General features: G+C 61.0%; 57 protein-coding genes (2 of these 57 running past the window's edge). 36 read left to right on the top strand and 21 right to left on the bottom strand.

Translation table 11 applies throughout. From position 1 onward, the window contains the following. On the bottom strand, nt 1-741 hold the 5' portion of the coding sequence (locus tag C453_RS11960; protein WP_008324786.1) for a DUF7260 family protein. 72 nt of this gene lie to the left of the window's left edge; the window shows 741 of its 813 coding nt (coding positions 1-741); the start codon lies at nt 739-741; its stop codon lies beyond the left edge, outside the window. A gap of 312 nt (nt 742-1,053) precedes the next feature. On the opposite strand from C453_RS11960, the gene C453_RS11955 reads away from it, so the two are divergent. From C453_RS11955 to aglF, 5 genes are all read left to right on the top strand, one after another. After that, nucleotides 1,054-1,380 carry a NifU family protein gene (locus C453_RS11955; protein WP_007541146.1) on the top strand — a complete coding sequence of 109 codons (327 nt, stop codon included), beginning with the start codon at nt 1,054-1,056 and terminating at the stop codon, nt 1,378-1,380. A 369-nt stretch (nt 1,381-1,749) separates the two neighbouring features. Continuing rightward, nucleotides 1,750-2,070, top strand: a complete 321-nt coding sequence (locus tag C453_RS11950; RefSeq protein ID WP_008324785.1) for a HalOD1 output domain-containing protein — start codon at nt 1,750-1,752, stop codon at nt 2,068-2,070. 131 nt (nt 2,071-2,201) lie between these two features. Beyond that, nucleotides 2,202-3,527, top strand: coding sequence for a phosphoglucosamine mutase (gene glmM, locus C453_RS11945; RefSeq protein ID WP_008324784.1), 1,326 nt, complete (start codon nt 2,202-2,204; stop codon nt 3,525-3,527). Between the two features lie 143 nt (nt 3,528-3,670). Next, nucleotides 3,671-4,279, top strand: coding sequence for a nitrous oxide reductase accessory protein NosL (locus C453_RS11940; RefSeq protein WP_008324783.1), 609 nt, complete (start codon nt 3,671-3,673; stop codon nt 4,277-4,279). A 230-nt stretch (nt 4,280-4,509) separates the two neighbouring features. Then, nucleotides 4,510-5,259: a UTP--glucose-1-phosphate uridylyltransferase AglF gene (gene aglF / locus C453_RS11935; protein ID WP_008324782.1), complete on the top strand. Its 750-nt coding sequence runs from the start codon at nt 4,510-4,512 to the stop codon at nt 5,257-5,259. A gap of 69 nt (nt 5,260-5,328) precedes the next feature. Here the strand turns inward: aglF and C453_RS11930 are convergent, their stop codons facing one another. The 4 genes from C453_RS11930 to C453_RS11915 all read right to left on the bottom strand — a co-directional run bounded on the left by C453_RS11930 (nt 5,329) and on the right by C453_RS11915 (nt 9,232). Further along, a complete protein-coding gene (locus C453_RS11930) occupies nt 5,329-5,757 on the bottom strand; it encodes a hypothetical protein (RefSeq protein WP_008324781.1) in 429 nt (142 codons plus the stop codon). A gap of 266 nt (nt 5,758-6,023) precedes the next feature. Further along, the gene (locus C453_RS11925) at nt 6,024-7,313 is read right to left on the bottom strand and encodes a nucleotide sugar dehydrogenase (RefSeq protein ID WP_008324780.1); all 1,290 of its coding nucleotides are present in this window, start codon (nt 7,311-7,313) and stop codon (nt 6,024-6,026) included. Then, entirely contained in the window at nt 7,310-8,419 is a 1,110-nt protein-coding gene (gene wecB / locus C453_RS11920) for a non-hydrolyzing UDP-N-acetylglucosamine 2-epimerase (protein WP_008324779.1), read from the bottom strand. The genes C453_RS11925 and wecB overlap by 4 nt, the downstream gene beginning before the upstream one ends. Before the next feature lie 534 nt (nt 8,420-8,953). Further along, nucleotides 8,954-9,232 (bottom strand): PadR family transcriptional regulator, encoded by a 279-nt coding sequence (locus C453_RS11915; protein WP_008324778.1) that lies wholly within the window; start codon nt 9,230-9,232, stop codon nt 8,954-8,956. Nucleotides 9,233-9,571: 339 nt separating this feature from the next. Between C453_RS11915 and C453_RS11910 the strand changes: the two genes are divergently transcribed. From C453_RS11910 to C453_RS11890, 5 genes are all read left to right on the top strand, one after another. Then, entirely contained in the window at nt 9,572-10,105 is a 534-nt protein-coding gene (locus C453_RS11910) for a DUF7344 domain-containing protein (RefSeq protein WP_008324777.1), read from the top strand. A gap of 480 nt (nt 10,106-10,585) precedes the next feature. Continuing rightward, nucleotides 10,586-11,227, top strand: coding sequence for a DUF7344 domain-containing protein (locus C453_RS11905; protein WP_008324776.1), 642 nt, complete (start codon nt 10,586-10,588; stop codon nt 11,225-11,227). 342 nt (nt 11,228-11,569) lie between these two features. Next, complete coding sequence (locus C453_RS11900; RefSeq protein ID WP_008324775.1) at nt 11,570-12,739, top strand: sugar phosphate nucleotidyltransferase; 1,170 nt, start codon at nt 11,570-11,572, stop codon at nt 12,737-12,739. Then, nucleotides 12,739-14,556, top strand: coding sequence for a glutamine--fructose-6-phosphate transaminase (isomerizing) (glmS, locus tag C453_RS11895; RefSeq protein WP_008324774.1), 1,818 nt, complete (start codon nt 12,739-12,741; stop codon nt 14,554-14,556). Before C453_RS11900 ends, glmS begins: the two co-directional genes overlap by 1 nt. 111 nt (nt 14,557-14,667) lie before the next feature. After that, the gene (locus tag C453_RS11890; RefSeq protein WP_008324773.1) at nt 14,668-15,225 is read left to right on the top strand and encodes an ArsR/SmtB family transcription factor; all 558 of its coding nucleotides are present in this window, start codon (nt 14,668-14,670) and stop codon (nt 15,223-15,225) included. A 91-nt stretch (nt 15,226-15,316) separates the two neighbouring features. Here the strand turns inward: C453_RS11890 and C453_RS11885 are convergent, their stop codons facing one another. Further along, complete coding sequence (locus C453_RS11885; RefSeq protein ID WP_008324772.1) at nt 15,317-15,541, bottom strand: hypothetical protein; 225 nt, start codon at nt 15,539-15,541, stop codon at nt 15,317-15,319. A 166-nt stretch (nt 15,542-15,707) separates the two neighbouring features. On the opposite strand from C453_RS11885, the gene C453_RS11880 reads away from it, so the two are divergent. Further along, nucleotides 15,708-16,472 (top strand): DICT sensory domain-containing protein, encoded by a 765-nt coding sequence (locus tag C453_RS11880; protein WP_008324771.1) that lies wholly within the window; start codon nt 15,708-15,710, stop codon nt 16,470-16,472. Between the two features lie 44 nt (nt 16,473-16,516). On the opposite strand, the gene C453_RS11875 is transcribed toward C453_RS11880, so the two are convergent. Further along, nucleotides 16,517-17,623, bottom strand: coding sequence for a sensor histidine kinase (locus tag C453_RS11875; protein ID WP_241430742.1), 1,107 nt, complete (start codon nt 17,621-17,623; stop codon nt 16,517-16,519). 119 nt (nt 17,624-17,742) lie between these two features. Here C453_RS11875 and C453_RS11870 point away from each other — a divergent pair, with 119 nt between their 5' ends. Continuing rightward, a complete protein-coding gene (locus tag C453_RS11870; RefSeq protein WP_008324768.1) occupies nt 17,743-18,099 on the top strand; it encodes a hypothetical protein in 357 nt (118 codons plus the stop codon). 60 nt (nt 18,100-18,159) lie between these two features. Here C453_RS11870 and C453_RS11865 read toward each other — a convergent pair whose 3' ends face one another. Beyond that, nucleotides 18,160-18,573 carry a hypothetical protein gene (locus C453_RS11865; RefSeq protein ID WP_008324767.1) on the bottom strand — a complete coding sequence of 138 codons (414 nt, stop codon included), beginning with the start codon at nt 18,571-18,573 and terminating at the stop codon, nt 18,160-18,162. Nucleotides 18,574-18,715: 142 nt separating this feature from the next. Between C453_RS11865 and C453_RS11860 the strand changes: the two genes are divergently transcribed. Beyond that, on the top strand, nt 18,716-19,087 hold the full coding sequence (locus tag C453_RS11860; protein ID WP_008324766.1) for a winged helix-turn-helix transcriptional regulator: 372 nt from the start codon (nt 18,716-18,718) through the stop codon (nt 19,085-19,087). A gap of 27 nt (nt 19,088-19,114) precedes the next feature. Here C453_RS11860 and C453_RS11855 read toward each other — a convergent pair whose 3' ends face one another. Together C453_RS11855 and C453_RS11850 are read right to left on the bottom strand one after the other, a co-directional pair. After that, the gene (locus C453_RS11855; RefSeq protein ID WP_008324765.1) at nt 19,115-19,558 is read right to left on the bottom strand and encodes an Rrf2 family transcriptional regulator; all 444 of its coding nucleotides are present in this window, start codon (nt 19,556-19,558) and stop codon (nt 19,115-19,117) included. 205 nt (nt 19,559-19,763) lie between these two features. After that, nucleotides 19,764-21,140, bottom strand: a complete 1,377-nt coding sequence (locus C453_RS11850; protein ID WP_008324764.1) for a response regulator — start codon at nt 21,138-21,140, stop codon at nt 19,764-19,766. A gap of 138 nt (nt 21,141-21,278) precedes the next feature. On the opposite strand from C453_RS11850, the gene glmM (C453_RS11845) reads away from it, so the two are divergent. Continuing rightward, nucleotides 21,279-22,586 (top strand): phosphoglucosamine mutase, encoded by a 1,308-nt coding sequence (glmM, locus tag C453_RS11845; protein ID WP_008324763.1) that lies wholly within the window; start codon nt 21,279-21,281, stop codon nt 22,584-22,586. Nucleotides 22,587-22,601: 15 nt separating this feature from the next. On the opposite strand, the gene glmU is transcribed toward glmM (C453_RS11845), so the two are convergent. Continuing rightward, nucleotides 22,602-23,828: a bifunctional sugar-1-phosphate nucleotidylyltransferase/acetyltransferase gene (glmU, locus tag C453_RS11840; RefSeq protein WP_049907663.1), complete on the bottom strand. Its 1,227-nt coding sequence runs from the start codon at nt 23,826-23,828 to the stop codon at nt 22,602-22,604. A 576-nt stretch (nt 23,829-24,404) separates the two neighbouring features. On the opposite strand from glmU, the gene C453_RS11835 reads away from it, so the two are divergent. Then, nucleotides 24,405-25,484, top strand: coding sequence for a guanosine monophosphate reductase (locus tag C453_RS11835; RefSeq protein ID WP_049907662.1), 1,080 nt, complete (start codon nt 24,405-24,407; stop codon nt 25,482-25,484). A gap of 109 nt (nt 25,485-25,593) precedes the next feature. Here the strand turns inward: C453_RS11835 and C453_RS11830 are convergent, their stop codons facing one another. After that, nucleotides 25,594-26,727, bottom strand: coding sequence for an MFS transporter (locus tag C453_RS11830; RefSeq protein WP_008324759.1), 1,134 nt, complete (start codon nt 26,725-26,727; stop codon nt 25,594-25,596). Between the two features lie 231 nt (nt 26,728-26,958). Here C453_RS11830 and hutU point away from each other — a divergent pair, with 231 nt between their 5' ends. The 6 genes from hutU to C453_RS20530 all read left to right on the top strand — a co-directional run bounded on the left by hutU (nt 26,959) and on the right by C453_RS20530 (nt 33,760). Beyond that, on the top strand, nt 26,959-28,698 hold the full coding sequence (hutU, locus tag C453_RS11825; protein ID WP_008324758.1) for a urocanate hydratase: 1,740 nt from the start codon (nt 26,959-26,961) through the stop codon (nt 28,696-28,698). Further along, nucleotides 28,695-29,624 (top strand): formimidoylglutamase, encoded by a 930-nt coding sequence (hutG, locus tag C453_RS11820; protein ID WP_008324757.1) that lies wholly within the window; start codon nt 28,695-28,697, stop codon nt 29,622-29,624. The genes hutU and hutG overlap by 4 nt, the downstream gene beginning before the upstream one ends. Continuing rightward, nucleotides 29,617-30,855: an imidazolonepropionase gene (gene hutI, locus C453_RS11815; protein WP_008324756.1), complete on the top strand. Its 1,239-nt coding sequence runs from the start codon at nt 29,617-29,619 to the stop codon at nt 30,853-30,855. The genes hutG and hutI overlap by 8 nt, the downstream gene beginning before the upstream one ends. Further along, on the top strand, nt 30,848-32,428 hold the full coding sequence (gene hutH, locus C453_RS11810; protein WP_008324755.1) for a histidine ammonia-lyase: 1,581 nt from the start codon (nt 30,848-30,850) through the stop codon (nt 32,426-32,428). Before hutI ends, hutH begins: the two co-directional genes overlap by 8 nt. A 213-nt stretch (nt 32,429-32,641) precedes the next feature. After that, nucleotides 32,642-33,094: a hypothetical protein gene (locus tag C453_RS11805; protein ID WP_008324754.1), complete on the top strand. Its 453-nt coding sequence runs from the start codon at nt 32,642-32,644 to the stop codon at nt 33,092-33,094. 231 nt (nt 33,095-33,325) lie between these two features. Beyond that, the gene (locus tag C453_RS20530; protein ID WP_241430740.1) at nt 33,326-33,760 is read left to right on the top strand and encodes a hypothetical protein; all 435 of its coding nucleotides are present in this window, start codon (nt 33,326-33,328) and stop codon (nt 33,758-33,760) included. Nucleotides 33,761-34,352: 592 nt separating this feature from the next. Here C453_RS20530 and C453_RS11795 read toward each other — a convergent pair. After that, nucleotides 34,353-34,547: a hypothetical protein gene (locus C453_RS11795; protein ID WP_008324752.1), complete on the bottom strand. Its 195-nt coding sequence runs from the start codon at nt 34,545-34,547 to the stop codon at nt 34,353-34,355. Nucleotides 34,548-34,951: 404 nt separating this feature from the next. Here C453_RS11795 and C453_RS11790 point away from each other — a divergent pair, with 404 nt between their 5' ends. Further along, a complete protein-coding gene (locus tag C453_RS11790; RefSeq protein WP_008324750.1) occupies nt 34,952-36,172 on the top strand; it encodes an ABC transporter substrate-binding protein in 1,221 nt (406 codons plus the stop codon). 29 nt (nt 36,173-36,201) lie between these two features. Here the strand turns inward: C453_RS11790 and C453_RS20445 are convergent, their stop codons facing one another. Continuing rightward, nucleotides 36,202-36,345: an HVO_A0556 family zinc finger protein gene (locus C453_RS20445; protein WP_169316549.1), complete on the bottom strand. Its 144-nt coding sequence runs from the start codon at nt 36,343-36,345 to the stop codon at nt 36,202-36,204. Nucleotides 36,346-36,408: 63 nt separating this feature from the next. Continuing rightward, nucleotides 36,409-37,908, bottom strand: coding sequence for a cobyric acid synthase (locus C453_RS11785; RefSeq protein ID WP_008324748.1), 1,500 nt, complete (start codon nt 37,906-37,908; stop codon nt 36,409-36,411). 111 nt (nt 37,909-38,019) lie between these two features. Between C453_RS11785 and C453_RS11780 the strand changes: the two genes are divergently transcribed. From C453_RS11780 to C453_RS21125, 7 genes are all read left to right on the top strand, one after another. Further along, nucleotides 38,020-38,601, top strand: a complete 582-nt coding sequence (locus C453_RS11780; protein ID WP_049907661.1) for a nitrous oxide reductase accessory protein NosL — start codon at nt 38,020-38,022, stop codon at nt 38,599-38,601. Between the two features lie 167 nt (nt 38,602-38,768). Continuing rightward, nucleotides 38,769-39,299, top strand: coding sequence for a DoxX family protein (locus tag C453_RS11775; RefSeq protein ID WP_008324746.1), 531 nt, complete (start codon nt 38,769-38,771; stop codon nt 39,297-39,299). Nucleotides 39,300-39,444: 145 nt separating this feature from the next. Further along, nucleotides 39,445-39,786, top strand: coding sequence for a thioredoxin (trxA, locus tag C453_RS11770; RefSeq protein ID WP_008324745.1), 342 nt, complete (start codon nt 39,445-39,447; stop codon nt 39,784-39,786). Between the two features lie 76 nt (nt 39,787-39,862). Next, nucleotides 39,863-41,212 carry an FAD-dependent oxidoreductase gene (locus C453_RS11765; protein ID WP_008324744.1) on the top strand — a complete coding sequence of 450 codons (1,350 nt, stop codon included), beginning with the start codon at nt 39,863-39,865 and terminating at the stop codon, nt 41,210-41,212. Between the two features lie 184 nt (nt 41,213-41,396). Then, the gene (locus C453_RS11760; RefSeq protein ID WP_008324743.1) at nt 41,397-43,871 is read left to right on the top strand and encodes a PAS domain S-box protein; all 2,475 of its coding nucleotides are present in this window, start codon (nt 41,397-41,399) and stop codon (nt 43,869-43,871) included. Nucleotides 43,872-43,954: 83 nt separating this feature from the next. Further along, the gene (locus C453_RS20190; RefSeq protein ID WP_160163398.1) at nt 43,955-44,092 is read left to right on the top strand and encodes a hypothetical protein; all 138 of its coding nucleotides are present in this window, start codon (nt 43,955-43,957) and stop codon (nt 44,090-44,092) included. A gap of 286 nt (nt 44,093-44,378) precedes the next feature. Further along, nucleotides 44,379-44,540, top strand: a complete 162-nt coding sequence (locus tag C453_RS21125; RefSeq protein ID WP_449404889.1) for a DUF7563 family protein — start codon at nt 44,379-44,381, stop codon at nt 44,538-44,540. Between the two features lie 106 nt (nt 44,541-44,646). Here C453_RS21125 and C453_RS11755 read toward each other — a convergent pair whose 3' ends face one another. Beyond that, entirely contained in the window at nt 44,647-45,570 is a 924-nt protein-coding gene (locus tag C453_RS11755) for a DUF1028 domain-containing protein (protein WP_008324741.1), read from the bottom strand. A gap of 171 nt (nt 45,571-45,741) precedes the next feature. Here C453_RS11755 and C453_RS20440 point away from each other — a divergent pair, with 171 nt between their 5' ends. The 3 genes from C453_RS20440 to trpB all read left to right on the top strand — a co-directional run bounded on the left by C453_RS20440 (nt 45,742) and on the right by trpB (nt 48,500). Further along, complete coding sequence (locus C453_RS20440) at nt 45,742-45,894, top strand: DUF7837 family putative zinc-binding protein (protein WP_008324740.1); 153 nt, start codon at nt 45,742-45,744, stop codon at nt 45,892-45,894. 154 nt (nt 45,895-46,048) lie between these two features. Further along, nucleotides 46,049-47,257 carry an MFS transporter gene (locus C453_RS11750; protein ID WP_008324739.1) on the top strand — a complete coding sequence of 403 codons (1,209 nt, stop codon included), beginning with the start codon at nt 46,049-46,051 and terminating at the stop codon, nt 47,255-47,257. Between the two features lie 91 nt (nt 47,258-47,348). Next, on the top strand, nt 47,349-48,500 hold the full coding sequence (trpB, locus tag C453_RS11745) for a tryptophan synthase subunit beta (protein WP_049907679.1): 1,152 nt from the start codon (nt 47,349-47,351) through the stop codon (nt 48,498-48,500). Between the two features lie 3 nt (nt 48,501-48,503). Here trpB and C453_RS11740 read toward each other — a convergent pair whose 3' ends face one another. After that, entirely contained in the window at nt 48,504-49,331 is an 828-nt protein-coding gene (locus tag C453_RS11740) for a carbon-nitrogen hydrolase family protein (RefSeq protein ID WP_008324737.1), read from the bottom strand. Nucleotides 49,332-49,495: 164 nt separating this feature from the next. On the opposite strand from C453_RS11740, the gene C453_RS11735 reads away from it, so the two are divergent. Next, nucleotides 49,496-51,262: an acyl-CoA dehydrogenase family protein gene (locus tag C453_RS11735; RefSeq protein ID WP_008324736.1), complete on the top strand. Its 1,767-nt coding sequence runs from the start codon at nt 49,496-49,498 to the stop codon at nt 51,260-51,262. A gap of 50 nt (nt 51,263-51,312) precedes the next feature. On the opposite strand, the gene fer is transcribed toward C453_RS11735, so the two are convergent. The 3 genes from fer to C453_RS11720 form a co-directional block, all read right to left on the bottom strand. After that, nucleotides 51,313-52,023, bottom strand: coding sequence for a ferredoxin Fer (gene fer / locus C453_RS11730; protein WP_008324735.1), 711 nt, complete (start codon nt 52,021-52,023; stop codon nt 51,313-51,315). 125 nt (nt 52,024-52,148) lie between these two features. Further along, a complete protein-coding gene (locus tag C453_RS11725) occupies nt 52,149-52,622 on the bottom strand; it encodes a type IV pilin (protein WP_008324734.1) in 474 nt (157 codons plus the stop codon). Nucleotides 52,623-52,987: 365 nt separating this feature from the next. Then, nucleotides 52,988-54,238 (bottom strand): M24 family metallopeptidase, encoded by a 1,251-nt coding sequence (locus tag C453_RS11720; RefSeq protein ID WP_008324733.1) that lies wholly within the window; start codon nt 54,236-54,238, stop codon nt 52,988-52,990. Nucleotides 54,239-54,500: 262 nt separating this feature from the next. Here C453_RS11720 and C453_RS11715 point away from each other — a divergent pair, with 262 nt between their 5' ends. The 3 genes from C453_RS11715 to C453_RS11705 all read left to right on the top strand — a co-directional run bounded on the left by C453_RS11715 (nt 54,501) and on the right by C453_RS11705 (nt 55,759). After that, complete coding sequence (locus tag C453_RS11715) at nt 54,501-55,094, top strand: HD domain-containing protein (RefSeq protein WP_008324732.1); 594 nt, start codon at nt 54,501-54,503, stop codon at nt 55,092-55,094. A gap of 43 nt (nt 55,095-55,137) precedes the next feature. Next, complete coding sequence (locus tag C453_RS11710) at nt 55,138-55,506, top strand: cupin domain-containing protein (protein ID WP_008324730.1); 369 nt, start codon at nt 55,138-55,140, stop codon at nt 55,504-55,506. 64 nt (nt 55,507-55,570) lie between these two features. Next, nucleotides 55,571-55,759: a hypothetical protein gene (locus C453_RS11705; protein ID WP_008324729.1), complete on the top strand. Its 189-nt coding sequence runs from the start codon at nt 55,571-55,573 to the stop codon at nt 55,757-55,759. Nucleotides 55,760-55,817: 58 nt separating this feature from the next. Here the strand turns inward: C453_RS11705 and C453_RS11700 are convergent, their stop codons facing one another. Beyond that, nucleotides 55,818-56,712 carry the 3' portion of an NAD-dependent epimerase/dehydratase family protein gene (locus C453_RS11700; RefSeq protein WP_008324728.1) on the bottom strand. Its footprint extends 50 nt past the window's final position, so only the last 895 of its 945 coding nucleotides appear in the window; the start codon falls outside the window, past its right edge; its stop codon occupies nt 55,818-55,820.

The following is a 56,712-nucleotide window of genomic DNA, read 5'->3' as shown; positions in this document are numbered from 1 at the left end:
CGTCGCCAATGCGGGATGCTCGACCGCCGATTCGGCGTACAAATACTCGGTGAGTGCTCGCTGTTGGATGGCGACGCTCACGCCGCTGTTCGACGTCTCGGCGAGCGTCGACTGGCGCTCACGAGCGAGAGTGTCGCATCGAGTCCGGCGCTCGGATAACTCCGCGTGTCGCGTCTGCAACTCGTCGAATCCGAGTGTCGAAAGGGGTGTCTCGTCGACTCGGCTAAGCCAGTCGACGGCGTCTGTGACCGCGTCGTCCGTCTGTTCGAGTGAGCGCTCCTCTCGTTCGAGCGCTCGCTCCATGACGGTGAGTTCGCCACACCGCTCGGCAGTCGCCTCGAGAACTGCTCGTTTGGTCTCCGGTGTGAATCGACTTGCACTCTCCGGGGCCAGTGCAATCGCAAGGTCTTCACCCAGTTCCTCCCGAATCGTCTTCAACAGCGACTCTTGCGTCCGAACGTCGTCGAGGCTACACGGACGGACAGTCTGGGCGAATGCCTCCCGTACCCGCTGGCACTGGTCTCCTCGACTCCGGTTGGTGCTTGCCTGACTGACCGCACACCCAGCGAGGCCACTCGCACCCGTCGTCTGGGACATCGCCGCTCGTTGGTTGGGCGTGCCGGGAGAGAGGCCGCGGATGCGACGTTCGAACTCGTCGTACGCGGCTTGTTTCTCTAAGATGCGTTCTCGCTCACTGTGGACCCGGTCGAGAGCCTGTCGAGTGTGTCTCTCGACGTTCATGCCTGCGTCAGTGGTCCGTAGCTGTTTGCTACCGCTACCATGGTTTTAGGCCAACCTAAATACTCATATGGTTTTCGGATTTTAGGCGGCCCTAAATCAAATGTCCTGGTATTAGTATTCGAAATAAACCGGGTGGAATATTCTCACAATACCGGCTCTGCCGTCTACTGGTTGGTACTATAGCGGTATCCATCGGAAGCAGTAGTAAAATCATGCATTTGTAATTGTTTGGATAGCCTAAAAATCACATATTCAAATTTAGGGCGTCCAAACTCCATAGTTTTAACACAAATGCGGCGAATGGTTACCTGTATGAGCGCAGAAAGCCTCGAACGACAGACGCGAAGTTTCCTGAACGACAACGTACCGCAGATTCAAGAACACGGTGGCCACTTCGAGATCGAGGACGTCGACGACGAAACCGGTGAAGTGACGGTCGTCATCGGTGGTGCCTGCTCTGGCTGTGGCATCGCACCGATGACGATGCGAGCTATTCGCCACCGGCTCCCCGACGAAGTCGAGGACCTCTCCAAAGTGACCGTCCGTCGCGCGAACGGCCCGCGAGCGGCTGTGATGCCGAACAAGACCGACGAAATGGAAGAGATGGACGAGTACGAAGACTACAGCCCGCCGTTCTAACTACTGCGTCTTCGACGAGGCGAATCGCCGCCGACAGCTGCTGAGTACTCTCATTTACCCTTCTCGGTCGATTCGATGAGTTCGATGAACACTGAGTGACCCGTCTCGCTCACTTTCGTTCGCAGGGCGTTCGATATCTGCGCTGATTCGTTCTGTCGACCATGATTGTCTCGACACAGATATGGTTCGTTATTGACTTTCCAACTGTCACGGACTAATTTGACTCCCTCTGTGGAAGTTTCACGGGCGCTTTTGGATTCTGTGCCGGTAATGTTATCTTCACTAATTCGTGACTCTCACGATATACAACTGTTCACAAATTGCACGGTTTTAAGAACCACCACTGCACACCCATCATTGTCTCTCAGCATGATGGCACAGACGGAACAATGGATGCAATCAAAGGTAGAGTACGACCACTCGACGGGCTTTTATCGAGTGGGACGAGAACACGACGAACCGCTCAGCACGAACGTGGTTTTGAGCGTCGCGGCAATCGAGGGAGTTCGGCCAACTGAACTACCCCCACTTGCACGTACGATTGACCCAGATGCACTTGACCAGGTCTTCTGTGGAACCGACGACGCGATGCTCTCTTTTTCGTATGCTGGCTACCGAGTCGCGATTCACGCCGCAGACCGTATCGAGATTACACCTATCGACGAGACGCGGGCGCTGACTCGGAACTAACCCTCCAGCGACAGTAACTCACCGCAGTCACCCGATTACTCACTGTCTGAATCTGAGTAGGACGTCCCTGAAACCCACAGTGTGTTGGTAGGCGACATATACCAAAACACGTTTGCAGCGTCTGTCCCGGTATGTTCGGAACGAGTGGCATCCGGGGTCCGGTCGGCCGAACCGTCACTGCCGACCTCGCGCTCCGCATCGGCCGTGCGGTTGGCTGTGACTCCCGGACCGTCGTCGTCGGTCAGGACGCCCGCCTCAGTGGCGACGTCCTCACCGACGCCGTCAGTGCTGGACTCCGAGAGTCCGGTGCTGACGTCATCAGATTGGGCGTCGTCTCGACGCCGACCGTCGCACGTGCCGTCGGTTGGCTCGGTGCCGACGCTGGAATCGCAGTCACGGGCTCACACAACCCGGCGTCCGACAACGGACTGAAACTCTGGTCGTCCAGTGGCCGCGCCTTCGACCGTGCGCAGACGCGGGAAATCGTCCACCGACTCAACCGCGGTGACATCGAACGCGCCGACTGGGACGCGTTCGGCGACGAGCGACTCTACCCGGGTGTGAGTGCCCGACACGTCGACCATCTCGTCTCGGCATTCGACTCCTTCGACGACCTGACTGTCGCGTTCGACCTCGGGAACGGGACGGGCCGCGTGTCGGTCGACGCGCTCCACCAGTTGGGCGCAACGGTCAACACGCTCGATGGCCAGTACGACGGGCGATTCCCCGCCCGAAAGAGCGAACCAACCGCCGAGACGCTGTCAGCGCTCAGACAGACCGTCCCCGCGCTGGGTGCGGATATCGGTCTTGCTCACGATAGCGACGCCGACAGGCTCGTCGCAGTCGATGAGACTGGCACCTACGTCGATGGCGACTCCCTACTCGCGTTGTTTGCGCGTGACGCGGTCGAACCGGGGGACGTCGTCGCGGTCCCCGTCGACACCAGCCTGCTCGTACAGGACGTCGTCGAGAGCGCGGGCGGCTCTGTCGCGTACACACCTGTCGGAGACGTCAACGTCGCCGAGGCAGTGGCACATCCCGGATTCGTCTTCGGCGGGGAACAGTCCGGCGTCTGGATTTGGCCCGACGAGACGCTGGCGCCCGACGGCCACTACGCGGCGCTGAAACTCGCCGAACTCGTCACTCGTAACGGCCCGCTTTCGGAACAGGTCGCCTCGCTCGGCGACACTGCGTACACGACCCGCCGAACCAGCGTCGAGACCGAGAACGCGGACCACGCGATGGACCGCATCGCGAGGGACCTCTACGCCACCTACGACGACATCGACGCGACAGACGGACTCCGCGTCGACACGGACGATGGCTGGTTCCTCGTGCGCGCGAGTGGTACCGAACCGCTGATTCGTGTCACTGCCGAGGCTCGCGACCCCGACACTGCGGACAAACTCTTCGACGACGTGTGCTCGCTCGTCGAGGGTGTCCGCATCGCGGCCTGAGTTGCTGGCTGGTCGAACTCTCGCTACGTCTGTGCCCGACGATACCGTGCGAGGCGCTGCTTTTCCGGTTCGATGCTCGAATATCGATTCCATACCTCGAGTTTTAAATAGGAAGTCGACCCGACCATCGGGTAGACGAGTCGATGCCACGTGACCCAACACCGGATAGCTGGACGAACCGTGCAGTCTCTCGCCGGACAGCGACGCGAGCCATCTCACTCGGCGCTGTCACAGCTCTCGCAGGCTGTCTCGGTGGTGGCGAGTCTGAGCCGAAACCGGAGCCAATCGACCTTTCGGGCGGGAAGGAAGACGACCAAGGCGGGATGGTCATCGGCGTGCACGCGGGGCCAAACGGACAGATTTTCTACGCCGACAACACTCCCGAAGGCCACGACAACCCGGCGTGGTTCCACACCCTCAGCATGGGGTTGTTCCCCTACTACTTCGAGCACAAACGTCAGGGGTGGACGGCAACTACCATCTACGTGACCGACTACTCGACTGTCGACTACGAACTCCGAACCGAGGAGGAACGGACGTTCATCTCGACGCACACCGGAGCCGACACCTTCGGCGACGCCGAGAAAATGACGTACGTCGTCGACAGCGACGTCCACGGTGGAATGGGTCCCGACCTCATTCCGTTCTCGAACGGAGACGACGCGAGTTCGTTCGTCGAGGAACACGGCGGAACCACGGTTTCGTTCGACGACGTGACCATGGAGTGGCTCGACGGCTACCTCCAGCGGTAGTCGTTCGCCAGTTCGGTGGCGGACGTCCATCGAACTACTTCCCCAGACTGCACGCTCGTCGGGATACCATTGTGTCCCGTCGGAACATCACTGTGTCTCGTCGGAACACCACTGTGTCCTGAGTAACGACGACGTTCGAAGCCCATACCGTCTCGAATCGAGACATGTTGTTTTTCAGTATCACACTACCTATCGACTAACAATGCCAGCAGCGCCCGTCTCTTCTGCATATGCAAGCCGTCCTTCTCGCTGCGGGCAAAGGCACGCGACTTCGGCCGCTCACGGACGACCGACCGAAAGCGTTGGTCGAAGTTGACGGAGTCCCGCTCGTCGAACACTGTCTCGACCAACTTCGGGCGCTTGGGGCGACCGAGGCCACACTCGTCGTCGGCTATCTGAAAGCACAGCTTATCGAACGACTCGGCGACGAGTACCACGGCATCCCACTCACGTACACGCACCAACGCGAACAGAAGGGGCTTGCCCACGCGCTCTTGACCGCCGAACCGCACATCGACGGCGACTTCATGCTCATGTTCTGTGACAACGTCTTCAGGGCGAACCTAGCCGACGTGGTCGAAACACAGCGAGAGCAGGGAGTCGATGCGGCGCTGCTCGTCGAATCGGTCTCGTACGAGAAGGCTTCACGACACGGCGTCTGCACGACGAACGAACGCGGCGAACTCGTCGGTATCGTCGAGAAGCCGGACGACCCGCAGTCGACGTTGGTGACTACTGGCTTCTACACGTTCTCGCCTGCTATCTTTCGTGCGTGTCGTCTCGTCCAACCATCCAACAGAGGTGAGTACGAACTGCCGGACGCGATTGCACTGCTCGTCCGCGCGGGAATGCGCGTCGAAACCGTCGAATTGGAGGGCTGGCGAATCGACGTTGGGTATCCCGACGACCGCGACGAGGCTGAGCGCCGACTGCGCGCCGAAGCAGACGCGACGGACAGCGCGCTCGACCCGGATGACTGAGCGTCGCGGTCGTGACTGCGCGGTCGCTCTCGTTTTCGGGCTCGAAAAAGCCGATGTTCGGTGTCGCGCTCAGTACGCGTCGTCGGGGACTTGGACGCCGTCTACGTAGACGGAGACCGGGCCACTACTACGGATGTCGGTGATGTCGCCGGTGAAGCGGTAGCTTCGTGCGCCATCGTGGACAGCACCCTCTGCAGCGGGGCCAACTGTCCCAGTCGTACTGAGTGCCCCACTGGCTTCGAGTGGGCTGATGGTGTCGCTGACGGTGACTTCGAAGGAACTCGACGTTCCGGTGCCAGCAACGATAAGAGTGTGTTCGTCGGACGATCTGGAGGACTCTTCAGGGCGGTTCGTCGCCGCACCCAACCCGGTGAACCCGGTGAGTGCGCCGGTGGCCGCCACCGTGCCGCACAGACCGAGGTATCCACGTCGGCCGACGGACGAATCGCTCTCGTCGTCGTCGTCGCGGTCCTGGTCGTGGGCCAGTTCGCGTGCCATGGTCGGTCAATAGGCCATGAGTGCAATAAATGTTATGGTAATTACATTAGTAGGAATTTGTGAGTGTCTATCGAAGATATACATTCTCGTTTGAGTCTGCCTAAATCGTGATTTTACGGCGTTCGCAAAAGCAGCCTAAAATCGGGGTACGGCGGTATATTATTCCAAAATTAATGTCGCTCTTATGCTCGCGTTAAGTGAGTCTGAATAACATAACAGATACAATATATTAGCCGGAAAACGAAAGTAACTGAATCTGATATGTGTCAGAGCCCGAGGTAGGTGAAGCCGGCTGCGGCCCACTCACTGGGGTCGAGAACAGACTTCGAATCCACGACGACGCGGCCAGCCATCAGCGACGAGACGCTGTCTGGGTCGAGGTGGCGGTACTCGTCGTGGTCGGCTGTGACGACCATCGCGTCGGCGTCGCGGAGAGCGTCTTCGAGTGAGACGAGCCGTTCGTCGTCTACGTGCGGGTCCGAGAGGCGAACGTCGACGTGGAGCCCGCCATCGGTCGCAGCTTCAGCCGCAGACCCTTCTGCGAGTCGCGCGCGAGTGACGAGGCGGTCGGCGAAGTGGTAGCCGGGGCTGTGCCGCGCGTCGTCGACGTTCCCCTTGTAGGCGACGCCGAGGACCGCGATTCGAGCGTCCGTGACAGACCCGAGTTCCTCTTCCAGTCGGTCGACGAGATAGTCGGCCATCGAGTCGTTGACGCGCCGTGCGGCGAGGATGAGGTCGAGGTCGTCGGACTCGTGGCCGAGGAAGTACGGGTCGATGGGGAGGCAGTGTCCACCGACGCCCGGTCCCGGTTGGAGGACGTTCACCCGTGGATGGCTGTTCGCTAACTCGACCGTCGACCGGGCGCTGATGTCGTAGTCGTGTGCGAGTCTGGCGACTTCGTTCGCGAACGCGACGTTCACGTCGCGGTAAGCGTTTTGCGCGAGTTTGGCGAACTCTGCAGTTGTCGCGTCCGGCGCGCGGTGAATCGTTCCCTCGACCAGTGGTTCGTAGAGCGCGATTGCGGCATCGGTCGAGGCATCGTCGATACCGCCGACGATGCGGTCGTTGTGGACGAGTTCGTGGACGATGTTCCCCGGGAGGACTGTCTCGGGACAGTGCGCGAGGTGGAAGTCCGCGCCAGCGACGAGGCCGGACGATTCGAGAATCGGAGCGAGGAACGTCTCGGTGGTTCCCGGTGGAACCGTCGATTCCAGAATGACCGTGTCCCCCTCTCGGAGCAGGTTCGCCACCGTCCGGCCGGACGACTCGACGTAATCGAGATTTGCACGCTTCGTTTCGTCGTCCAGTGGCGTGGGCACACAGACGATGTGGATGTCTGCCTGCACAGGTTCCGTCTTCGGTTCGAACCCCGCGTCGAGCGCGTCACAGACGAACTCTCGGAGGTCCGCTTCGGTCGTCCGTGGATTCCCGTCGCGGGTGCGCTCGACGAGCTTTTCGTCGGGGTCGTAGCCGACCACGTCGTAGCCACCGTTGGCGAGCAGCGCAGCGGTCGCAAGCCCGATGTAGCCGATGCCGTGGACACAGACGGTCGTCATTGTGTGACCTCCGACTTCGCGTCTGGAACGGCGAGGGCGTCCATGATTCGCTCTGCAGCGTCTCCACCACCGAACGGAATCGGCCACGACCCGTCTTTGCCGAGCATGATTTCCGCGGCATCGACGATGTCCGCAGCGTCGGTTCCGGCCACGCAGTTCGCGCCGACGTGGACCGTCTCCGGTCGCTCGGTCGAGTAGCGCATCGTCACACAGGGAACACCGAGGATACACGTCTCCTCTTGAACGCCACCGGAGTCAGTAAACGCCAGGGCGGTCGTGCTTTCGAGCCGGAGGAAATCGAGGAACGGAAGCGGCTCGACGACGCGGATTCCCGCTGGAACCTCGATGTCGAACTCGACCAATCGCGCCTTCGACCGGGGATGAATCGGGTAGATTGCCTCTCGCCCAGTCGATTCAACCACGCGCGCGACGCCGTCGAGCATCGACGCGAACCGCTCGGCGTCGTCGACGTTCTCGGCGCGGTGCGCCGTCAGGAGGTAGAACTCGCCGGGTTCGAGGCCGAGGCGGTCGAGCACGTCGCTCTTTCGGGCGGCGACGTCGCGATAGCTGTGTATCGCATCGACGATGGTGTTGCCGGTCACGTGGATGCTCCCCGGAACGTGCTCGGTTTCGAGGATATCCGCAGCGTCCGGTGTCGGCGGGAAGCAGAAGTCTGCGACGTGGTCGACGACGACTCGGTTTATCTCCTCGGGCATCTCGCGGTCGTAGCTTCTGAGGCCCGCCTCGACGTGGCCGACTGGAATCCCGAGTTTCACTGCCGCGAGTGCGCCCGCGAGCGTGGAGTTCGTATCTCCCTGCACGAGGACGACGTCCGGCGCTTCGTCGAGGAAGACCGACTCGATGCTGGCCAGCATCGTCCCCGTCTGGACGCCGTGGCTTCCGGACCCGACGCCGAGGTTGTAGTCCGGTTCGGGAAGTTCGAGTTCCTCGAAGAACACGCTGTCGAGGTCCGGCGAGTAGTGCTGGCCGGTGTGAATGATGAGACAGCGTACGCCGCGGCGCTCACAGGCGTCGATTATCGGCGCGAACTTGATTATCTCTGGCCGTGTCCCGAGGACGATTGCGACCGATTGGGGAGTCGTCATCGCTGTCCTCCCCAGGGGGACGGTCTCGTCGGGGCTCGGCGGCCGCTAATTCGTTGCTTCGTCATAGGGGAAACTCACTACCAGTCATCGCGTCGGGAACGTGCTTTGTTATGGGGCGACTGTCGGAGAAAACGACTCTCTTCGCCGGTTTTCAGCGACACGAAACTGCTCGACTCAGGCTCGACTCCCCATGGTATGGTGCTCTCTGGGTTTCGGTGGTGTGGCGTCCGCTGGCTTGGATTGGTGGGTGTCTACTTGCCTGGATTGGTGGGTGTCTGCTGGCTTGGATTGGTGTGGCGTCCAACTGCCCGAAAAACAGGGATCGTGTGACGGCTCGGCCAATAGTCCAGACCCGACTCGGTTTGTGTAGTTGAGGCTGACTCAGTTTGTGTACTTGAGCCCCGGCTCAGAATCAGGACTCGGAAAGAACCGTCTTGAAAGACAGTCGAGAATGAGAAGTGGATGTTCGGCGTCCGGCACGCGCGACACAGAGATTTATCTCACTCGGTCAGAACACGGTGTGTCGATGTCTGTTCACTCGCTGACGTCGACGTGTTGGTTCTCCCAATCGCGGCGGTCGCGGATGGCTGTCTTCCCCGATTCCGATATCTCGTAGAAATTCGTTCGACGGTCGTGTTGGCCTTTGTTGACGTATCCTTGCTCGACGAGCGCGTCGAGATTCGGGTACAGTCTGCCGTGGTTGACCTCGCCGACATCCCTGCTGATGATCTCTTTGATCTCTTGGCCGGACGGTCGCTCCGTTCCGGCGATGACGTACAGGAGGTCGCGCTGAAAGCCGGTTAGTTCGAACATGAGTCTCGAACGTAGATATTGCTGCCATCGGGTATTGTTAGCCACTGCTATACTTCCAGTTTTGAGGTATTACCACTCGAACTAACGATTTGGTGGTGTATGGTTCACGTGAGCTTTCACGGGTCTCCAACTCGAATAAACCTCCTTACGATTCGGATAAAAACCAGTTCCTGACCGTCCAGCGTGTAGCGAATTTCTCGTGAATATGAGCTTAATGCTGTGAGTTCGTCGGCGACAACTACCCGGGAAACGTGACGATAACAAAGGTGACTTGTCTCGTAGAGGTGTACAACCGGAGATTGTCCTCTCGTGCAAGCGCGGGGACGCCCGCACACCACGATGACAGAGCTATCCAAAGACGAGTTGTTTCGAATCTTGAGCAACTCGCGACGACGGCAGATAATTTACTTCCTTCATCGGGAAGGGGACGCCCTCTCTCTGAAGGAACTCGCCGCGATGGTGGCTGCACGAGAGAACGGAACTGCCGTCGAGGAGGTCACAGACGAGGAGCGCCAGCGTGTGTACATCTCGCTCTACCAGACGCACCTCCCCAAGCTCGAATCTGCGGACTTGGTGAACTACGACGACGAAGAGCGAACCGTCAGACTCGTCTCGGACGTCGCCCGGCGGGGATTCTTCTGGATGCAGTCAGAGCCGACCACTTCGTGGAGTCTCTACTACGCGGGCGTTGGTGTCCTTGGGTGGATACTTATTCTCGCCGTGTGGCTTGGACTCCCGGGATTCGTTCTCCTGCCGTGGTCGGCCATCGCGGCGTTCGTCTCGACGGCACTTCTCGTGTTGGTGGTCGCTCAATACCTCGTCGAAGAGCGGATGGATACCGCTGATGGAGCGTTTGAAACACTGGTCGAATGACGCGCTGAAAAGTGATAGCTAACTTACTAACATGGGTGTTAGGTGTTGACACATCTGTCTAACCGCCGTTCTCAGCTCGTGGTAGTCCGTATGACGTTCCTATTCGAATTTACTGATCGAAAAAATAGATAGTCTGCCTATATCGACTGTAATGAACCTGCTTAACCGATAGACAGAGTGCTAAGAGACTCATTATTTTATTCGTGTCGGATACACAGAACGTCTGTGATTATTTAGATAGTTACACGCAATCTACTTGCAGATTTTGCAATCCTAACCCCCGGACAAATCAATGTGTGAGACTGTCAGACAAGTATTTATCCGTGTTTAACCTATTGACTCGTTGACCCTCTGGTGTTAGGGGCGTGCCTGGTGGGGCCGCCCCGATGTCGCGTCACCGTGGTGGGGTCGAGATTCACTGCTCGGCTCTCACTTGGTCGCGGGTGCGACACGCTATCCGCTAGTGGGGGGAGGAAAACAATGGTTACAGATTCACTACAATCGAAAACTGGTGCCGCTGACGATGCAGGGATAGAACAATTAGGTGACGCAACTGGAGGTTCTCAGAGTATCCAGGAACAGTCCGAACCGGAACTTCTCTCGAAGGACGTCGTCTTCGAGATTCTCAAGAACCAGCGCCGACGCGATGCGCTCCGATATCTCAAGGAGAACGATGGGGAAGCGAAACTCGGCGACATGGCCGAGTTCATCGCCGCCAAAGAGAACGACATCGACATCGCCGCACTCTCGTCGAGCCAACGCAAGCGTGTGTACATCGGTCTCTACCAGTGCCATCTGCCGAAGATGGACTCGGCTGGAGTCGTCGATTTCGACAAAAACCGGGGGGACATTCGGATACTCGAAACGGCAAAGCAGCTGGACCAGTATCTGGAGGGGGACATCGTCTCCGCTCCCGACGCTGACACGGCGACGGTCGGGGGGGCGTCGGCAGCGAAGCGAAACCTCGCTATCGCTGGTGGTGTGGCTGCGACTGTCTCGGCAGGACTGCTTGGTGTGCCGGGCCTCGAACAGATCCCAGCAGCGGGCTGGGCGGTCGTCAGTACCGCGACGCTGATGGCCATCACCGCGATGGAATCGTACAAAGAATACCTCCCAGCGTAGCTCACTGGATTTCCGTTCGGTCTCCATTTTCATTGTGTATCCCTCGGCGACAGAGAGTCATCCTTGGGCTGTCCGGGCCGCACTGTGTTTGCCCGGTCGCCGGTAACACGCTGTCCGGTCGAGTACGGTGCCGATTCGACCGGTTAGGTGACTTGATACCACCGAGTAGCGTGGATTCGACTCTCTCGGGGCAACGCGGTCCTCCCGATAGGACACCTTAACCTCCCGTGGCTGGCATGTAACACAGCTTATAACAATTCCCGTCCGACGCCCCATCTTCTGTATGACATCGTCACGCACCTATCGGAGACAGCTTCGGGACAGTGGGGTCGGTTCGGGCCGATGAACGACCGAATCACCGAGGCTGTAGTTCTTGCAGCGGGTGAAGGGCGGCGACTTCGTCCGCTGACGACGTTCCAACCGAAGCCGATGCTTCCCGTGGCGAACCGCCCGGTCGTCGAATACGTCCTCGATGCACTGTTCGAATCCGGCATCGAACACGTCGTCGTCGTCGTCGGCTATCGCGCCGACCGCATCCAGACGTTCGTGACCGCCCGGTATCCCGACGCGAACGTCGAGTTCGTCCACCAAGACACGCGACTCGGAAGCGGACACGCACTCCTGCAAGCCGAGGGGAAAGTCGACGGGCCGTTCCTCGTCTGCAACGGCGACAACGTCGTCGACGCCGACATCGTCTCGTCTGTCCTCGAACGGTTTTCGATGACACGCTCGGTCGCGACGGTCGCTGTCGCCCAGTCCGAGACGCCCGAAGAGTACGGTGTCGTCGTCACGAACGACGGGCACATCTCCGACATCGACGAACACCCGGCAGAGACCGACGGCTACCTGGTGAACGCTGGTGTGTACGTCTTCGACGCAGGCGTCTTCGAGGCGCTCAGGCGCACCCCTCCCTACGAAGGCGAGACACGACTCCCGGACGTCGTCCACCAACTCGACGGCCCCGTGACGTCGGTCCTCGTCAACGGCGGTTGGCTCGACCCGTCTCACCCGTGGGGACTGCTCTCCGTGACCGAATCGTTACTCATGCGCCCGGGCTTGGCCGGTGTCGCTGACTCGGCACGGCTCCACGAGAACGCCATCGTCGAGGACCCTGTCGTCATCGGCCCGGACTGTGATGTCGGACCGGGTGCGGTCCTCCGTGCTGGAACCTGCCTGCAGAACAACGTCGTCGTGGGCGCGAACACTGTCATCGAACGCTCTCTCGTCTCGTCCGACTCTCGCGTGGGCGCTGGCGTCGTGCTCCGCGACTCGGTGGTCGGCTCAGGTGCCACTATCGGTGACGGCGTCGTCTCACCTGGCGGTCGTGGTGACGTCGTCATCGACCGTAAACTGTACACTGACAGGCGCTTGGGCAGCATCGTCGGCGACCGCGCGACCGTGGGTGCCAACTCGACGCTCTCGCCCGGAAGTCGGGTCGGCGCAGAAGCCATTGTCGGCGTCGGCACTGTCCTGCATGGAGATGTCCGCGAACGCGCGGAGGTGACGAACTGATGTGCGGAATCACCGCCTGCATCGGCACGACAGACTCTGTCGACCCGCTCATGTCCGGCCTTCGACGGCTCGAATACCGCGGCTACGACTCGGCCGGAATCGCTGTCAACGGGCCGAACGGGCTCTCGCTGACCAAGCGCGTCGGCGAAGTCTCGGAACTCGTGACTGCAGTCGAGCAAAACCCACTCGATGGAACGTTCGGCATCGGCCACACCCGCTGGGCGACCCACGGCGGGGTCACAAACGAGAACGCTCACCCCCACACCGACGAGGCTGGCCGAATCGCGGTCGTCCACAACGGTATCATCGGGAACTTCCAGTCGCTCCGAACCGAACTCGAAGCGAACGGCCACGTCTTCGCGAGCGAGACCGACACTGAGGTCGTTCCCCATCTCATCGAAGCGAGCCTTCGCGACGGTGCGACCCCGGAGGAAGCGTTCCGTGCTGCCGTGGGGAGACTCTCTGGCACGTACGCGCTCGCAGCGATTATCGGCGACGACGAAGCAATCTACGCCACGCGCTCGGGGTCTCCGTTAGTTCTCGGCGTCGGTGACGGGGAGTTCTTCCTCGCCAGCGACGTGCCGGCGTTCATTCCGTACACTGACCGCGTTGTCTACCTTCACGACGGCGACTACGTCGTCACGACTCGCGAGGGGTACACCATCACCGACGCGGCAGGTCGCCCGGTCGAGCGCTCGGTCGAGACAGTCGACTGGGACCCTGAGACGGCGACGAAGGGCGGCTACGAGCACTTCATGTACAAGGAGATTCACGAGCAACCCGGCGCGCTCCGACGGACGATTCACGGCCGGTTGAACCCACTCAACGGCGGTGTCGAACTCGAAGCGTTCCCTCCCGGAACGTTCGCCGACGTCGAGCAGATACACCTCGTCGCGATGGGGACCTCGCACCACGCGGGGATGTACGCCGCGTCACTCATGTCTGCACGGGGAATCCCGGCGTTCCCCTTCATGGCTGGCGAGTACGCCGTGACTGTCCCGCCGGTAACGCCCGGAACGCTCGTCGTCGCCGTTTCACAGTCCGGTGAGACTGCCGACACGCTCGACGCGGTCCGGCGTGCCCGTGCTGCTGGCGCGCGAACACTCGCTGTCACCAACGTCGTCGGGTCGTCGATAACCCGCGAGTGTGACGCCGAGTTGCTCATCCGTGCTGGCCCGGAAATCGGTGTCGCAGCGACCAAGACGTTCTCGTCGCAGGTGACGGCACTGACGCTCCTCACAGAGCGTCTCGTCGAGGACGTGACTGGGACGAAATCTGGTGACGCACACGACATCGTCGATGCGCTCTCGCGGCTCCCGGGAGACGTCCAAGAGGTCCTCGACACCGCTGCAGCAGCGGATATCGCGGCCGAATACCAAGACAGCGACGCGTACTTCTTCATTGGGCGTGGCATCGCCCACCCCGTCGCACTCGAAGGTGCGCTGAAGTTCAAGGAGATATCCTACGAGCACGCCGAGGGGTTCGCTGCGTCTGAGCTGAAACACGGCCCGCTTGCGCTCGTCACACCTCTGACACCCGTGTTCGCTATCTTCACCGGTGAGGAAGACGAGGCGACGCTGAGCAACGTCAAAGAGGTGCAAGCGCGCGGCGCGCCCGTCGTCGCCATCACGAGCGACACCGACGGCGAAATCTCCGAGTTCGCCGACTACGTCCTCGCGATACCCGAGACGCACCCCGACGTGGCGGGTGTTCTCGCGAACGTCCAACTGCAACTTGTCGCGTACCACGCAGCAAAGTTACTCGACCGTCCCATCGACAAACCCCGAAACCTCGCGAAGTGCGTCACAGTGGAGTGAGAACACAAAGAACGCCAATTTTCTCCGCACGCCTCACTCTGTTAGCATACCAGTTTCTATCCGAAATTCACCACCGCATTACATAACCCTCGCACACGTTACTAGCTCTCAATGACCAGGCGGGACCTCGTGGACGACGTTCTCTCGTCGTCAGACGAACTAGACGGTCCACTAACCGACGATTCGGACGCCGTGTCCGAAAAGACGGCTACGACGGTTCCACAGAACGCCGACGAAGACCTCCTCGACGCACTCGGAGATGACGTCTCGCGAGACGTCCTCAGGGCGTGCAAACGCTCGCCGATGACAGCCGAGGAACTCGCAGAGAACTGTGACGTCTCGGAGTCGACGATTTACCGTCGCCTCGAAACGCTGTCGTCGCTCGGTCTCGTCAAACGAACTCAGCGCGTCGAGTCCCCGAGCAAGACGTGCTACGAGACCGTCGTCGACGGGCTCTCGATTCACATCGGCGAATCGCTCCGAGTCGAGGCAGGAGCGAGTGACTACGTCGTCGACGCCATGCGAACCTTGCTCGCCTCGCTCGACGTGCAGCACCTCTCGTACGACCGGAGTACGAACAGCGTGGACGTTCGATTCCAACTCGCGCCGCATCTCCTCGACGCGTTGGTCGAACTCTACGTTCGCGACACGTCCTCCCGAGAGCAGTGAGGGGCGTTTCTCGGTGTGAAAAACGAGGGTGAGGGCGAGAGTGGGAACGAGAATCGGAAAAACAAGCGTCGGAACGTGACGTTCGGGAAGTTCAGTGTCGCCAGGACTCGTCGACTTCGCCGAGGACGAGTTCGACTGCTGCGACCGGTTTGCCAGCAGCGATGAGTTCCCACGCTGTCGCTGCCGTCACCGGCCCGATGGACTGTGACGCTTCGAGCCCGGCGACGATACCGGGTGCTTCGTGTGCGAACCAATCGGTGATTCCCTCGTCACCCTCGGCTACCTCCGCATTCAGCTGGGTACGCTCGGAAATCATACACAAATGTACGACTCACTGATGCATAGTTAGGAGGCCGTGTCACCGAATAACGCACTTCCTACCCGTCAATGAGTGGTTTTGTTTCGACTATCTGACTGTCATTTCGGCGTGTCTGTCCTAACACAAAGAATAAAATGCTCTGTGCGATTGCTATCTCTCATCGATGTCGCTCGGTGACCTTATCGACGGTGTCGTCGCGTCAGAGAAGACGCTGACGGTGTTTAATCCGGTTGGTGACGTCACCGACCGACTCGCCGCACACTTTTCGGACCGCAACATCTCGGTTACGTCCGCGCGCTCGCCGCACGGTCCATCGAACTATGCCGTGCTCAGTACGGGCGAGACGTTCCACACGGCGGTAGCTGTCGACGAACTCCTCGAACCATCCGAGCAGGTCGAACCGGGATTCGAGCGCCAGCAGTACGCTCCTGTGTTGGACCACCTCGACGAGACACTGTTTACCTCGTACGACCGCGACAAGATGCTCGCTGCGACGCGTGAGATAGAAGACAGAGCGTGGCGTGTCGGTGCTGGACACCTCTACAGTGGCTTCCAGACCGGTGACAACCTCCGCTCCCAGCAGACGGCGTACGAACGGCTTGGGTCCCGCGGCGACTTATCGGTTCACGCCTACGTCTATCCGTCAGAACGCGTCCCACAGGCGGACTCGTTCCAACTGCACCTCGCTCGCACCGAAGAGATTCGCAACTCCTGGTTCGTCGTCTACGACGGCAACGGCATCAACGACTACAAGTGCGCGCTCGTCGCCGAAGAACGCCCGCAAGAAGCTGGATTCACGGGATTTTGGACCTACGACCCATCGACTGTCGACTATCTCGTCACCTACCTCCAGACGACGTATGCGAGTATCGAATCCGACGGCACTGGTCGCCGGACGCCGCTCCCGTTCCCACGGTATCTGGCGTGAGTCGTCAGCATCTATCGAGAATCGTCAGCAGCTGGCGTGAGCCGTCAGTCGGCGACGTCAGGCTTCGTCGGTTCCGCCGCAGACGTGTCTCCTGTCGCTGACCGCTCAAAAGACGGGTCCGTCGCAGAGACGTTGACACCGTAGAACTCGAACCGTGCGCCGCCGGTGTCGCCCTCCGTGACCATGAGGTCCCACCCGTGGCCACCAGCAATTTCGTCGACCAGTGCTAACCCCAGTCCCGTGCCGCCAGTGGACGACTCTCCCGGCGAGAAGACGTCTGCACGCTTCGACTCGGGGATACCCGGGCCGTCGTCTTCGACGAAGAACCCCATGTCGAGTAGCCCGACCCTGATAGTCGCGTCTGCCCCCGCGTGCTCGATTGCATTGCGAAAGAGGTTCTCGAAGGCCTCTTGGAGGAATCGACTGTCGGCGACGATTGTCGACCGCGTCGCTGGTGTGTGAAGTGTGGCGTCTTTGGTTCCGACGCTCGACCAGGCTTGCGAGACCACTGCGTCGAGCGCCACTTCGGACGGCTCGATAGCGTCGGGTCCGAGACGCGCCAACGAGAGTACGTCGTCGATTATCTCGTCCATGCGGTCGAGTGCATCTGTCGCGGGTTCGAGATGTTCGACGTCGCCGGTCTCGCGGGCGAGTTCGACCCGTCCACGGGCGATAGTCATCGGGTTCCTGAGATCGTGAGAGACGACGGACGTGAACGTCTCGAGGCGCTCGTTTTGTTCGACGAGGCGCTCGCCGCGCTCTTCGTAGTGTCTCTCGCGCTGGTCACGGAACTGCGACCACTGAACGAGTCCTGCGAGCACGGTGATACCACCCATCAGCATCGGTATCTGTTTTCCGAGGAGGATGAGCTCTGGCGGGTGAGCGACGAACTGGTCGAGGACGTTCGTCACACCGTGGAGTGCGAGTAAGGTCAGTCCGATACCGAACGAGTTCTTGATTCGGTCCGGTTGCTTGACGCCGCCGAGGACGAACAGCAGTCCAAAGACGAACAGTAAAAACAGAAACTCAGTGACGGTTTGTACCGTCACATCGAGCGACGTGACTGGGAATAGAAACATCTGTCCCAGTGCGAACACCAGACAGATGAGAAGCGTCCCAGCAAGTCGCTCCCATGGACCGAATCGATGCATCTACTGGCCGTTCTGAGGTGATTCTCACTTAAAACCATACCGGCCGATTCACGGGCTGAGGGAATCAATTTCGAGAACTAGAGACGAACATATAGGAGTAAGAACACCAATCGCCGAATATGGTAGACGGAGTCCTTCTCGATTCCTCACAACTCAAAGCGAAAGTCAAGGGTAGCCGCGCGGGTGCCGAAATTGCCGGAATGAGCTACATTGGCTACGAAGTCGCCGTCACACAGAAGAGTCTCCACGTCTACGGAGACCAGTGTAACGCCGACATCAGCGAAGAAGATTTCCGGTATCTCATCATCCCGTTCGAATCCATCCGTGGCTTCGAACTGAAGGACCTCAACGACCGCGGCAGGACGCTGGAGATTCACGCGCTCGAAGACGACGTCGTCCTCTACTCAGAAGGCCAGTCACGACTCTCCGAGAACCTCAAACGCATCTTCCTTCTCATCTCGAAACTGCTCGCTTGACGGAGTATCGCTGACTCGAACGAATCCGTCGTCGTCCCGGTCTGTTGTGGTTGTATCTCGCTATTTCTTCGTCGGCCGGATGTACTCGACAGTGGCGTCGTCATCCAGCGTGACCGCCCTTCGACGTTCGATAGACTCCTTGGACCAGTAATCGACGGTTCGCTCCGTCGAAACGCCAGCGGCGTTCCACGAGTAGCGATATTCGACTTTCACGCGTGTCTTCGGTTTCGGGGCATCCGACGCTGCGGCGTTCGTCACGAGGGCGACGATTCCAGACGAGGGTGTCGTCACGAGGAGGTACTGTCCGGTTTGGACACAGCCCTCGGCGTCGCTGACGAAATGGTGGTCGTAGACCCAGAGATGAAGACGTTTGCTGCGACGAAGAAGCACCGACGTCTCGAAGTCGAACACACCTGCCCCGGTCGGTTCGCTCGAACCGACGACTGTCGTCGAAAACGTTGGTCTCTCCGCCATGCGTTGCCTACGGTCCCAAACAAGACAATAGCTTCGGCAGTCGCCGTCGAAATTGACGCGGGCCTGCAGACGTAGCAGATATCATTATGTAACCTGGTTCTTGACCGAACCACTCAAGACAGTCCGCCACCACCAACGCTGTATGGCCTCCAACGCGGAACTCAACGAAGCCGCCTGTCCGATTATCAACTCCATCCAGCAAATTGGGTCGCAGTGGCGACTCATCGTGCTCCACGACCTCCAGGAGGGGGAAAAGCGATTCAACGAACTCAAGCGCTCGACTGGAGCGAGTTCACGGACGCTCTCTCGGGTCCTCGATGACCTCCAAGAGACGGGCTTCGTGGACCGCCGACTCGAAGAAGACGCTCCCGTGGCGACCTATTACTCGCTGACGGACAAAGGACAGTCCCTCTGTCCGGTCTTCGACGAAATCGAACAGTGGGCAAGCGAATGGCTCGACGGCGACAGCGACCAACCAGCAGTGGAGGTCGAGGCGGCAGAGACGTCCGCGTAGGCAGTTCTGAGCGTAATACCCGATTTCTCAGGCTTCGAGAGAACCGTCCTCGGCGACGTCGAAAATAGTCTCGTGGACGTCGGCGATAGATACCGAGTCGAGTTCGTCTAACATCGACTGGACTGCGGGTTCGAGTAGTTCGCCGAGAACCGGCTGGATGTACTCTCCAACCGTGCACTCGTCGTTCGGTTCATTTGCGTGGAAACAGAACGGCTCTGGGTCCTCGACTGCCTCGTAGATATCCCGGAGCGTGATGTGCTCGGGGTCGCGTGCGAGTGTGAATCCGCCGGTCGGACCGCGCTTCGAATCGACGAGTTCGGCCTCTCGGAGTGAACAGAGAAGCTGTCGAATGACGACGGGATTCGTATTGACGCTCCACGCGAGACGGTCAGAGGACAGCCGTTCGTCGCGACGCACGGCGAGGTTCGTGAGCACGTGCGTCGCGACGACGAATCGGCTGCTGTTCGACATACACTACGGTTCGCTTCCCCCCCATTTTAGGTTTCACGGTGAGGCCGTCACAATTTCCGACCCCCGAAAAATAGTGCGACCGTACACTTATGAAAGTATTCGACTCGGATTATCTGTGGAATATGATTCCTCGATGAACGACCGCATAGCTCCCGTCTGAAAAGTAAAAGAGCCAGTTCGAGAGACTGTCATTGAAAATGTACTTTCACGACTCGTCTGTGAGTGGTTCGTGGTCAACTGTCGAGTTTTTGTCTCGGCGGTCGACGCCGGTCGCTTGCAGCAGTGTGATGACGACAGTGTCAGCGACCTCTGCGGCGAAGGTTATCTCGTCGGCCCGCCAGTCCCGGGGGTCGCCGACGTGTTCGTTGCAGACGACGCCGGCGATGGTCCCACCGGACCGCAGCGTCGCATCCAGCATCGAGGTCACTTCGCTCGGTGCGAGATAATCGTCGCGGAGTTCACTGGTCAGTGGGTTGGTTCGAGCGTCCACAACCCCAATCGAGCGGTTCGATTCGAGGGCTTCGAAGTACGCCGGGTAGTCCTCTGCGGAGACTTGGTCACCAGAGGTGTGTGTCTCATTTCTCCGGTCGTAGCGGTCTTCGCAGAACAGCGTCGTGCCGGACTCGTCAGCGAGCCAAATACTCGCCCTATCGATATCGAGCGTTTCAGCCACTGTCTCGGTGATGTGCTGAACCGCTTCGTCGAACGACCCCCTGAGAATCGCATCGCTGGTCGCCATCTCGATGAGCGCCTCCTGTTGGCGCTCGCGGCGCTCTCGTTCGAGTACGTCGTCCGTAACGTCTCTCAACACGGCAACCAGCCCCTCAATCGTCCCGTCCTCTGTCAGAATCGGCGACACACTCCCGTCGATGTACCGCGTTTCGCCTCCCTCGACGACGAGTTTCGTCGTATCATCGAGTTCGACCGAGGCACCGTGTTCGAGAACCTCTGTCGACGGCATGAGTCGTTCCCCGTCCTCGTCGTCGACGAGCCGGAACACATCTCGGAGCGGCCTTCCGACGGCATCGACCGCATTCCAGCCAGTCAACTCCTCGGCAGTGCGGTTCATCTTCTGAATCTCGCCGGACGCGTCGGTGGCGACGACAGCCTCCGCGATAGAATCGAGCGTAATCTCGAGATGTGCTTCTCGCTTGCGGAGTCGCTGCCGTGCCTGGCGGTGGCTCGCCAACTGTTCTATTGTCTGCAGCAACACGCTGTACTGCGTCGACGGGTCTCCTCCCTTCTGGATGTACCTGTCTGCGCCGAGGTTGAGCGCCTCGATAGCGACTTCCTCTCGACTTCGACCGGTGAAGATGATGACCGGAATCGACGACCTGCGATCTCGGCGGACCGTTTCGAGGAGTTCGAGCCCCGACAGTTCGGGCATCTGGAAGTCCGAGACGAGAACGTCGAACTCGCGGTTGTCGAGCATCTGGAGCGCCCGCTTGGGTGACTGCGTCGTCTCGATTTCGAGGCGGTCACTCTGGCTCTCGAGAAACCGCTTTGTCAACGTCAGCAACCCGTCGTCGTCGTCGACGTAGAGGACACGGATGCTCGGCGACTCTCTCGTCCCGTGTTCCATGGTCAGTGTGTCAATTCCGACCCGCAGATGATAATTGTATGGTATGGTGAGACATGGGTAATATTCTCTCGCCAGTGGGGAAGTACATCGCGCCGACTGGGTGAGAACTTACATATCAGAGATAAGTGAAGTAGTAGTATGTTCGGCACGAGCGGTATTCGAGGTGCGGTCGGTTCGACTATCACTGCGTCGCTGGCACTCGACCTCGGGCGGGCGGTCGCCTCGGAAGGGTACGAGACAGTCGTCGTCGGACGCGATTCGAGAGAGAGTGGGCGCGTCTTCGTCGATGCCCTCTCTGCTGGCGCACGCGAGTGCGGCGCTGACGTCGTCACGCTCGGCTTGGCGTCGACGCCGACCGTCGCCCGTGCAATTGAGACCTTCGACGCGGACGTGGGCGTCTCTGTCACCGCCTCTCACAACCCCGCGACTGACAATGGGTTCAAACTCTGGAACCCGTCGGGCCAAGCGTTCGTCGCGACACAGCGCGACGCAATCGAATCCCGGTTGACCGACGGCGAGTTCGACTTCGCGGACTGGGACGGCCACGGTACGGAGACGACGCGAGACGACGCAGTCACCCATCACGCTGCCGCGCTCGAATCTGCTGTCGACATCGATACCGAACTCGATGTCATCGTCGACGTGGGCAACGGAGCAGGACAGGTCACGGCAACCGCCCTCACGAACCTCGGATGCCACGTCGAGACACTCAACGCACAGCCTGACGGGAGTTTCCCGGCGCGCCCGAGTGAACCGACCGCGGAGACGTGCGCTCGCTTGACTGAGGTCGTCGCAGCGACCGACGCCGACCTCGGAATCGCCCACGACGGCGACGCCGACCGGATGATGGCCGTCTCGGAAGACGGTGAGTTCCTCTCGGGTGACGCGCTCCTCGCACTGTTCGCCCGCCACGCCATCGACAAGGACCACCAGAAGATTGCGGCCCCGCTGAACACGAGCCTCGCCGTCGACGACTACATCGACCCCGTCGGTGGCGTCATCGAACGGACCAAAGTTGGCGACGTGTACGTCGCAGAGACGCTCTCAGGCCCCGGTTTCGCCTTCGGTGGCGAACCGTCTGGCGCGTGGATTTGGCCGGACCAGACACGCTGTCCAGATGGGCCACTGGCTGCCTGTACGCTTGCGGCACTCGTCAGTGAGGCCGGTCCGCTCTCGTCGCTCCTCGCAGATTTCGAGGCGTATCCGATTCGCCGGGAGAGCATCGAGACCGACCAGAAGGAAGCGACGATGGACCGCGTCGAAGAGCGTGTGCTGGCCGAGTACGACGACGTAGAAACGATAGACGGTGTTCGTGTTGCATTCGAGGATGGGTGGTTCCTCGTCCGCGCGAGTGGCACCCAACCGCTGGTGCGGGTGACAGCAGAGGCCCGCGATGCGGACCGGGCCGACGAACTACTCGAAGCGGCTCGGTCGCTCCTCGACTAACGCCACGGTCACGGCTTACTCTGACTCAGTTTCGTCTTCCTTGCCGCCCTCGATTCTGTCGTAGAGGACGGATTCAGATGGCTTCGTCATTCCGCCGGTTGGAAGTCGAACACCAGCGTTTAGCGAGGTGTTGATTCCCGTCTTGGCCTCGTCACCGAGCACGACGCCGTACTTCCGGCGGCCGGTCGAGACGAGCTCGCCTTTCACCATCTGCCGGACGGCGTCGCCGTCGTGACGGAGGTTGGCGACTTTCGTCCCGGCACCGAAGTTCACGTCGCGGCCGAGGACGCTGTCGCCGACGTACGAGAGGTGGCCGACCGTCGCGCCCTCCATCAGCACGCTGTTTTTCACTTCGACGGCGTGGCCGACTTTCGCGCCCTCGCCGACGACAGTCGCCCCGCGGACGTACGCGTTCGGTCCGACAGTTGCCCCCTTGCGAACGAGGGCAGGGCCTTCGATAACGACGCCCGAGCGGACTGTTGCGCCTTCTTCGACGACCACGGGGCCGGTGAGTTCAGCGTCGTCGGAGACGTCGCCATCGATGCGCCCGTCGAGTTCCGAGAGCTTCCACTCGTTTGCTTCGAGGAGTTCCCACGGGCGGCCGACGTCGAGCCAGCGGTCGAAGGCGACAGTCTGTACGTCGAACTCGTCGCAGGCGCGGGCGAGGACGTCCGTCAGTTCGAGTTCGCCGCGGTCGCTCTCTTCGACGTTCAACCACTGCTGTGCCTCGGCCGGGAAGACGTACGACCCGGCGTTGATGAGGTTCGACGGCGGGTTCTCGGGCTTCTCTATGACTCCGGTGACGAACCCGTCTGTGTCGGTGTCCAAGACGCCGTAGGAACTCGGGTTGTCGACCGTATACGACCCGACTGCGGGGACGCTGTCGTACAGCGTCGAAAGCGAAGGCACGTCGTAGAGGGCGTCCCCGTTGAGGACGACGAACGGTTCGTCGTCGTCGAGAGTCGGCGCGGCAGCGCGAACTGCGTCGGCGGTTCCACGTTGTTCCTCTTGGACGGCGAACTCGACCGGGACGCCGCCCCGCTCGTCGCCGAAGAACGACCGAACGTCGTCAGCCTCGTACCCGACGACGAGTGTCAGGCTGGTCGCTCCCGCTTCGATTGCGGCGTCGACCGTGTGCGCGACGAGTGGCCTATCAGTGACTGGCAGCATCGGCTTGGGTCGCCTGTCGGTAAGCGGGTGCATTCGCGTTCCACGCCCGGCAGCGAGAATGACAGTCTGCATGTACGTTATCGAGTTACTGCGTGAAGGAAATGTCTTCCGTCAGACGGATGCCGATTGGTCACATTCACCGATAGGGCTGTTCGAGTGGCCGAGATTCGTCGTTCGCGGTGGCGGCGGTGTCGAGTGCGCTGTGGTGAGTATGATGGACCGGGTGTGACGTGTTGAGTGTGACGTGCCACGAGTCCGAAGTAGAGAGAGGAGGGCCAGGAGGGCGTCCGAACGCGGGTCCGTTCGTTTCGTGGGTGCCTCTGACCACCTACCGACACCGACTCAGCGAGACCGTCGGTTCGGCATAGCAATGTCAAAAATTACGGATAAAAACACTTCCGAATTCATCGCTCTGCGTACAAGAGTTCAGGTTGAAGCGCAGTGCAGTCGCTCGTCGAGAATTTGAGCCACACGGCGCGCGCAGCACGAAAATGTTGGGGTTACGATTGGATGGAGATTCGCACGTAACGCGACGCCGTGTGTTGCTAAACAAACGATACCCAGCAGGTAATAGTTTCGCTCCCCGGCGACCCAATCGCCTTTCGGTGCACCTATATTCGTCCCTCCCTTCGGCTGTGGAGGGTTACGATGGAGATTCGCACAGGTCTCTCGTATGGAGATGTATTGCTGGTTCCACAGCGCTCGCCGGTCGATAGCAGGAGCGACGTGGACCTCTCAACTAATGTGACGCCGAACCTTCGGATAGACACACCGCTCGTCAGTGCGGCGATGGATACGGTCACTGAAGACGAGTTGGCGGCCGAACTCTCGAATCTGGGCGGCATGGGTGTCATCCACCGGTTCCTCACCATAGACGAACAGTCCCAACAGGTCCGAAGCGTCGCGGAACGCGGCGGCACGGTCGCGGGTGCGGTCGGAATCAACGAAGATTACCTCGAACGGACGGAGGCACTCGTGAACGCCGGTGCCGACGCGGTCGTGATGGACATCGCCCACGGCCACATGGAGCGGTGTCTCGACGCCGTCTCCGCAATCGACGACGAGTTCGATATCGAAATCGTCGCGGGCAACGTCGTCACGCCTGAGGCCGTCGAGGACCTCTATGAGGCCGGTGCCGGATGCGTGAAAGTTGGCGTTGGCCCCGGCTCTCACTGTACGACTCGGAAGGTCGCGGGCGCTGGCTATCCGCAACTGACGGCCGTCTCGGACTGCGCTGATCGCGCGCACGAACTCGGCATCCACGTGATGGCCGACGGCGGTATCCGAACATCTGGCGACGCCGCGAAGGCACTCATGGCGGGTGCGGACACAGTCATGATGGGCAGCTTCTTCGCCGGGACCGACGAGGCACCGGGCCGCGTCGTCGAAGTCGACGGCGAGGTCTACAAACAGTCGCGCGGCATGGCGTCTACCGAAGCGGCGGACGACCGCGGCGACAAGGAAAGCGACGTCGCCGCGGGCGAGGGTATCGAGGCGCTGACGCCCTACGACGGCCCGCTCGCACCGCTCGTCGAGGAGTTCCTCGGCGGGATTCGGTCTGGTGTGAGCTACTGCGGTGGCCACACGATTTCGGCCGCCCGCGAGAAGGCCGAGTTCGTCCGGGTCGCAGCGAGTGCGAAGGAGCGTGAGGGCGCTCACGGCGTCGTCTTCGCCGAGGGCACCGTCGAAGTCGAAGACGAAGCCGAACAGCTTCTGACCGCGAACTAACTCCCCGGCCGCGTCCGGGCGTATTTCGCTCGACTTCCTTCGAATCGTCTTTTGCAGTTCGAGTTCTCGATGCGCATCCACTCTCGATGTGCTCCTCTCGACGAGCGTCTTATCTCGCTCGCGTGTCCCAGTAGAGGAGGCCAGCCGCGAGTACGAGACAGCCGACGAGTCCGGCAAACGCGGGGACGTAGCCGACGTAGGTAGCGACGATGCCGACGTAGGCGGGTCCGGCCGCGTTTGCACCCAAAAACAGCGCCCGGGCCGCACCGAGGTCTGCACCCATATCCTCGGCGGGGGCGTTGTCCACGATGATGGCGTCGGCGAGCGGGAATTCCATCTTGTATCCGACAGCCATCACGACGACCGAGAGGTAGATGACAGCCTCCGTGGTCGCAAGTGAGAGGAGCGCCAACGACCCGGCGGCGATAAGCAGGCCGACGACTGCGATGGACTCTCGTCGGAATCGGTCACTGAGGCCGCCAGCAACCGGCTTGATAGCGATTCCGACGACGAAGACGATGGCGAAGGCGACACTCGCGAACTGCTGTGTGAAGCCCTTTGCTTCGATGAGATAGGTCGGAAGGAAGTTGATGAAACCGCCGACCATGAAATAAAAGAGCGCGAAGGCGATGAGCGTCCGACGCTGTGCAGGACTCGATATCAGACGCTTGACGGTCTGCGTGAGGTCGAGTCGCGGCGACCCGACCGTGTAGCCCTCGTTCGACCACAGCACGAAGACGAGCGTGAGCACGCCGAGTGCGGCCGCCACGGGGAGAAACGGCGTTCGCCACGAGGCGTAGGTGAGCGCGAGGATGGCAAGCCCGGAGGCGAGGAGTCCACCGAGGTCAGTCCCGGCTGCGTACAACCCGAGGGCGCGACCGCGACGCCCGGCGAAGAGGTCAGAGAGAAGCGCCCGCGACGGAATCGCGAATAGCCCTTTCCCGAAGCCAATGATTCCCACGGCAGCGACGAAGCCAGCGACGCCACCGACGAGACCGAGCGTAGCGAATCCGACAACGAGAATCGCGAGTCCCGGGACGATGAGCGTCGCTCGCGTCCAGCGGTCGGAGTACTCACCGCTGGGGTACTGTGTGAGAGCGTAAATCCCCTGAAAGACAGCGAGAGCGATTCCAGCCGTCGCCTCCGTTATCTGGAGGTCGTCGATAATCGTCGGAAGCAACGGCGATAGGAGAAATCGCCCGGCTTGCAGTAGCGCCCACCCGAGTGAGACGGTGAGTAACATCCGAGTCCGGTAGCCTGCAAACACAGGGTCGTCGGATGCCGTCTGTTGGGTCACACACGTCCTTTGCAGACCCGCTACCAGTGCGTTACGATTCTTTGGGGTGGAGATGTGCCCGTCTCAAAAGTACTGCCGTTCGCTATCGTGTGTCTAGCGTCTCAACCGGGATAATTTATAAAGTCATCTCCGCATGGCGAGCAAATTGCTACCAATAATCGCCACAAAGTACTGTGTATGAGCAAAGAGCAGGCGAAGAGTCGAGACGAGCGGTTCGGTGAACCGAGCGAGCAGTGGAAGGAGTACCAGGGCTCGCCCACTGGCACGGACCTGACCGAGTGTCAGTCGTGGCGGCAGGAAGCGGCCTTCAGGATGCTCAACAACAACCTCGACCCCGAGGTTGCCGAGCGCCCCGAGGACCTCGTCGTCTACGGCGGGACCGGTCGCGCGGCCCGGTCGTGGGACGCCTACGACGCAATTCTCGACGAACTGCGGAATCTGGACGACGACGAGACACTCTTGGTCCAGTCCGGCAAGCCCGTCGGGAAGTTCCCGACCCACGAGCGTGCTCCCCGCGTTCTCATCGCGAACTCCAACCTCGTCGGCCACTGGGACGACTGGGAACACTTCCACGAACTGGAAGCCGAGGGCAAAATCATGTACGGCCAGATGACCGCGGGGTCGTGGGCCTACATCGGCACGCAGGGCATCATTCAGGGGACCTACGAGACGCTGGCCGAACTCGCCCGGCAGCACTACGACAGCGACCTGGCCGGAAAGCTCGTCGTCACCGGCGGTCTCGGCGGCATGAGTGGCGCACAGCCGCTCGCGGTCACGATGAACCACGGCGTCTGTATCGCGGCCGAAGTCCAACCCGACCGCATCGAGCGCCGCGTCGAGACCGACTACCTGATGGACTCCGTCGACTCGCTGGACGAGGCGCTGGCGAACGCGAAGGAGGCTATCGAAGCGGGCGAACCCTACAGCGTCGGCGTCGAGATGAACATCGCCGACATGCTCGAAGAACTCCTCGAGCGCGGCGAAATCCCCGATATCGTCACCGACCAGACGAGCGCCCACGACGAACTCGAAGGCTACTACCCCAGCGGCTACACTGCCGCAGAGGCAGACGAACTCCGCGAGGAGGACCCCGAGACGTACGTCGAAGAGAGCCTCGACACGATGGAGCGCCACGTGCAGGCCATCCTCGACCTGCAGGACGAGGGTGCAATCGCCTTCGAGTACGGCAACAACATCCGCGGGCAGGTGAAGAACCACCGCGGGATGGACAACGCCTTCGACTTCCCCGGGTTCGTCCCGGCCTACATCCGGCCGATGTTCTGCCGCGGGCGCGGTCCGTTCCGTTGGGCGGCACTCTCCGGTGACCCCGAGGACATCTACCGTACCGACGAGGCCATCCGAGAGTTGTTCCCCGAAAACGAGTCGCTCATGCGCTGGATTGACCTCGCACAGGAGCAGGTGTCGTTCCAGGGACTTCCCTCTCGCGTCTGCTGGCTCGGCTACGAGACCGACGACGAAGGCATCACCGAGCGCGCTCGCTTCGCGCTGAAAATCAACGAACTCGTCGCGTCCGGCGAAGTGTCGGCTCCGGTCGTCGTCACCCGCGACCACCTCGACGCCGGGTCTGTCGCCAGCCCCAACCGCGAGACGGAAGCCATGCGTGACGGCACGGACGCTGTCGCCGACTGGCCCATCCTGAACGCGCTCGTCAACACCGCCGCTGGTGCTGACATCGTCAGCGTCCACGACGGTGGCGGCGTCGGCATCGGCAACTCGCTGCACAGCAACAACCACGTCGTCCTCGACGGGTCCGACCTCGCGGCCAAGAAGGCCCGCGCGGTGTTCACGACCGACCCCGGCATGGGCGTCATCCGGCACGCAGACGCCGGCTACGAGGACGCGCTTGACGAGGCGACTCAGTCAAACGTCCATATCCCGATGCGAGACGACGAATGATGTTCCACGAACCATCGCAGTGGGAGGGCACGTCGTCCGACCCGAACGACGAGCAGTTCGGCCACGTCGTCGAGACGACAGACCTCGATGCTGTCAGCGACCACGACGCCGTCTTCGTCGGCGAACCCTACGACGGCGCGGTCATCGGCCGCAAAGGTGCTCGTGACGGCCCGCAGGCGATTCGGAACTCTCTCACGGGCATCAAGACCCACCACTACGACGAGGGCGCAGTCGCTAACGTCGCCGACCTCGGTGACGTCGCGGTCGACCAGATTGCCGGTGGCGTCGCCGACGTACAGTCCGAAGTCGCCGAGGCGGCCGCACAGGTCTACGAGCGCGGTGCCTTCCCGGTCTTCCTCGGCGGCGACAACTCGCTTTCGGTGGCCAACGTCACGCCACTCCTCGCGGACGACGTCTCGGTCGGCGTCATCAGTTTCGACGCCCACCTCGACTGCCGCGAACCGCAAGACGGCCCATCGAGCGGGACGCCGTATCACCAACTGTTCGACGCCGGACTCGACACCCTCGCGGTCGTCGGCGCGCGCCACTTCGAAACCTCGACCGTGTACGCCGACTTCCTCGGCGAGCAGGGCGGGACGATTCTGACCGCAGAAGAAGTCGGCCGCGACCCCGAAGAAGCCGCGGACTTCGCACTCGACGCAGTCGCATCCTGCGACGTCGTCTACGTCAGTCTCGACGTGGACGTCCTCGACGAGACGGCCGCACCGGGCGTCAGCGCACCGACGCCGGGCGGTATCTCGACCCGTGAACTGTACTCGATGCTCCGCCGCGTCGCGTCGGACTCGCGCGTCGCCGGATTCGAAGTCGTCGAGTGCGCCCCGTCGCTCGACACGTCCGGCCGGACCTCGGGCGCGGCAGCGCGTGCTGTTGCCCACTTCCTCTCGGGGGTGACGAACGATGAGTGACGACGCAGCGACTGACCAGCTAACGGTCGTCTACGGTGCCGAAGAGGTCGTCGTCGGCCCTGACGACGAGACGGGCGTCGAAGTCCTCGAAGACGCGGCCGTCGCCGCAGTCGATGGGACTGTCGTCGCGGTCGGCCCGACCGATGACGTCCTCGACGAGTACCCAGTCGAAGACGCGGACACTGTACTCGATGCGTCCGGGCAGACGGTCCTGCCGGGTTTCGTCGACCCGCACACGCATGCTGTGTTCGCCGGTGACCGCTCCGACGAGTTCGTCGCCAAACTCAAAGGGAAGACCTACGAGGAGATTCTGGAGGCTGGCGGCGGTATTCTCCGGACCGTCGAGGCAGTCCGCACCGCATCGAAGGATGACCTCGTCGCGAACCTCACCGAGCACCTCGACGCGATGCTCGAACACGGGACGACCACCGTCGAAGTGAAGTCCGGGTACGGGCTGGACACCGAGACGGAACTCAAGATGCTCGCCGCCATCGACGAGGCCGGTGCAGACCACCCGGTCGATGTCATCCCGACGTTCATGGGTGCGCACGCGGTTCCGCGCGGCGTTGATACCGACGAATACGTCGAAGAAGTCGTCTCCGAGCAACTGCCGGCAGTCGCCGAGCAAGGCGTCGCCGAGTTCTGCGACGTGTTCTGCGAACGCGGGGTCTTCACCGCCGAGCAGTCGCACCGCATTCTCGAAGCCGGTCGCGAATACGGGCTCACGCCGAAGATTCACGCCGACGAGTTCGCCGCAATCGGCGGAACCGAGGTCGCGGCCGACGTCGGCGCTTCGAGCGCAGACCACCTGCTCCAGACCGACGCGGAGGGTCGCGAGACGCTGGTCGAAGGCGACGTGGTCCCCGTCATGCTCCCCGGCACGGCGTTCGGCCTCGGAGCCGAGTACGCCGACGCGCGGGCGTTCCTCGACGCGGGCCACGAAGTCGCACTCGCTAGCGACTTCAATCCCAACTGCTTTGCGAGAAGTATGGGATTCGTCGCCACCCTCGGAAGTGTCGGCATGCGCATGACGCCGCGCGAGGCAATTCGGAGTATCACGAGCGCCGCGGCCAAGGCGGTCGACAGAACCGACGGAACCGGCACGCTCCGTCAGGGAAGCCCCGCTGACCTCGTCGTCCTCGACACGCCGACGGCGACGCACCTCTCGTACCGCTTCGACACGAATCCGGTCTCGACCGTGCTGAAGTCGGGGGTGGTCGTCAATGAGTGACCGAAACGTCCAACGCGACGTTGTCGTCGTCGATGGTGAGTCGCTCGTCCCCGAAGACGTTGTGGCGGTTGCCCGCTACGACGCCCGCGTCGAACTCGATGACGACGCCCGCGAACGCATGCAGGAATCGCGGGACCGCGTCGAGTCGGTCGTCGAATCCGGCGAACCGGTCTACGGCGTCAACACTGGCTTTGGTCACCTCGTCGAGACGCACATCGACGAAGAAGACATCGAGCAACTCCAGACCAACCTCGTCCGCAGTCACTCCGCGGGCGCGGGCCGGGAACTCACTCGCGAGGAAGTCCGGTCGATGATGCTCACGCGGGTCAACACGCTCGCAAAGGGCTACTCCGGGATTCGCCCGTTCGTCGTCGACCACCTCGTGACGATGCTCAACGAGGGCGTCCATCCGGTTGTCCGCTCTCGCGGCAGTCTCGGAGCCAGCGGCGACCTCGCGCCGCTCGCCCACATGGCGCTCGTTCTCCTCGGTGGCGGCGAGGCACTCGTCGATGGCGAGCGACTCTCGGGCGAGGACGCGCTTGCGACCGCCGACCTCGAACCGGTCACGCTCGCCTCGAAGGAAGGACTCGCGCTCATCAACGGGACGCAACTCACCGTCGGTCTCGCCTCGCTGTTCGTCGTCGACGCCGAGGAGATTCTCGACGCGGCCGACGCCGCCGGTGCGCTCACGACCGAGGTGACGATGGGGACCACGGCGAACTGTGACCCCAAAATCCACGAGGTCCGACCGCACCCCGGCCAGAAAGAAAGCGCCGCGGCGATTCGCCGCCTGACCGCCGACTCGACCGTCCTCGAATCCCACAAGGACTGCGAGCGAGTGCAGGATGCCTACTCGATTCGCTGTCTGCCGCAGGTTCACGGCGCTGCCAGAGACGCGGTCGACCACCTCCGCGAGGCTGTCGAGGTCGAGCTCAACAGCGCGACCGACAACCCGTTGGTGTTCGAAGCTGGCTCGGTGGACGAACGCGCCCCTGGGACCGACGTTGCGGCGGTCGTCTCCGCTGGCAACTTCCACGGCGAACCGCTCGCGCTCCGTCTGGACTACGCCGCTGGCGCACTCACCGACCTCGCGGCAATCTCGGAGCGCCGCGCCGACCGGATGCTGAATCCGGAGGTCCAAGAGGAGTACCTGCCGCCGTTCCTGACCGAACACAGCGGCCTTCGCTCGGGCTACATGATTGCGCAGTACACCGCGGCGGCGCTTCTCAACGAGTGCCGCTCGTTCGGTCGTCCGTCCATCGATTCCACGCCCGTCAGCGGCGGGCAGGAAGACCACGTGAGCATGAGCGGTCAAAGCGCTCTCAACGCCCGGCGCGTCGCGGAGAACGTCGCGACTATCGTCGGCGTCGAACTCCTCTGTGGCGCGCAGGCGGCCGAGTTCCTCGACGACGGACTCGAACTCGGCACTGGAACCGGTGCTGCCCGCGACGAAGTTCGGTCTGTCGTCCCACCGCTGGACGAGGACCGGCCGCTCGACGAGGAGTTAGAGACGGCTGCTGACCTCGTGCGGTTCGGCGCGATTCGCGCCGCTGTCGAATCGGTACTCGACTAATCCGGGCGCTTAGAGGCTGCCCACTGGCACGACTTCTTTCTATTTTTGGGTGATTTGGTTTTCAATACAAGTGTGCTAACTTCGGTGCTATCGGTCACCGCCCGCGGGTTTGGCCAAGAACGAACCCCAAATGATTAAGTACTGAATGTTAAAATTCTAACTTGTTTGGTTGCGGATGAAACTTGACCCACTCATACATCCACGAGTCACTCTATGAACCGTCGAACGTTCCTCTCCGGCGTCTCTTCAGGCCTCGTCGCTGCGAGCGGGTGTCTGGGGTCCGGAACGAGTACGCCGATAGTTACAGACAGAGAAGTGACCGTAGTCGAGCGTGGCTGCGGGGAGAGACAGAATACTGCATCCCTCGACTACGATAGGTCGATAGACCAACTTCGCCTTGAGGGGGTCGTCTCTGGTACGACCAACTGTGGAGGGCTCGACATCTCCTACACCAACAACGAGTCGTCGGACCGGGTTATCGTTGAGGTGATTGCCACTGATTCTGCGGACTGTCCGTCCTGCACGCGCTACTACGACTACGAGGCGACAGTTTCGTTCCGGGAGACGCCTTCTGTTGTGGTTGTGTTCCATTCCGACCCGGAATTACTCGGTGACGGGTGGACGGTACTCTTGGACGAGAGCAGCACGACGACAGAGACAGCGTAATTTCTTCAGAACTGGACTCGGACTCGTCTTGCGATGTGGTTGTGTCGTCGTCAAGACACACGAGGAGGGCCCACGAAGGGACTCGCGCATTCGGACTGTGAGTGACACGACAGCTACGGTGGTACGGGTGGTTCAACATAAAAACCGGATCACAGGGTTCACAACCCCGGTCAAAACCGCGGAGACAGGATTCGTCACAAACAATTTACACTCCCGCACCTAGGCCAAGACATGTCAATAGAAAATACTCCCGCCGTCCGAGTAGCTGAGGTGGTGCTCTCGATTGCAACCCTGCTCGGCGTGGTGGTACTCCTCGCTATCCCACCGGTTCAACTCTCGGGTATGACCGCTGGTTCGCCTGCTGGAATTGCGATTGCACTCGGGATTTGGGCGATACCGACGCTTCTCAGTGTCGTCGTACTCTACCACGTGAGCACGGGCCCGCAACGACTCGTCTCGTATCTGATTGGCGTTCTCGGCATCCTCACGCTTGGCATCATTGCGTTGAACGTCTCTGCTGTCCTCACGACCGATGGGGCGTTCACGTACGGTGGCTCCGGAGCGTTCGTTGGCCCGGTTATCGCACTCTTCACCGCATCCCTGCTTGGGGTCGTCGTGTTGCTCGACACTGGTGTGAATAGATTGACTGTACTCAGCAGCGAATAGGTACACGTCGAAGTGTCTCAACTAAAACATGAAGATACTTTTACTCGACCGCTCTTGACGGCTACTGACTCTATCAATGACTACTACCAATGTGCTGCAATATCGAAAACAACGAGCCGTGATGTACCTCGTTGTTTCTCTCTTCTCTTCAACGGTATTCATCTTCTATACGAACCCGGTTCATATGCGCGGGCTCGTGGTGAGCCTTATCGTTGGGGTGTGGGGTGTTGTGAGGTTAACTTGGACTCGGGTGTCTGCATGGTTAGCTACTGCGAATGCCCGAGTAACAGGTCTCTTTTGGGTCGTCGTTGGGACGGGTATTAGTATCAGTAGCGTTCTCGCTTCTGGCGTCGTTAGTAAACTCGGTTGGGGACTCTTTATCGGAGTTGCTGTCGTCGGCTACGGATTCTTTGTTGCAGTGACTTCCCAGAACTAGGGCGAGTCTTCGACTCACGCCCTGAGTTCAACACGACCGCAGAAATCTCACCGAACGCTGTTTGCAGTGGCGTGACGCATAGAGGATTTACTCAGTACGCGATTACGGTTCGTTTCACGCCACTTGTGGTGACACAGCCGTTCAGTAGAGGCGTGCTCACTTCTCGATTGTTTCTTTGTACGACTTCCACGTGAAGGGGATGAATATGAGGAGTATTCCACCGACTATAGCGAAAAAAAGGTTGATACTGGTATTGAACACATCTGCCAAAAAAGCAGTGAGAAAAATGAAACCACAGAGAACCCCACCCCATCCACCGGAGACGGAATCAGCGACGTCAGTAGCCTTCATTGTAGAACCGTAGGTGTAAACCGATTAAAATGTTGATTTTCTATGACTTGAGATAGAACTCCTGTTCTGAACGTCGAGGACGTCGAAAAGACCGCCGAAGAACCCCGTCAGGAAGCACGGAACGCGGAGCGAGACGAGGCTGGGCGCTGAATGTACGCAGAAACGGACTTCCTTCTGGCACTCCTCAAGGACGAAGACTGGCTCGGAAACGCCGCAGAGGCAGTCTACCGAGCCCATCAGGACGAATCCAGCTAACGCCTCTGTGACCACCACTTGTCTTCTGAGATGGGTTTCGACCGAGCCTGTTCCACGCTACACTCGACCACGAATCGGACGACTACGCTCGATTATTCGGCTCACCTAAAATCGACGGCTCTTTGTATTTTAGGCAGACCTAAAGAAATATGGACTTCGAAGAGCAGCATCCGTCGACGCGCCGAACCTATCTCAAGTCGGGTGCCGCACTCGTTACCGGCGGACTTCTCGCAGGCTGTACTGGCCAAGACACCGACGGCGAGACGACTGCAGCCTCGACCACCGAATCGTCGTCATCGTCGACGCCGGAGCAGACCACCGAGTCGACTCCTGCAGACGAGTCGTACACTGTCTCGATGGCCCCGATGGGAGAGATTTCGTTCGACAGCGTTCCCGAGACCATCTTTACCCGTCTGACCCACCACGCAGGGATGGCATTCGCGCTCGGCCACGGCGACGCCGTCAACTCGATGCACGCGCCCGACTACTACGACGCGCTGTGGAACCAGTTTACGCCGCGACTCGACGGCGTCTCGCTCGACTGGAGCGGTCTCTACTCGTCGTGGGAGCCGTCGAAGGAACGACTGTATGAACTCGACAGCGACGTTCACCTCGCGGACCCGGCGAGCGTCGCCGCACTCGGTAGCTGGGACGAAGCGGACCTCGAAGAAATCGAGGACACCGTCAGTCCGTGGTTCGGAAACACGTTCAGCGACCGCAACCGAAGCCCGCCGACCGAGTGGGCCGACCGCTACGAACACTACGGTCTCTGGGAAATCTTCGCGAAGGTCGCTGCGGTGCTCCAAGAGGAAGCGAAGTACGAGTCCCTCGCGTCGATTCGCGAGGAGATGCTACAGTCCATCTCGTCGAAGCTTCCGCCGGCAGACGAGCGGCCGACTGTCGTGATGCTCGCGTCGCGCGACTACGAGACCATCTACGCCTACAATCTGAACACACCCGGTTTCCTGACGGCACACACGCGACCACTGGGTGCGCAGGGTGCACTCGGCGACGACGTCGAATCCGGTGCGACCATCGACTTCGAGACGTTGCTCGAAGCCGACCCGGACGTGATTCTCTCACTCGGTGGGATGCACCCGACGACAGATATGGGCAAAATCAGACAGACGCTCACCGACCACCCGGTTGCGAGCGAAGTGTCTGCGGTGAAGAACGGCCGCATCTACGCGCAGGCGGCCCGCTATCAGGGACCGATTCTCAACCTCTTCCAGACCGAGATGACCGCAAAGCAGCTCTACCCCGACATCTTCGGTCCGTGGCCGACCTACGAGTCGGGCCCGTACCCGGAGATTCCCGCCGAAGAACAGTTGTTCGACCGGCAACGCGTCGCCGACATCATCAACGGCTGACCTGACTCACAGATGCAGTCGTCGGGTGCTCACCAGAGCTGAACCGCCGGCGTTCCGCAGTCGGCGCAGACAACCGCGTCGTTGTCCTTGTAGCTTCCCGTCACGAGGTCGCCCTCACAGTAGGTGCACACGTCGTCGTCGAATGAGTCGAGCAGGTGCATCGATTGGGACATACTTGATGACTCGACTCGAAGGACAAGAACATTTCTCCGGAGCGATATGTTGCAGACTAGTTATCATGCGACCCCGAGCGTGTCGAGCAGGTGGTCGATGTCGACGTTGTCGCCGACGAGGTCTGCCGCGCGTTCGTATGGGTCGGCGTGTGTACGTTCGACTTTGGGACGCTCCTGACCGGCGCACCGGTACACCGCATCGAGGAAGGCCTCTCGCGGCGACTGGTTCGCAAACAGGTCGTGGATGTAGGTTCCAGCGACGCGGTCGGTGGCTGCTCCGTCGCCCGCGAGCGTGGTCGCGTCGCCGACCACCCGAGAGCGACCCATGTGAATCTCGTAGCCATCGACTCGCCCCGTCGCTCCTGCGAGGGGGCCTGCACCGTCGAACTCGACCGACACGGCTTCGACCTGCTTTTCGGTCGAGAATCTGGTGATGATGGGGAGCAAGCCGAGACCTTCGACTGTCTCGACGCCCTGTGTGCTTTCGACCCCTGCGTTCTCGATTCGCTCCCCGAGCAGTTGGTAGCCCCCGCAGAGACCGACGAGTGGCCCGTCGAACGCCGCAAGTTCGCGGTCAAACCCGGCGTCTCGGAGTGCGAACAGGTCGTCAACGGTGTTTTTACTTCCCGGCAGGACCACTCCGTCGATGCCGTCGAGAGTCGCATCGAGGGGGAGGTACGAAACTCGAACGCCCGGCGTCGCGGCGAGTGGGTCGAGGTCCGCGAAGTTCGAGATTCGTGGGAGTCGTGGGACGCCGATGGTGACCGCCGCACTCGCTTCGATACCGTCATCATCGCCGACAGTTGCTCTCTCGCCCGCGGCCGGAAGCGACAGGCTATCTTCCTCTGGAAGACCGGGGTCGTCGTACGGGAGCACGCCGAGGACTGGGACTCCGGTTCGCGATTCGAACGCGTCGAGTCCGGGTTCGAGAATCGTCTGGTCGCCTCGGAACTTCGTGATTACCGCGCCGACGACCTGCTCACGAAGGTCGTCTGGGAGGAGTTCTAGGGTGCCGACGAGACTCGCGAAGACACCGCCGCGTTCGATATCAGCGACGAGGAGGATTCGCGCGTCCGTGAAGCGTGCGGTCTCGACGTTCGCCAAGTCGCGGTGGTGGAGGTTTATTTCGGCGATGGACCCTGCGCCCTCGGCGACGACGATATCGGCTGTGTCGGCGAGCCGTCTGTGTGATGCGAGGGCGGCGTCTCTCGCGTCGTCCCAGTGGTTTTCGTAGTAGTCGCTTGCGGTGTTCTCGCCGACTGCTCGGCCCTGTACGACCAGTTGCGAGTGACCGTCCCCGTGGGGTTTGAGGAGAATCGGATTGTGGTCTGTCGTCGGCGAGACGCCCGCCGCACGCGCTTGCACGTACTGGGAGACGCCGATTTCGCCGAAGCCGTCGCCGTCTGCCCGCGCGACGGCTCGAGCGTTGTTGCTCATATTTTGGGCCTTGTACGGCGCGACGTCGAGGCCGCGCCGCGCAAGCAACCTACAGAGTCCCGCTGTGACGGTACTCTTACCGACGTGACTGGCGGTTCCGGCGACGAGGAGCGTCGGCGACGTCATCGACCGTACCTCGGCGTGTCGATGTTCAAACTTGTCGGTCCCTGATTGGTGGTACGAGTCGTTCGACGCCCGAACCAAACCTCGTTTGAACTGTGCGAACCAAGCAATACTATGTGCAACCATTGTGACCCGACCATCTCTCGACGGTCGGTTTTGACGACAGCGGGTGCAGTCGGAGTCGCAGCAACCGCAGGCTGTCTTGGTGGTGGAAGTGGCGGTAGTGACGTCCCAGAGCCAATCGCGTTGACTGGTGGCAAGCAGTGCGATACGTGTGGGATGGTCATCGAACAGCACCCCGGACCGGCCGGTCAGGTTTTCTACCGAGACAACGCCCCTGAGGGCCACGATAACCCCGCGTGGTTCTGTAGCGCTTGGGAGACGTTCAGCTACAATTTCGCGCGGCAAGACGAAGGGTGGACGCGGGTCGTCGGCTACCTCACCGACTACAGTTCGGTCGACTACGACCTCTCCGACGACGAGGGTGCGACGTTCATCTCCGCCCACCTCGACCCCGAGGCGTTCGCTCGGATGGACGAACTGTTCTACGTCGCTGGGACGGACATCAAGGGTGCGATGGGGAGCGACCTTGTCCCGTTCTCCCAAGAGTCGGATGCTGTCGCCTTCGCCGAGGAGCAGGGAGGCGACGTGTACGAGGAATCGGATATTTCACCTGACCTCATCGCTCGACTCTGAGGTTCAGGTTCGATTCAGCGTTCTGACCGACCGCTGTCGAGTCCAGCGAATGGTTCTCACAGGCCGAGAACCGCCAAATTTCGATGATTCTCAATTCTCTGGATTCGGTAATCACTCTCTCTTTATATGCTCTATGGGGTCGACAATTCATTCGTAGGTGGATTACAATGACTACGACTGGCCAAATTGAGATACTCGGCAACAGAATGGATTTCGACTACTCAGAGGGCGCCACAGGGTACGTGCTCGTGCTCGTCCGTGTCCTCACCGGCTACTGGTTCCTCAACGCGGGGGTTGGGAAGTACCTCGGGGCAGAACCGTTTAACGCCGCTGGCTGGCTGGCAAACGGGACGATGGGGTCGCCGATTCACGGCTTCCTCGCGTGGGCCGCCGCGACGCCGTGGATGCTTGAATTCACGAACTTCATGATTCCGCTCGGACAGACCCTCATCGGACTCGGCCTCCTCGTGGGAGCACTCACCCGGTTAGCCGCCTTCTTCGGCGGCTTCCTGATGGTGTTCTTCTACCTCGGGAACGCCGACTGGGCGCACGGCTACGTCAACGGTGACCTCTTCGGGCTCATGATGTTCGCCATCGTCGGCACTCTCGCCGCGGGTCGCATCCTCGGCCTCGACGCGATAATCGAGAAGACCGAATTCGTCCGGCAGCGCCCCATCCTCAAGAACCTCCTCGGATGAGGAAGGGACGTGGCGGGGGAACACCCCCCGGCATATTCTCTCGGTAGTACGGTAGAACGTGTGACTGATGGGTGCTAATTCCAGAATTAGAATTGTGTTTTGAAAACAATACTGTTATGGTGAACGGGCGAGTACGACGAGATACATGTCCGAATCGGAACTCGTGACCGACGAACCGGTACACGTCGAATCTGTCGAACACTTCAAATCCGTCGTCGACCGCGACGGTGTCGTCCTCGTCGACTTCTACGCCGACTGGTGCGGCCCTTGTCAGATGCTCGAACCCATCGTCGAGAACATCGCCGCAGACACGGACGCGGTCGTGGCGAAAGTCGATATCGACGAGTTCCAGCAACTCGCCGGTGCATACCAGGTTCAAAGCGTCCCCAACGTGGTCTTTTTCGCCGATGGCGAACCGAAAAAGCGCGTCGTCGGAATGCGCGGTGAAGACGTTCTTCGGCGCGTCGTCGACGACCTCTCTGCCTAACCGGGAGCGTCGATGCGCTCATTACTATTGTAGAATGGGCGCAATATATTAGCCCCTCCTCCGAGAAGGATGGAGTATGGACCCGATTGTCGTCGTCGGTGGTGACGCCGCCGGCATGAGCGCAGCGAGCAAGTTCAAACGCGAACAGCCCGACCGAGATGTTGTCGTCTTCGAAAAAGGTGAGTACGTGTCGTACGCCGCCTGCGGGATGCCGTACTACGTCAAGGGGTCCGTCGAGGAGTTCGACGACCTCCTGCAGGTCGCTCCCGAAGAGTTCATCGAGGAGCGCGATATCGACCTTCGACTCCACCACGAAGTCGTCGCTATCGACACCGACGCCCACGAAGTAACGGTCGAATCACCGTCCGGGACGAGTACGCAACCGTACGACCAACTGCTCGTCGCGACCGGGGCCAGAGCTATCGAACCGCCGTTCGACGGGATGGACCTCGACGGCGTCTACACGATGCACAGTCTGGACAGCGCGAAGGCTGTCCGCAACGCCATGGAGACCCACGAACCGGAGTCAGTCGCGGTCGTCGGTGGTGGCTACGTCGGCATCGAGATGGCCGAAGCCTTCGCGGAGCACGACACTGTGGTACACCTCTTCGAGATGCTGCCCCACGTTCTCGCCCCCTTCGGTGAGATGGTCGGCGAGAAGGTCGAAGCCCACCTCCGCGACGAGGGTGTCGAACTCCACCTCGAAACGGCGGTCGATGGGTTCGACGGTAGCGGGGGCCACGTCGAGACGCTCGTCGCCGACGAATCCACCTACGACGTGGACCTCGTCCTCGTTGGCGTCGGTGTCGCGCCGAACGCCGAACTCGCAGCAGAGGCGGGTATCGAACTCGGCGAGACGGGCGCAATCGCGACCGACGAATTCGGGCGAACGAGCGCGCCTGACGTCTTCGCCGCGGGGGATTGCGCCGAAGCCCGACACGTCGTGACCGGAGAGCCTGACTACGTTCCGCTCGCGCTAACCGCGAACCGGGCCGGCCGTGCTATCGGGCAGACGATGGCCGGTGACGAGACTCCAGTCGGCGACATCGCCGGGACGGCAGCTGTCAAAGCGTTCGACCTCGAAGCTGCCCGCACGGGAATCATCGACGAAGAGACGGCCCGAGAAGCCGGGTTCGACCCTGTGAGCGTCACTATCTCCTCGACGTCGCGGGCGCACTACTACCCCGGTGCGAAGCCGATTCACATCACCATGCTCGGCGACCGAGACTCGAACCGAGTGCTCGGTGCTGCGATGGTCGGCCACGAAGGCGTCGCCAAACGAGTCGACACGGTCGCTGCCGCGCTCCACACCGAGACGACGGTCGAGGAACTGTCGTACTTCGACCTCTCGTACGCTCCGCCGGTCAGTCCGACGTGGGACCCCGTCCTGACGACTGCGAAAGTTCTCAACGGGAAGTTGGACTGACACCCGACTGCCAGATTGATATCTAAGTGATATACTGTCTATACTTTTTATTCGGACCGGCCGTAGCACGCTCCAAGCGATGAGTGGGTATTGGGGTGGGTCAGCCGAGTCTAACAGCCAGCACGGACGGGATGCGGACTCACCGACCGTGCAGCAAGATGTGCTTCTTGGCCGTATTGCGCGAATGCTGGGAACTGTCGAAACACTCGACGAGGGCCTCCACGTGTTGACCGATGCACTGCAGGCATGGACCGAGTGTGCGTTTGCTGAGGCGTGGGTACGCCCCGATTCGAACGAGCAGCGTCTCACACGGGTCGCACTCGCGACGGCGGCTGCCGACTCGGAATCCTCGGCGTCAGCGCCGACAACCCCTACGACTGAAATCGGAGACGGGGTCCCCGGGCGAGTATGGGCCGCTACAGAGCCACTTTGGACCGGTGACTTGGACGACGAGTTGGACGACGAGTGGTCGATTCCGAGTGCGGAATCCGACTCGCGCTCGACGGACTCAGTCGAGGCAGCGTTCGGCGTTCCACTCGACACCGACAGTCGGCGTGTCGCCGTCGTGGTCCTGTATTACACCGATTCGTCGGCGCTCGACGAGCAGATACGTGACGTCGTCTCCGCTGTCGTGGCTGACGCGAGCGGCCTCGTGTCACAGCTCGATGCGAACGTCGAACTCGAACGGCGACAGGAGATGCTCGACCGCCTGCTGGAGACGATACCGGCCGGAACGATGGTCACGACGCCTGACGGTGTGATAACGCGCATCAACGGCCGAGCGGAGCGAGTCCTCGGTCTATCTGAGGCGGAAGCGACCGGCAGAAAGTACACCGACCTCGGACTGACTGCCCACGACCGAGATGGCAACCCCATTCCGGTCGAGGACCACTCGATTGTCCACGTATCCGAAACGGGAGAGCCGGTGTTCGGGGCCGAATTCGGGCTCGTGGGGCCAGACGGAACAGAACGCTGGGTCGTGATGAACAGTGCTCCTGTCATGGGGGCTGACGGCACTGTCGAGCGAGTCATCAGTGTCGCCCGCGACGTGACTGCACGGGAAGAACGCGAGCGACAACTGCGCGCGTTTCGGCAGGCCGTCGAACACACCGGGCACTCAGTCTACCTCACGGACACCGACGGCACCATCGAGTACGCCAATCCGGCGTTCGAGGACTTGACTGGCTACGACGAGACTGACGTTCTCGGAGAGACGCCGAGCATCCTCAACTCGGGAGAACACGACGAGGACTTCTACGCAGACCTCTGGGAGACGATACTTGCGGGCGAGGTGTGGCACGGTGAGGTCGTCAATCGACGGCAATCTGGCGAGCGCTACACGGTCAACCAAACCATCGCACCGGTGGTCGACGACAACGGAGACATCGACCGCTTCGTCGCCGTGAACGCCGATATCAGCGACCAGAAGCGACGCGAAGAGATGCTCGAACGGCGGCGGAACAAGCTCGAACGGATTCAGCAGGTGACTGAGAGTCTTCGCCCGCTGAATCGAGAACTCGCCCGCGCGTCGTCGCGAGATGAGATTCAGCGACTGGTCTGCGAGCAGTTGGCCGTCTCGGACGTCTACCAGTTTGTCTGGTACGGTGACTACAATCCGGCCGTTGGCCGGGTGACGCCGACGGAGGTGGTGGGTGTCAGTAGTGACTTCGTCGACCAGTTTAGCGTCTCATCCCGGACGATTCCGTGGAAGTGGCACCCATTCGCCGAAGCCATTCGCACCAGCGAGGTCCATATGGCTCGGAACGTTCTCAGCAACGAGCACGGAACGGACCGCAGACAGCACGCGCTTAGTTGGGGATACCAGTCTCTCGCCGCGATTCCCGTCACATACGGGGGCACAGTTTACGGCGTCATCGGTCTCTACACCAGTCGGTCCAATGCATTCGACGAGAACGAGCGAGCCCTGCTCGGCGAACTCGGCCGTCGAATCGGACACGCGATGAACGCGGCGGAGAACAAGTACCTCCTCTATACCGACACCCTCGTCGAACTGGAGTTCCGGTCCGAAGACCCAGATTCGGTGTTCAACGAACTGACGACCGCAGTTGACTGTCGGGTGACTCTCGAAGCGATTTCCCCGGCACGCGACGGTGGATACGTCTGTTACGTGAACGTCGAGGGAGCACCGATAGCGACAGTTCGGGACCACCTCGATGCCCTGACGCCGGACGGCCACGTTCGGGTTGTCGAAGAGGAGTCTTCGGGTGGGCGGGTGGAGTTCACGCTCACCTCGGCCCCGTCCGCGACACTCCTCGATTACGGTGCCACCCTTCGGTCGCTCGTCGCCGAAGACGGAACAACCACTGTCGTCGGTGAGGTCGCACCCGAGACCGACGTTCACGAGATTATCGCAGGGATGCGTGGCCACGCCGACACGACGTTCGTCGCAAAACGAACTATCGACCGGCACGAGTCGGTCCCAGCGACGAGTCGGGAGACACTCGACGACGTGTTGACCGACCGGCAACGAGAGGTTATCGATTTAGCGTACCACGCGGGATACTTCGAAGCGCCTCGGCTCTCGACTGGTGACGACCTCGCTTCCGCACTCGATATCTCGTCTCCGACGTTCTACCTCCACGTTCGGAAGGCTATCAAACGAATCTTGGACCAACTTCTCGACGAGGAACGACACTAGATTCCAACCCGTGTGAGTTACCTCACCACGCTGCGTAGGTCTCCTATGAACCGTCGGCTTACCAGCGTCTTCCAGGAGGAACCGTGACGTACGACCTTCGGTGTACGGTGTGTGCATACACGGAGACTGCTGCTGACGTCGCGACGGCACTCGACCTCGAAGCGAGACATCTCGCCGAGGCGGGAGTCGACCACGCTGTCGATATCCTGTTGCGCGACTAACGGTCGTTTTGTCGCTCTTCGTCGATACTGTCCGAGAGGTGAGCCTGCGGTTGTCTCTGGCGGACCTAGGCTACTAGTGAGTACGATATCCCGCGGGGGCTAGAAGACTAGCGACCTGATTTGTGTATGCTGCGCGTCACACACTTATTGCCGCCCGATAGTGGGAGTCGAAGGTGGAAACTTCGGTGACGACACGCAACTCGTGTCGAGACGAGGACTTCGTGGTGGGAGTCTCGTCACACGCCCGTTCACCTTTTGGTCTGCACTCAGGGGGGAGGACAAACCAATGAAAACGTGCAACAGTTGTGGGCAGTACGTCTCAGTCGATTTCGCTCGTGTCTTTGGCACGAACAGCAATCAGGTGTTCGCGTGTCTCGGGTGTTCGACGATGAGTGAGATATCAGAACAGGGGAAAGCAGCAGGGAAAGAGAGATACAGCACCGTCTGAGGGAGACGAGGCCCGCCTGAGAGAGACGGCGGTACCTGAAAGAGACGGCGCCACCCGAGAGACACAGCACCCAGACGGTGGGAAGCTGTTTGGATTTCCGTCCAGACTACAGCCTTTCGAGTCGCGACAAGCCGTTCCAAATCGCGTCGACGAGTTTTTGATCACCAGTTCCGTCTGCGTCGTCCCACCCGCGAGCGATGGCGTCTTCGAGGGCGACGAGCGAGTGATTCTCGAAGTTGTTCATGCCACGGAAGGATTCGAGTGCTTCGACACCGTCGTCGAACTCGGCTGTCGGGTCGTCGTCGTAGAAACCGAGTTCTGCGAGCGTCTGCAACACCGCTTCCGCAGTCGCCCCCGAGAGCGACCGCGTTTCGTCGGGCGTCTCACGCTCTAACAGCGTGATGTCGTATATCTTGAACACCCGTTCCAACTCGTCTATCGGGTGTTCGTGGTCGTCGACGCGGACGTCGACCCAGCGGTCGTTGCCGCCGTCGTACCCGCCTTCGGGCTTGGCGATGTACATTGCGGCCGACTGCTCGCCGCGTTTGTCACCACCGGCGTCGTTTCCAGCGTGCAGTGCGGCCAAGAGTTTCTCGGGGAGGCCGCCTTCGGTCGATTCGAAGGTGTCGGCCATGGCTTCGAGCGTCTCGTGATTTTCGAGGATGTTCCCTTGGACGGTGTAGTGTTCTCCTTGGATGTCGTCGGCGACGTCGAAGCACTCCTCGCCGGTGAACGCGGCCACCGACCCGTCTTGGCCGACGACGCCGACCTGTCTGCTCGGCGCTTCGTCGTCTGCTTCTGTGAGGCGTTCGACGACCTCGGCTGCGGTGTGACCTTCTCTGAGATAGTCGAGGCCGTCGGGACCGTACGCGACGTTCGCAAAGCTCTGGGTCGCAATGGCACCCGCGTCTGCGCTGACGAAGGGGACGACCGACCCGACGCTGACGAACTTCGACTGGACGGCGACGCCGACAGCGTCTCGCTCGGGGTCGCGGGCGACGATGGAGAACGTCGAGGGGCGTGGTTGCATCGAACACAGTGTTCGACTGCGTGCGGTTAAGCCTTCACCACCGACTCTCGGTGCCCCGGGGCGCACCCGCCGACGCTCTTGTGTAAATAATACGACGCGAGAAACACCTATTGGGGAGGCCGAAGAAACCACATGTATAGTGAGCCGGGTCAAACGCGCTCATCGATTCCCATGAACAGTGATTCGTCCTCTATCGGCCAGTGTCCAGAGTGTGGGTCCGAACTCGGCCCCGGACAGAAGCTCATCGAGTTCGAAGAGAGCGACGGCACCACTGGCGTCTTCGCCGAGTGCTACTCGTGCGACGAAGTCGTTCGTCCCGAGTGAGTCGCTGTTCTTCTGTCGCGGCGCGTTGAAGAACGCCTCAGATTCGATACAAAAATCTCGGTCAGGGAACAGCTTTCCGTGTGTCGAATCGAGGCAAAGGCGTGCGAACGAAGCGGACGCGAGCCACGTGTGACTGGTCCCGGACGTGTCGCTGATGGAGTTCGACCGCACGCTCCCACCGACGGTTCTCCTGAAGTACTATCTGTATCAGGCGACGACGACGTTCGGATTCGTCACGCCCGTGTTCACGCTGTTTCTCCTCTGGCGTGACCTATCTTACACCCAAATCGGTACTCTCGGGAGTGTCTCGGCGGTTCTCGTGGTCGTCGGCGAGATTCCGACTGGCTACGTCGGCGACCGGTTCGGTCGTCGGGCCAGTCTACTCGTTGGCTCTGCGTTCCTCGCATTCTCGTTACTCGGATTTCTCGTCGCACAGTCGTTTTCGGCCTTCATCGCCCTGTACGTTCTCTGGGCGCTCGGACTCGCATTTCAATCCGGGAGTGACGATGCGTGGCTCTACGAGATTCTCGATGCGCGACTGGACGCCAGTCAGTTCACGCACGTTCGCGGTCGCGGCGCGTCGGTGAATCAGTGGGCCGGCGTGGTGACGATGCTCGTTTCGGGTGTGCTGTACGACTCCGACCCTCGGCTCCCGTTTCTCGTCGCGGCCGCACTTCTCGGGTGCTCTCTTCTCGTCTTGCTCTCGATGCCCACGACGAGTTCACAGACTGACCGCGAGGAGAACACTCTCTTCGACGTGCTTCCAGTCCTCAGGCGGCGGTTGACCGTCCCACCGCTTCGCTCGACAATCGTCTATCTCGCGTTGTTTTTCGGGGTGACGAGCGCAGCAAATACGTACGTTCAGCCAATCGTCACCGGGACAATCGGTATCCCCGAAACCTCGCTTGGACCGCTCTACGCTGGGTTCACGGTACTCACTGCGACCGCGAGTTACTACGCCGGTGCTATCGAAGCGCGACTCTCGACGAAGTGGACGCTCGTACTCGTCCCCGTGGTCGTCAGTGTGTTTCTTCTCGGTTCGGTCCTCGTTCCCGTCGCTGCCCTCCCAACGTTCGCGCTACTGAAAGCTGCCCGCTCCACCGTCTCTCCTATCGCTAGTGGCTACGTCAACGACCACGCCGACGCGGTCGGGCGTGCGACGCTCCTCAGCGCCGCGTCGATGGCCTATGCACTCGTCCGAGTTCCGCTGAAGCCACTGACGGGTGTCGTCGCTGATGCTACTGCTCCGCTACCCGCCCTCGCGTGTCTCGGTGGACTCTTCCTGATTTGTGCCGCCGTCGTTTGGCTGTGGGAGACTCCGGTGAGTGATTCGACACCACGATTCGACCGGCACACAGAGTAACTGCGACACCGATGCCCCAGTTTGACCACTACTGCCATTTTCTGTCGATTGACGATACACTTTATACATGCAGGAGATGACACGTGAGTACATGACGCACGGAGACTTCGATGGATATGGTGGACGACACGTTCCCGAAGCGCTCGAATCGGCACTCGAACAGCTCGCAGCGGGCTACGACGACATCGCGACCACGGATGAGTTCCAGTCGGAATTCCGTGACCTACTCGAAGACTTCGCGGGCCGCTCCACCCCGCTGTACCACGCGCGCAACCTTAGCGAGCGATACGGCGCTGATATCTACCTCAAGCGAGAGGACCTGCTCCACGGCGGCGCACACAAAATCAACAACGCGCTCGGACAGGCGCTCCTTGCCAGGAAGGCCGGGAAAGACCGACTCATCGCCGAAACGGGCGCTGGACAACACGGGACAGCGACGGCGATGGTCGGCGCGCTGTTCGGCCTCGACACGGAGATTTACATGGGGAAGAAAGACGTCGAGCGCCAGCAGATGAACGTCTTCCGCATGCGCCTGATGGGGGCCGACGTGAACGAGGTGACTCGCGGCGGCGCAGGACTCGCTGACGCCGTCGACGCCGCGTTGGAGGACTTCGCCCAAAACATCGACGAGACGCACTACCTCGTCGGGAGCGTCGTCGGCCCCGACCCCTTCCCGCGGATGGTTCGGGACTTCCAGAGCGTCATCGGCGAGGAGGCTCGCGAGCAGTTCCTCGACCGGACTGGTGAACTCCCGGATGCTGCTGTCGCGTGTGTCGGCGGCGGGTCGAACGCAATCGGGCTGTTCCACGCCTTCCGCGACGACGATGTCGCGTTCTATGGTGCAGAGGGTGGCGGGAAAGGCTCCGACTCGAAGCAGCATGCCGCACCCCTCGCGAAGGGGAAAGACGATGTGATTCACGGCATGAAGACCCGTGTCATCGACGAGGATGTGGAAGTTCATTCGGTCTCCGCCGGTCTCGACTACCCCGGCGTCGGCCCGGAGCACGCGATGTTCCGCGCTCTCGGCCGTGCTGAGTACACCGGCGTCACCGACGACGAGGCACTCGCGGCGTTCCGCGAACTCAGCGAGACCGAGGGTATCATCCCGGCGCTCGAATCCAGTCACGCCGTCGCGCGGGCGATTCAACTCGCAGAGGCGGACGCACACGACACGATACTCGTCAACCTCTCCGGTCGCGGTGACAAGGACATGGAGACTGCGGCGGAGCGGTTCAGCCTCTAAGCATCAATCCGACTCTCTATACACGTCCGGTCGGGCGTGCTGGAGCGTCTGCATGTCGCGGCGAACGTCTTCGAGATATTCGAGGTCGATGGTCGCGGTGAGCATCGTCTCGCGGTCCGACGCCTTGGCGACGACGTTCCCCCATGGGTCGACGACGAGCGTCCGCCCATAGGTTGGTTCCGAGGCTGGTTTGTCGCCAATCTGGGCCGGTGCGACGACCCACGCCTGATTCTCGATTGCTCGCGCCCGAAGAAGCGTTTCCCAGTGGTCCTTCCCGGTGTACATGGTGAACGCGGCCGGGACGAGAAACACGTTCGCGCCCTGCTGTGCCATCGTTTGGTAGAGACGCGGGAACCGGAGGTCGTAACAAATCGAGAGGCCGAGCGTCGCGAGGTCGGTCTCCACGGTGACGATATCATCGCCGGGTGCGACGTAGGCGGACTCCTGTTGTTCGACGCTCCCTTCGAGTTCGATGTCGAAGAGGTGGACCTTCCGATAGGTGTCGAGGACGGTGCCGTCGGGGTCGATAACGGCCGACGTGTTGTACACGCGCTCGGAGTCGGGGATTTGCTCGAAGAAGCTCCCAGTGTGGACATAGAGGCCGTGTTCACGCGCTTTCTCGGCGAACTGCTGGACTGTCGGCCCGGCGGCTGGCTCCGCAACGTCGGGATAGCGGTCTCTGTCGCCCATGTACGTGACCATCTCCGGGAACGTGACGAGGTCTGCACCGGCGCGAGCGGCCTCGTCGACGAACGACAGCGCTCGGTCGAGGTTGTCCTGTTTGTCGCCTTTCGAGTCCATCTGGCACGCGGCGACGACGAACTGTGACATCGTACGAGTCGTTCGTACTGGACTGTCTTGGTATTCACCATCACGCTCTCCTTTCCCACCTTGGCTGGACTGGCACTGTCTCGTGACTCAGTCGCCGAGAACCCTCGACAATCGAACCGTTGTTTCAGACTACATTTACCACATATCGTGTTTTTAGATAACGTATGACAGACACACCACACGACTACGCCGAATACGACGAAGGCAGACACGTCAACTACTGGCGTCTCGACCCTGCGCTTAGGGCTGAGGCCCGGCGGGTGTATCCAGAAAGCGAGTTCTCGTGGGCCGCGAGTCGCCTCGACGAATTCGGCGAACTCGTCGGCGGAACCATCGCGGACAACGCCGACGTAATCGACGACAACGGTCCTAAACTCCACTCGTACGACGAGTACGGGGCGGTCTCGAACGACGTGGAGTACCATCCAGCCCAGCACGAAAACGAACGACTCACGTACGAGTCGGGCATCGTCGCCGACGCGTTCGACCCTCCGTCGGGGAGAAAAGAGCCGCTTGGACTCGCCCACACGCTCACAATGCAGTTGCTGCTCTCGTACGCCGACGCCGGGTTCGTCTGTCCGGTCTCGATGACGGCCGGGGCCGCGCTCGTCCTCCGAAACCACGACGATGGCTTCCTCGACGACTACTTCGAGGGACTCACGAGTCGGTCCTCCGAGTCGGTCATCGAAGGTGCGATGTTCCTCACCGAGGAGCAAGGAGGAAGTGACGTCGGGGCTATCGAGACCACTGCCGAGCTGGTGGACGAAAGAACGTACGAACTGACCGGCGAGAAGTGGTTCTGCAGCAATATCGACGCCGAGGGGACACTCGCACTTGCGCGCCGCGCTGACGCTCCCGAGGGAACCGCCGGACTCTCACTCTTTCTCGTCCCGCACCGGACGCGAGACGGGGAGTTGAACGACCAACTCTACCGGCGACTCAAAGACAAACTCGGGACCATCAGCGTGCCCACGGGTGAAGTCGAATTCCGCGGTGCGGAAGCCTACCTCGTGGGCGAGCCAGAGCAGGGGTTCAAATACATGACGACGATGCTCAACTGGGAGCGCGTGACCAACGCGGTCGGGGCTGTCGGTATCATGGGACGGGCGCTCTTGGAGAGCAAAATCAAGGCCGCGAACCGCGAGGCGTTCGGCACCCCCGTGCAGGAGTATCCGCTGATGAAACGCGACCTCTTCGACATGGCGGTGGACTACGAGGCGGCACTCGCGTTTGCGATGGAGGCCGGGAAGTGGCTCGACCGATACGAGCGCGACCACGACGACGAGAAGACGTATCAGTTGATGCGTACGCTCACGCCGATTGCGAAGCTTCGAACTGCTCGCATGTCGGTCGACACCGCCTCGTACGCGATGGAGATTCAGGGCGGAAACGGCTACGTCTCGGACTTCGTGACGCACCGTCTCTTCCGCGACGCGCAGGTGCTCCCCATCTGGGAAGGGACGTCTAACATCCTCTCGCTTGACTTGCTTCGAACGCTCGGGCGGGAACAGACCCACGAGGCACTGCTTCCGTACGTCGAGTCGCTTCTCTCGTCCGCCGACCACCCCGTTCTCGACCCTCTCGCTGCGTCTGTCTCGGAAGAGTTCGAGTCGTTGCAGCACGCACTCGTCTCACTCGCAAATGCGGACGACGAATACGCCCAACACGAAGCGAAGACACTCGCGAACTACGTCTTCGACGTCGTGACTGCGAGCCTCCTCGTTGCGAACGCCCAGCGAGAACTCGACGCGTCGAACGATGCCCGAAAGGCGGTCGTCGCGGAGTGGTTCGTCGAACAAACGCTGCTCGACGCTCCTGGCCGAGGTATCGCCGACGGCGACGCGCTCCCGTTAGCGTACTTCGACGCGGTCGTTCGGCATGCACCACTCAGTCCCGATGCACTCGCCGAGGCAGAGACCAAGGCGCGTTGAGTGAGAGTAGTGAGTTGTGTAGAGACCGATGCGAGAGAAGAGATGGGGAGTCAGTCGCTGGACATCCGCCTCGCCTGTTGTGGCGGCAGGCGGAGTTCTTCGAGACCGGGCAGGTGTTTGATGTCGAAGACGACTTTCATGTCGTCTGTGACGGGTGTCCCGATACACGACAGGCGAATCCCGTTGTCCATCATCTCCGACGAGAGGACGTGGTTTGCTGGCATTTCGAGGTCTCCATCGACGACGGCGACGGCGCAGTTTGCGCAGGCACCACCGCGGCAGGCGTATGGCCAGCCGAGTCCGTGTTCTTGGGCCGCTTCGAGAAGCGTATCGCGGGGCGAGACGAATATCTCGCCGTAATCCTCGGCTCGGAGGTCTTCCTCGGCGGCTTTCTCGAACAGGTCGTCGTCGTGAATCGTCCAGCCGAAGTCGTCGAGGGCGGCGTAGCTCAGGTATTCGACACGCACACCCTCTGGTCGGCCTGCTGCGGCCGCCGCGGAATCCGTGCGCTCGGTCTCTGTTGCACCCTCTCTTTCCTCACCTGCCCCGGATTCTTCTGCGGCCCGCTGGAGGTCTGTAGCGTGGTCTTCTGCCGTGTACCCCTCTTTGATGGCTTCGTAGGCCGTTCGAACGCGTCGGAACTCTTCTGCTGAGCCACCGTGGTCTGGGTGTGCCGCTTTGATACGCTCTCGGTAGGCGGCGACGAGGTCGTCCTCGTCGGCATCGGGGTCGAGACCGAGGATTTCGAACGGGGTGTCCACAGAGGCGCTGTAAGGAATTCACCAGTATAAGCTTCGTGACCGGGCGGGGTTCCAGCAGTGTTTTTGCTCCAGCGTCCGAATGGAAAAGACCGAGTGCCGCGTCGCGTCGAGCGCTCTATCGTCGATTACGCCGCCGACTCCCCGGCAGCCTTCGGCGCGGTTATTTCCCCGAGAACAGCCGTTTCTGTGCCAGAATCTGCTGTCCAGACGACCTGGACGGTCTCGCCTTCCCACGTCGACCCAGCGGACCCTTTGGTGACGACAGCGGTCGCTCCTGTCTCTACTGTCCCCGAGAACGATTGGTCGAACTCGTAGGTGGGCGACAGCGACACGTTCGTCTGGTCGACGGTGACCGTCAGCTGGTCCGCGGGGACGGGCTCCCCGGATTCGTGTCGAATCGTCAGCATCGGCGTCGATGCGTCGCTCTGGAACTCGAACTCGAACGATGCTTCGGGCTTCTCGTCGGAAATCTGCTCGCTGCTGTTGAAGACGAAGATGCCGATGGTCAACGCGAGCGTCAGGGAGATTACGACGAGGATGACGACCCCCAACACCGACGAGACGGCGTCGTCGTCCGTGAAAAGCTGTGAGACGTTCATAGAGTGTTCGTCCACGACGTACGTGGCTGCGTTTCTGGCTTACGTGACCGCGTACGAGTATTTGTGTGCTTTGGTACAGTCTGATATCCCGTACTTTCGGTGGCAACGTGTCTCCAGACACGGGACGCTAGCAGACACCAACTGCAAAAATACCACATAAATTACTAAACTCTGCTTGACGCTCTTGAACTCGAAACACTGAACGAGATGCAAAGGATGTGTGTTCTGGGTCCTAATATATACAAATTCTACAATTTGTAAAATGTATGGGGAACCAACTTCATCTCACACCTGGTAAATCAGTAATATATCTGCCATATTGTTTGGGACCTCGACAGCAGTTGTCTCCGACGCGAGCGACGGGGTCAGTGGTCGACGACAGTTATCTCTTCGACGGGCCACTGACTGAGGAGTTCGACGCCGTCGTCGCGGACGACGACCATCTCCTCGACGCGGACGCCCTGCCTCCCTGCCGGTTCTTGTGTCTCGACGGCCATGGTCATGCCTTCCTCGATTTCGATGGGGTGGTCGGGCGACAGGCCACGCCAGATGAGTGGGACTTCGTACAGTTGGAGGCCAAGCCCGTGTGCCCAGTGGTTGGTCGTCATCTGCCAGTGTTCGTCCGCACCGTACCAGTCGGCATGTTCGCCCTCCATGTCGGGGAACGCCATCGCAATCTCGTCGGTCGTCTTCCCCGGTTCGATTTCTTCGAGGACGTCGTAGAGGTTGTCGCGGGCCGTCTCGTAGGCGTCTTTCTGCTCTTGGGTGGGTTCGCCCATCGAGAACGTCCGGTAGTAACACGACCGGTAGCCGAGGTAGCCGATGTTGTAGAAGTCGGCGTAGACGAGGTCTCCCGGACGAATCATCCGGTCTGTGGTGTTGGCTTGGTGCTTCGGCCACGTGTTGGGCCCGGAGGTGATGTACCCGCCCTGTGCCATCGCGCCGTGTCGCCAGAGTTCGCGGACTGCGTCACCCCAGACTTCGGACTCGCGCTTGCCCGGCTTCGCGTTCTCGACGATAGCTTGGAAACCGGCCTCGCAGATGGCAGCAACCTGCCGAAGACACTCGATTTCGTCTTCGGTCTTCGTCTTTCGCGCGTCTTCCATCACGCGCGCAGTCTCGGCGGGGCGAACGTCGACGCCCTTGGACTCGAAGGCGTTGAGAAGCCCCGTGTGGCCGGTGTCGATACCCATCGGCTCGCTCGTAAGGTCGTACTCTTCGAGCGCGTCGACGACGGTCTGTGCCATCTTGTCGATGAGGAACGACCGTGCCGAGTCGCGGCCGGACGCCCGGGGAACGTTCCCCAGTCCAGGGCACGCATACCGGATGTCGTTCAGCCACGGACAGTTGTACTTCTGATTGCTCGCATGGTCGGCAGTGTCCCAGTGGACGACGTTGCCGTCTTCCATCAGCAGCGAGTAGTGGTCCGCGCCCGACCCGCCCGTCATCGCGAGACCGGTCACGTACCGAATGTTGGGGTCGTCGATGAGGAGCATGCTTCCGAGGCCGGCGTCGCGCATCCGCTCTAACGCGCGCTCCTTTCGCTCTTCGCGCATCCGTTTCACGTCGATTCGTTGCTCCCAATCGACGGCCATCGTTCCGCGGGTTCCACTCATGAATTCCCGTTCGTGGAAAGGCATGGTTTGTACCTCACGCGAACGTCATATTAAATTGTTGTAGACGGCAGGGGGTTCGCATACATCGGTGGTCACGGCCGAACGATGTATTGTGGGTGGTGCAAGCACACCTCATGATTTATTGCCCACTGCGTAGACGGCACAGTGTACGCATGAACGAGCACAGAGCCTTGCGTGTCAGTATGGACGAGACGGAGCGCACGAAGGAGACGACTGGTGTGGAGGAGCCGGTGAATACGCGATGAGCAATATCGACTATCGCGAACAGGTCGAAACTGCGTTCCCCGAACTCGACGACATCGAAGACGACAGTCTCAGAGAACAGGTCATCGATGCGTGGTGTTTGGGACTCGAACGCGGCGGCTGGAGAGATATCGAAGACGTCCCGTACGCGTGGAATATCCACGAGGTCACGAACGTCGAGCACGTCCGCGGCGTGACTCGAATCGCCGTTCAGTCTGCCGAAGAACAGCGCGACTTCCACGGCGCTGCCCCCGACTTCGACGTCGTCCGCGCGGCCTGCTTGCTGCACGACGTGGGAAAGTGCTACGAGTACGTGGATTTCGTCGACGACGACGTCCTCGACGACCCGGACCCCGAGTACGCTACCGAGGAGATTCCGCATTCGCTGTCGGGGTACGCGCTCGCTCACGAAGTTGGCTGCCCGCTCGCTGTCCAGCGGGCGATTCCGCACTTCATCGGCGAGATACCGACGCGGACGCTCGAAGCAGAACTCGTCAAGAGCGCAAACTCGGCGTCGTCGAACGCGATTACGCAGGCTGCGATGGGTATCAGTCTCCAAGAGTGGGTCGAACAGTACTCACAGACCCAGTAAGCAGCACGTAGTCCTTTAGGATCTCCCGCCGTATTCGTGGTGGATGTACGACAGCGTCACCATCGGCGACCTCGAACTGCACGAAGGAATGAACGGGCTTCACGTCCGCGCCGTCGGATACGAACTGCGCCCACAGCAGATGCGGCCGAACGTGTGGGTGTACGAGGCAGGCGAGACCAGCACCAAACACTGGCACAAAGAGCAAGAAGAACTGTACCACGTTCTCTCGGGGCGATTCGAGATGGACTTCTTCGACGACGAGGAAGCGAAGGAGGAGTCACTGGAACTCGAAACCGGCGACGTGGTCGTGGTCTCGCCCGACCAATTGCGACAACTTCACTGTCTCGAAGACGGCGAGGTGTTCGTGGTCGGCGCACCGAACACGAAAGACGACGGTGTCGTCGTGGACTGAACGCGTGTCCAGACACTGGGACCGACCACTATGTTATTTGTTTCCAAGCGACATGTATTGTAGTATGGTCATTCCCGGCTACGACCCCGACGACATCGACGACCGACTTGAGGAATTGCTCTCAGAGCACGAACTAGACGAGTATCTCACCGACGAGGAGCGAACGCAGTACGAGGAAGGTGAGAGTCTCGTCGACCTGCTGTCGGCAGACGACATCCGCGACCTGCTGGGTCTCGAACCCAAGACCGACTAACAGTCGGCTCACAGTCAGCTAGCAGTCGGCGAACTGTCGGACCCCCCGACCGCGCGCCTCAGACCGGGTCCAGTCCGTTTTCTTCTCGCAAGACGTTGATGTAGTCGCGGAAGCCCGATTCGATGTCGTACTCGGGTTCGTACCCGAGGTCCTCTTTTGCCTTCGTCATATCGAGTTTCTGCGTCCACGGCAACTCGCCCTCGTCGGAGACCGTCAGGTCGGCGTCCGGGATGATTCGCTCGACTGCCTCTGCGGCCTCGCGAATCGTCGCGAGTTCACCGCGTACGTTGTAGACACGCTGGGAAAGTTCTTCGTCCGGGGTGAACGCCGCCTGTCTGAAGCCCTGTGCGATGTCGCGGACGTGCTGCCAGTCGATGACTTGGTCGCCGTACTCGACGCTGAACGACTCTCCGAGAGCGGGCTTTTCGACGATGTTCGCGAGGAACGCAGAGCCACCGGTCTCTCGATACGGACCATACGCGACAGTCGGCCGGATGGCGACGTGCGAGACGTCGAAGTCCTCGTAGTAGACGCGTGCCTGGTGCTCGTTGTACTCCTTGGTCGCCCCGTAGAGCGTGTCGGGATAGACGAGGTCGGATTCGGTAACGAAGTCGTTGCCGTAGTTCGCTGGCGGTGCGTAGACCGCGGCGGAAGACGCCCACGCGACGCGCTCGACTTGGTCGGGGAGCGCTCGGGCCGCCTCGAAGATGTTGTTCGTCCCCGCGATGTTCACGTCCATCGCGGCGCGCGGGTTCTCCCGCGCCGTCGTCGTCAGCAGCGCAGCGAGGTGGACGATGTGTGTCGTCCCCGTCTCGCGAACCGCCCGGAAGACGTCTGTCGGGTCGCTCACGTCGCCCCGTCGAATGGTTACGTCGTCGGCGATGCCGAGTTTTTCGAGAATTCGCGGGTCCGTCGAGAGGTCGTACGCGACGACGTCGTGTCCCGCTTCGAGG

It is taken from the genome of Haloferax elongans ATCC BAA-1513, assembly GCF_000336755.1.
Lineage (GTDB): Archaea > Halobacteriota > Halobacteria > Halobacteriales > Haloferacaceae > Haloferax > Haloferax elongans.
This window is presented reverse-complemented; position numbering and strand designations above follow the sequence as displayed.

Bases quoted from the DNA above. Each gene is read 5' to 3' on its own strand.
- C453_RS11900 (WP_008324775.1), top strand. From the start codon at position 11,570: ATGAACGACCGAATCACCGAGGCTGTAGTTCTTGCAGCGGGTGAAGGG.
- hutI (WP_008324756.1), top strand. From the start codon at position 29,617: ATGAGTGACGACGCAGCGACTGACCAGCTAACGGTCGTCTACGGTGCC.
- trpB (WP_049907679.1), top strand. From the start codon at position 47,349: ATGACGCACGGAGACTTCGATGGATATGGTGGACGACACGTTCCCGAA.
- C453_RS11955 (WP_007541146.1), top strand. From the start codon at position 1,054: ATGAGCGCAGAAAGCCTCGAACGACAGACGCGAAGTTTCCTGAACGAC.
- hutH (WP_008324755.1), top strand. From the start codon at position 30,848: ATGAGTGACCGAAACGTCCAACGCGACGTTGTCGTCGTCGATGGTGAG.
- C453_RS11710 (WP_008324730.1), top strand. From the start codon at position 55,138: ATGTACGACAGCGTCACCATCGGCGACCTCGAACTGCACGAAGGAATG.
- C453_RS11910 (WP_008324777.1), top strand. From the start codon at position 9,572: ATGACAGAGCTATCCAAAGACGAGTTGTTTCGAATCTTGAGCAACTCG.
- glmM (WP_008324784.1), top strand. From the start codon at position 2,202: ATGTTCGGAACGAGTGGCATCCGGGGTCCGGTCGGCCGAACCGTCACT.
- C453_RS11890 (WP_008324773.1), top strand. From the start codon at position 14,668: ATGACCAGGCGGGACCTCGTGGACGACGTTCTCTCGTCGTCAGACGAA.
- glmU (WP_049907663.1), bottom strand. From the start codon at position 23,828: ATGCAGACTGTCATTCTCGCTGCCGGGCGTGGAACGCGAATGCACCCG.
- hutU (WP_008324758.1), top strand. From the start codon at position 26,959: ATGAGCAAAGAGCAGGCGAAGAGTCGAGACGAGCGGTTCGGTGAACCG.
- C453_RS11765 (WP_008324744.1), top strand. From the start codon at position 39,863: ATGGACCCGATTGTCGTCGTCGGTGGTGACGCCGCCGGCATGAGCGCA.
- C453_RS11735 (WP_008324736.1), top strand. From the start codon at position 49,496: ATGACAGACACACCACACGACTACGCCGAATACGACGAAGGCAGACAC.
- C453_RS11790 (WP_008324750.1), top strand. From the start codon at position 34,952: ATGGACTTCGAAGAGCAGCATCCGTCGACGCGCCGAACCTATCTCAAG.
- C453_RS11715 (WP_008324732.1), top strand. From the start codon at position 54,501: ATGAGCAATATCGACTATCGCGAACAGGTCGAAACTGCGTTCCCCGAA.
- C453_RS11870 (WP_008324768.1), top strand. From the start codon at position 17,743: ATGGTAGACGGAGTCCTTCTCGATTCCTCACAACTCAAAGCGAAAGTC.
- C453_RS21125 (WP_449404889.1), top strand. From the start codon at position 44,379: ATGAAAACGTGCAACAGTTGTGGGCAGTACGTCTCAGTCGATTTCGCT.
- C453_RS11835 (WP_049907662.1), top strand. From the start codon at position 24,405: ATGGAGATTCGCACAGGTCTCTCGTATGGAGATGTATTGCTGGTTCCA.
- C453_RS11940 (WP_008324783.1), top strand. From the start codon at position 3,671: ATGCCACGTGACCCAACACCGGATAGCTGGACGAACCGTGCAGTCTCT.
- C453_RS11860 (WP_008324766.1), top strand. From the start codon at position 18,716: ATGGCCTCCAACGCGGAACTCAACGAAGCCGCCTGTCCGATTATCAAC.
- hutG (WP_008324757.1), top strand. From the start codon at position 28,695: ATGATGTTCCACGAACCATCGCAGTGGGAGGGCACGTCGTCCGACCCG.
- C453_RS11875 (WP_241430742.1), bottom strand. From the start codon at position 17,623: ATGCATCGATTCGGTCCATGGGAGCGACTTGCTGGGACGCTTCTCATC.
- C453_RS11705 (WP_008324729.1), top strand. From the start codon at position 55,571: ATGGTCATTCCCGGCTACGACCCCGACGACATCGACGACCGACTTGAG.
- C453_RS11780 (WP_049907661.1), top strand. From the start codon at position 38,020: ATGTGCAACCATTGTGACCCGACCATCTCTCGACGGTCGGTTTTGACG.
- C453_RS11750 (WP_008324739.1), top strand. From the start codon at position 46,049: ATGGAGTTCGACCGCACGCTCCCACCGACGGTTCTCCTGAAGTACTAT.
- C453_RS11760 (WP_008324743.1), top strand. From the start codon at position 41,397: ATGCTGGGAACTGTCGAAACACTCGACGAGGGCCTCCACGTGTTGACC.
- C453_RS20530 (WP_241430740.1), top strand. From the start codon at position 33,326: ATGTCAATAGAAAATACTCCCGCCGTCCGAGTAGCTGAGGTGGTGCTC.
- C453_RS11830 (WP_008324759.1), bottom strand. From the start codon at position 26,727: ATGTTACTCACCGTCTCACTCGGGTGGGCGCTACTGCAAGCCGGGCGA.
- C453_RS11855 (WP_008324765.1), bottom strand. From the start codon at position 19,558: ATGTCGAACAGCAGCCGATTCGTCGTCGCGACGCACGTGCTCACGAAC.
- C453_RS11925 (WP_008324780.1), bottom strand. From the start codon at position 7,313: ATGACGACCGTCTGTGTCCACGGCATCGGCTACATCGGGCTTGCGACC.
- C453_RS11805 (WP_008324754.1), top strand. From the start codon at position 32,642: ATGAACCGTCGAACGTTCCTCTCCGGCGTCTCTTCAGGCCTCGTCGCT.
- C453_RS11720 (WP_008324733.1), bottom strand. From the start codon at position 54,238: ATGAGTGGAACCCGCGGAACGATGGCCGTCGATTGGGAGCAACGAATC.
- C453_RS11930 (WP_008324781.1), bottom strand. From the start codon at position 5,757: ATGGCACGCGAACTGGCCCACGACCAGGACCGCGACGACGACGACGAG.
- C453_RS11915 (WP_008324778.1), bottom strand. From the start codon at position 9,232: ATGTTCGAACTAACCGGCTTTCAGCGCGACCTCCTGTACGTCATCGCC.
- C453_RS11755 (WP_008324741.1), bottom strand. From the start codon at position 45,570: ATGCAACCACGCCCCTCGACGTTCTCCATCGTCGCCCGCGACCCCGAG.
- wecB (WP_008324779.1), bottom strand. From the start codon at position 8,419: ATGACGACTCCCCAATCGGTCGCAATCGTCCTCGGGACACGGCCAGAG.
- C453_RS11725 (WP_008324734.1), bottom strand. From the start codon at position 52,622: ATGAACGTCTCACAGCTTTTCACGGACGACGACGCCGTCTCGTCGGTG.
- C453_RS11950 (WP_008324785.1), top strand. From the start codon at position 1,750: ATGATGGCACAGACGGAACAATGGATGCAATCAAAGGTAGAGTACGAC.
- C453_RS11865 (WP_008324767.1), bottom strand. From the start codon at position 18,573: ATGGCGGAGAGACCAACGTTTTCGACGACAGTCGTCGGTTCGAGCGAA.
- C453_RS11850 (WP_008324764.1), bottom strand. From the start codon at position 21,140: ATGGAACACGGGACGAGAGAGTCGCCGAGCATCCGTGTCCTCTACGTC.
- glmM (WP_008324763.1), top strand. From the start codon at position 21,279: ATGTTCGGCACGAGCGGTATTCGAGGTGCGGTCGGTTCGACTATCACT.
- C453_RS11775 (WP_008324746.1), top strand. From the start codon at position 38,769: ATGACTACGACTGGCCAAATTGAGATACTCGGCAACAGAATGGATTTC.
- C453_RS11905 (WP_008324776.1), top strand. From the start codon at position 10,586: ATGGTTACAGATTCACTACAATCGAAAACTGGTGCCGCTGACGATGCA.
- C453_RS11740 (WP_008324737.1), bottom strand. From the start codon at position 49,331: ATGTCACAGTTCGTCGTCGCCGCGTGCCAGATGGACTCGAAAGGCGAC.
- C453_RS20445 (WP_169316549.1), bottom strand. From the start codon at position 36,345: ATGTCCCAATCGATGCACCTGCTCGACTCATTCGACGACGACGTGTGC.
- aglF (WP_008324782.1), top strand. From the start codon at position 4,510: ATGCAAGCCGTCCTTCTCGCTGCGGGCAAAGGCACGCGACTTCGGCCG.
- glmS (WP_008324774.1), top strand. From the start codon at position 12,739: ATGTGCGGAATCACCGCCTGCATCGGCACGACAGACTCTGTCGACCCG.
- trxA (WP_008324745.1), top strand. From the start codon at position 39,445: ATGTCCGAATCGGAACTCGTGACCGACGAACCGGTACACGTCGAATCT.
- C453_RS11885 (WP_008324772.1), bottom strand. From the start codon at position 15,541: ATGATTTCCGAGCGTACCCAGCTGAATGCGGAGGTAGCCGAGGGTGAC.
- C453_RS11785 (WP_008324748.1), bottom strand. From the start codon at position 37,908: ATGACGTCGCCGACGCTCCTCGTCGCCGGAACCGCCAGTCACGTCGGT.
- C453_RS11795 (WP_008324752.1), bottom strand. From the start codon at position 34,547: ATGAAGGCTACTGACGTCGCTGATTCCGTCTCCGGTGGATGGGGTGGG.
- C453_RS20440 (WP_008324740.1), top strand. From the start codon at position 45,742: ATGAACAGTGATTCGTCCTCTATCGGCCAGTGTCCAGAGTGTGGGTCC.
- C453_RS11880 (WP_008324771.1), top strand. From the start codon at position 15,708: ATGTCGCTCGGTGACCTTATCGACGGTGTCGTCGCGTCAGAGAAGACG.